We start from the raw sequence: 57,671 nt of genomic DNA on the forward strand, positions 1-57,671 counted from the left end.
CTTGAGACCAGCGCACTGACACCAGAGAAGGGCGAAATAATTCACTTCTACGCTGTCAATCGTTGGGATGAAGACGATGAGTTTGATGAGTGGGCTAAACCATCTGTAGCATTGTCAGCGGAAGCTGAAGCAATAATTGGCGTGACTAATGCTCAGCTTGCTCAATGCCGACCAACGGATGTGGTGCTGGGAGATTTTTTAAAATTCATTGGGGATTACTATGACACGGAACAGAAACCGATATGGAAATAAAATTGGCTAACTGCAAACGTCGTTGAAAGGTGAGCTGGGAGTGTGATCAAATGGATACTCATTTGTCATGAGTGATTGGAGCCTTGAAAAAACAATATTATAATCAAGAATTTTATCTTGGTTCGCATAGCGCGCAAAAAAATCTAACTTTCTAATATCTCCTTTAAAATAATCTACAAGATTTACAAATTGGGTCTTCTTTTCACAGTTAACAACAACCCACCTTATATATGCATCAGCGTTCTTTGTATAACCTCTTCTTTTATCGTAATTATAAAATGGTACTTGAAAAGAATTTGGACTGTTCCCAATATAAGCAAATGGAATCCATAATAGCTCTTCATCATAGGGGCGAGCTTTTCCTATATAAACTGTGCCGTTCACTTCAGAATCTTGGAACCATTCATTATATATTTTGTATTCTCCCGAAGCCTCGGAATCACCAGGTATTATTAATGTTTTTTCTCCTTTGAATTCACGCAAAAATTCATGCCTGCCAATTTCATTTAGGATTGCAAAGTTCCAGTTTTGGCGCCTTTTCCTCTCAATTCGGCACGTGCCTTCGATTTTATGCCTGTCACAAAACGCTCCGTTTTCTAGATAAAATTCTCCGTCGTCTTTGATCAATTTTGAATTGTATTCAGAAATCAACTCTGATGACAACTCGGGTACTGCTGCGTCGTCATGAGTTTCGCTATCAAGCGCTTTATCATTTGGGTCGGGAGCACGGCCCGTCCGTTCAATTGTATTTTGAGTAATTTCTTGTGCAGACGTCTGATCTCGATCTTTTGTGATCCAATCACATCCGCCAAGCAGCACCGCGTTTGCAACCATTAACAACCCCAGAAAGCTTCTCATTTTTAGCCCCAATCTCATGCTTCTATTCAACATAGCTGGGACAATATTGAATGCGCAATCAGTTTTAGCCTGCAAGAAGTGGAGCGCAGCTTGGGCGTGAGGAACTGGACAAGGTTTGGGCGTTTCTTGAGGAGCAATGATTCTGAATTGACGGACGCGTTTTGGTGTGTAGCCTCGCCGCACATTTGAAACTGACGGGGGTGAGCGAGATGAAACTGCGGGGTTGGATGGCTGCGGCTGGCGCTGCGGCGTTGATGCTTAGCGGATGCGGCGAAGGCTCATTACTGTCAGGAGGGTCAAGGTTAACTGCAGGCGAATACACTAAAGGCTCAGTCACTAAGGATGAATGGCGGCAATTATGTCAACATGCATCTGGCGGCACTCAAGGGCTTGCCTCAAGTATGACGATAACTGCAAGACCAGAGGAGTCTCACTTCATCAACAATGGCGGGATTGATGAAATAAATTTTAGGTGGGTAGAAAGTTTACCTTTAAAAAGTGACAAAGGTCACGGATGCGTGGTGGCTTTTAAATTGAGCGGAACTTACGAGGGGCGGAGTTACAACGTTTCTTTAGATAGAGAGGTTGCTGAGTTCATAGTTAATGACGAAAACGAGATCTTGGCGTCTTCTTCATGGATGACGGATATGGAGGGGGCTACATGAAAAAGCAGGCTTGGATAGCGGCAGCTGGCGCCGTCGCGTTGCTGGTGGCGAGTTGCGGATCTCCAGAAGCAACCAACCCATTACAAAAATATGCTGGAAATCCTGACTATGTTATTGGCAAGTCAGCGGTAAGATGCATTTACTTTTTCGATATGGTGCGGGCTGGAACAAAATATAGCTATGAAAATCATCAATTTTTAGCACCACAGATGATTACTGATGAATACTTAATGATAATGCAATCAACATACGAAAGGGAATATCGAAATCAGTTAGAGTCTCATCGAAAAGGAATGAACGACAAAACTTATTCCAATTTGTTTAAATCAATTTCTAATTTTTATTTTCAAAAAATTGGCGCTTCGAAACCAGATATAAATCTTTATTTGGAAAACGTTGGCCCAAGCGAAAATTCTGATATGATCCGCATCATTACTGCTTTTGGGCGAGGCAATCTCAATTTTGAGGAATATAAAGACCTATATAAAGAAATAAATCAGATTGGTGAAAATATTGATTGCGCACTTTTGCAAGACGGAACGTATAAAGAATTCCTAAGGAAGGCCACATCTACCTCAGGTGAAGTGGCAAATGACGTGGATATTGACAGTGCTTCTGAGCGGACCGCCGAGCCTGGAATTACAGCGACTTCTTCAATGGCTGACGGGCGGGAGACTCAAATGCCACGTAGGCAGGGCTTTCCCGCTGAAGAAACTGAAGCCACCGCCCCATCGCCTTCGCCAAATCGCAACTCCGCCATTGCTTCTCAAGCAAGGGGACCAGAGCCAATAGGGCAGTCTCGTTGGGCTAGTCGGATTATCGGGAGCTATCCTAGTCGCGCATTACGAGATCAGATCGAGGGCGTGGTAACCGTAAGCTTGTCTGTCGGCGAGAGCGGAAGAGTAGTGTCTTGCGAGGTGAGCAGCTCCAGTGGCTCCGCAATACTTGATCAAGCTGCTTGCGAAGGTATGCAGCGCCTCGCTCGCTTTAAGCCAGCCCTTGACCGCAGCGGAAACTCAATCGTCTCCAGCTGGTCTACTCGCGTAGTTTTTAAGCTTAACTGACGAACAAGCTGTCCACCGCTGGCATCATGCTGGCGAAGCACCTTCAGAAATCAGCAGCTTCCCGTAAAGTGCCTTAGCCATTTGAATTGCCTCGTAAGCGTTCGTTGCGGTGACATACTGCTGCCCAAAGCCTGCAGCCAAACTAGGGTAATCACCCGTCATTCGCCCCAATCACCATTCGGCTCTCGATCTTGACTCGCTGAACCGTAGATAGCGAGATGCCGAGTTCTCTCGCAGCATTTCGCATCGATGCGCCACCTTGCAGTAGGGTTACTATTGCGTCGCGGCTGACCGACTTCGGGCGACCTTTGTATTTCCCTTTCGCCTTGGCGATGGCGATCCCTTCTTTCTGACGTTCCAGCATGACCGTTCGCTCAAACTGATACACCGCGCCCAGCATCGCCAGCAGCAGCTGTGAGATCGCGTCGCTCTTGTCGTTGGTGAAGGTCAGGCTCTCTTTCTGAAACCGCAGCACGCATCCTTTGTGCGTAATCTGCCGAACCAGCCCGTGCAGGTCTTCAATGTTGCGGGCTAGGCGAGAAATGTCGTGAACGATCACCTCGTCACCCTCGCGGATGTAATCCAGCAGCTCAACTAGCTTGGGTCGGGACACGTTTCGCGCCGACGCTTTCTCCTCGAATACCTTGTCGAGCTGGATTCCGTCCAGCTGGCGCTCCGTATTCTGATCGACTGTTGATACCCGAACGTAACCCACCTTTGCCATTATCGTATTCCTTTAAGTCTATGGTATCATTGGAGATACCGTAGTCGGAATGCGCGACAACATAAAAGAATACGGGATTCGTATTCGGCGGGTCGTAGTCGTTAGGGCGTGGTCAAAAAGGTCGGGTTAGCGAGTGATTAAGGGTGAACCATTCTATGGTATTCATTTATCGTCAGCACTTGCCCTTGCTCGCCCCAAAAATCTTGCGCGGCATCTTGAGTGATATTCGGGCAATAACCGACAGCGTTGTGATCGTACCCAGCGATTTTGCGGGGAACTGCATCCAGGTTATCGGCATGGCAATATACGAAAAATGCCCGACCTTTCTTTATGGCGCGCTCAATATGCCACTTTCTCTCCTCGTACCCCCTGCTCGCAAGCGGATCCATAACCTCCCATTTTTTATGCAGCGTCAGGCGGCAGTAGGGCTTGCCATTAATCATTTCTATTTCGTCCAGCCACACGCGGAAAACTACATCTTGCGAATGGGTAGTGATGGCACCCCATGACCATGAGGGATTTCGCAGGGGCGCGTCCAACAGTAGGAAGAATTTTTTGATTGTTAACTTTGCCATTTACCTACCCCTTCTCAGGGCAGGTTAGCGGTTCAATCGCTGATTGGAAGTCCTAGTTTAGCATATTCCACGGAGGGCGGGCATGAAGATAGAGAAAGCGAAGGTACGTGCATTGGAGCTGCTGAATGCGAATGGCTATCGGACATTTTTCGAGAAGCTGACGGACGAGTGCGCATTTTGGGATCGGGATTGGGGTAAGGAGGACGATCCGTATTGGTCCGTTAAGCTAGTCAATCTGCATGACAGTCACGCCCGACAAGTTACGGTCGTGAACGAACAGATTGAACTGCTCTGTCACCACATTCAGGTCGGTCCGACTGATTGCATCTTGGGAACAGGGATACGTCCATTAGGTCACAACGCGCATCTCATCATCACTCTATTCCTCAACGACCTTAACGTGCTGACGTTAGAATATAGTACCCGCAATTATGAGCTAATGAACGTAGAAAAAGAGGGCAGGGTCGAGGACATCCACGCCTACCATCACAAAACTCAGCTATATCGGCTACTGGATGATTATCGTGTTTTGGTAAGGGACCGAAGAAAGCGAGTTAAAGAGGCGAAGGAAAAGGAGCTTCAGAAGGTTTACAAGGGCTGCTTCTCTTTCGATGGGTTACACTAGAACGATTACCGTCGCTTTCTTGCTTTCCAAAAGGTAGCGCGGCGGTAAGTCTTTCAGGGTTTCCGCCTCGAAGATTTCGACCTTGGTTTGAGTAGATAACCCCGCCAGCGCTTTGATGAGGTCGCGTAGGGTTTTGGGTGCAGAACGAGAACTAAGCATTCGCCGTTGTCCCCGAGCTGACGAGTTTGGCTAACTCGCGTCTGATGGTTTGGGAAACGGTGAGATCATTTTCTTCACAGTAGCGGATGACCTCTGTCTTTAGCCATCCTGGCACTGCAGCAGTTAGGTAGATGGTCGAGCGATTGGGTTTCTTCGGGTTCATATAATCTCCTTGTTTTTATTTATTTAGGTTTGGTGGATCGGCTAGCAGTCGGCTGTTCAAGCTTGCATTCGCTCGCTTGTTCGCCCTCGCGTTGCTCGGACGAAGTCGGCAGATTTGATGATTGATGAAAACCTGAAGGGTCGTTTGGCGAGTTGTCGGGCTCTGTCCGAGCCTGTCAGGATTTTGGACGTATTAAGAGACGGGACGGCGATCACATTCGATCCACATCCCCTCTTAACCCAACGGTACGCACCAGCGCCGAACAGCGGACCCAGCACACAAATTCCGTGGTTTATGTTTCGTTCAACCCAATGATGAAGGCATCGGAGTTGCGAGCGCTCCAATCCTTCAGATTGTAGCGAACAGACGCTTCGACATTCTGACAGCGTTCAACCCGTAACAACGGCACATTGTCTAGCTCGTCACAGGGGACGTGACCCCATCCTTTGGTCTGGACCCAAGTAGGGTATGGACGGGCATTAGCATCCTTCCGAAGCCGCAATTTAGTCCATGGCAACAGAATATCGTTGATCCAGTCAATTCGCTCGACGGGGCAGTGAAGCAGAAGATGATAGTGGACGCCCTTGGAAAGGTTGTCGCCCTCTTTGACACACGCCGCCCAGAACTTTCGCTCGGGTGGAAAGTGCCCAAATTTGCGGACACCGAGGTACTTGCGGTTCAGCCCAAATAATATCGAGCGCATCGCTTGTGTAAGCGCATCCGCTGCAATTTCACCCTGAGGCTGAACGTCAATTCTATATTTGAAATCAGTCTGTTGTAATAACTCTACATACACTTCTCGTCGCCTCCCACCTAATCTATTTATAAACTATTGGACCCCGAATCCCCATAGTTTTTTGGCAGATTTTCGGATTTGAAGCCGATTTATTCCCGCCAGAACACTCGCTCGAGGGCAGCATTCAAGGCACCGTATTCAAGAACAGTATAACGGAGGGAAAGTCAGTGACTGAGATCGTCACAGCGCTACAGCATGGCGGTCAGGTTTACGTTAAGGAGGCCAGATTTCCAGCGTGTTTGATGGGAAGTGATAGTAAGCGCGAGAGTGCTGGGCACCGTCAAAGCAAAAAAGGCGCATTTTCATATATGGGAATAAACTTGATAACGATAACGCAAAGGCTCACGCTCTTGGCAACATAAACGTCGATGATCCTAGCAGGTTGTCGGACATTCAGTCCTGAGGGGAACCTGAAATGACAATCAACCGCTTTGTAGCGCTTACTGTATGTGCCACGCTTACTGCTTGTGGCGGCGGAGGCAGTACATCCTCCAGTTCTCCGATCGTGCAGATACCCACCACCACGGCACCTCCAACTACGCCGACACCTCCGCCCCCGCCTCCAACCACCTATTTCAAATCAATTATGTCGCCTGCGAACGTTGGACTGCAGTTGCAACTCAAAAGAGAAGCGTTTGCCGTGGAAGACGTGAACGGCGATGGCATCAAGGATCTGCTGCTTGCCAACTCAGGTGATGCAGGATCTGCCGTTAAAGATACGGACCCAAGGATGGTGGTCTTTTTTGGCAAAGCAGACGGCACATATTCCAAAGTTGATACAAGCAATCTGAACCCACTCGGATGGGCGAACGATTTCATTTTTCTCGATTCAGACAACGATGGCATTAAAGAAATCCTTGTGATTGATCATAATAGAGAAGTTACAGGACGACCGCTGGGTGTATCCAAAATCTTTGTATATGAGTGGGATGGAAGCAAATTTCAGAACCTCACTTCTTCTATTCCTGATAATACCGAAGCATTCTGGCACAACGGGAGTGTCGGTGATTTGAACGGGGACGGGTTGCTCGATTTTTCAGCGGTTACGATTTCTGGCGAGAGCAAGATTTTTTCGGGATCGAAGAGCAACCAATTTACACTCTCAAAATCATTTAGTCAGAATGAGGTTGGGTCCACGGGTGCAACCGTTGTCCTCGCAAAGGAGAAACTTGCCGTTTTCCTTCCATTTGACAGTTGGGACGGACCTATAGATTTTAAGAATATGGAAGTCGTCAGAGACGGCAAAATAATTCAAAAACAGGATGCACGTACAGGCGTGTTGCCACCAGAGTGGGGATACTCATTCGCGCTTACCAAGGATTTGAATGGCGATGGTCGAACCGACTTCATTGCCATCGCCGAAGACCCAGGGACTGGCGCAACTGGGATCCGTATCTTTGTCACTTTTATGCAAAGGGCGGACGGGACGTTTGATATTTTTAACAGTTTCCCGAGCGAGAGTCAGTTAACCGATCCTAAACGAGCAGCAAAATTTGATTGGATTTGGTCCGACTATAAATTTCAGTTGGCGGATATGGATGGTGATGGGAAAACGGATCTCTTTTGGGGGTCGTGGGATCACGCGACGCCGTCTGAATTGCCGAGCAGTCTATTTTTTGGCGACGGGACAGGGCGCTTTTTCCGCAATGCAGAGAAATCTAAAACGCTATTTAAAGATGTAGTCTGGACAGGTGATGCCAGGACCTTCGTTGATGATGTGAACGGCGATGGGTTGGGTGATCTCGTCGTCGTGACCAATGTCTTTACTTCGAACACCTCCCAAACCGTTACCCCAATGGTTTTCTTAAACCAAGGTACGTTTCGTTAACTACTAACCGATCGAACTTGTCTTACGCACCCTAAGCGCCACCCCAACCTTGCCTATAGGAAACTCGGCGAAACTGGATTTCGATGCTCGGGAACGCTAGGTTTCCAGCGTGTTTGCGGGCCAATTTAAACCTCTTGCATCGCGCTAAAAATAAACGGATTTGATAAACGTAACATAATCGGATTTAGAAAACGTGTATATTAATTTGCTAAATCAATAATATGCTATCGATCCATCACTTGCCAAGGTTGGGGTCGAGGGTTCGAATCCCTTCGCCCGCTCCAGTTTTCCTAGGAAAATCTAGGACTTATAAAATAGTCCTTTTCGAGATTCCCCCAAAAAACCTATAAACGGATCATAAACGGATTTAGTCGTTTTTGAGGGGGCGTTTATGGACTCTGCTGGATTACCACCAAAAACTGGGAATCGGGCGACGCCAACGGTTCGTCCGAATAAGATCTAAGAAGCATCAAATCAGACCTTGCGAGACATTGAGTTCGCGAAGTGGCGCCGACCTAATCTAATCGCTATCCCCACGAGTAGAACTAGCACAGGAACTTCAACCAATGGTCCGATCACCGCTGCAAACGCAATAGGCGAGGCAAGACCAAATGCGGAGATTGCAACAGCAATCGCGAGTTCGAAATTGTTGGATGCTGCGGTGAATGCCAGCGAGACCGTCCTCGGATAATCCAAGTCAATCATCTTCCCCATGAAGAAACTGACAGTAAACATGATCAGGAAGTAGATCCCCAGCGGTACCGCGATGCGAAGTGCATCCAACGGCAATGCGAGCACGTCGCCACCCTTTAGACTGAACATGGCGACGATCGTGAACAACAAGGCAATAAGCGTAATCGGAGCGATTTTCGGCAGGAAATTTGTCACGAACCAGTCCTCGCCACGCTGACGAATGAGAATTGCTCGCGTCAAAAATCCAGCAGCAAATGGAATGCCAAGGTAAATCAGCACTGCCTGAGCAATGGTCCAGAAACTTACGTCAACAACCTGCGCTTCCAGTCCAAATGCGGATGGCAGGAACGTAAGATAGAACCATGCAAAAGGGGCAAAGAATAGAATTTGGAAGACTGAGTTGAAGGCGACGAGACCTGCCACATACTGACTGCTACCGCCAGCAAGTTGGTTCCAGACGAGCACCATTGCGATGCACCGAGCAAGTCCAATCAGTATCACGCCAGTCATATATTCTGGTTGATCGCGCAGGAAGATCACCGCCAGGGCAAACATCAATGCTGGTCCGATCAACCAGTTCTGAACCAACGAAAGCACGAGAACACGCTTATCCTGGAACACTTCACCCAGACGCTCATATTTCACCTTCGCGAGAGGGGGATACATCATCAGGATTAGACCTACCGCAATGGGTAGGTTGGTCCCATCAACGGACAGCGCATCCAGCGATTGCGGAAGCGCAGGAAATGCAGCGCCAAGTGCAACTCCCAGCGCCATTGCCGCAAAAATCCAGAAGGTCAGATATCGATCAAGGAACGACAGACGAGACGTCGTTCTGTTCATGCTTCTTGCTCCGACGGATATTCGCGTGTGCCGATTTCCTTGAGTTGGTTTTTCAAACTCATTGAGTCGAGTGAGGACAAAGGAAGACTTGCAAAAAGCGAAATCCGATTAAGCATCATGCGATAGGCAGACTGAAATGCGGCGTATTGCTCTGCCCTGTTTCCTTCAACGGCAGCAGGGTCGGGTATACCCCAGTGTGCTGTCATAGGATGACCGACCCATACGGGGCAGGTCTCATTAGATGCATTATCGCACACGGTGAAAACGAAATCGAGTTGGGGAGTATTAGAACCCGAAAATTCATCCCAACTTTTTGACCTGAAATAGGACGTATCGTGTCCCAACGAGTCCAGCAGATCTAAAGCGACAGGGTGAACCCGTCCCATAGGAAAACTGCCAGCGCTGTATCCCTTAAAGCGACCATCAAACTCATGATTGAGGATGGATTCAGCAAGTATTGAACGTGCAGAATTTCCTGTGCAAAGAAACAGAACATTATAAATTCGTTCGGACATTATATCTCTCAATTCAGCAGCAAGCGAGTTCGGCGACGAGTGGAGCGCAAAGAGTTTCGTGACTGCCACAGCAGTCTTTTGCGAGGAACAGCATCAGTTCTCGCAAGGTTGAAATTTGCGCACGGTAGATGATAGAACGACCCTGTCTTTCGGAAACCACTAGGTTCGCGTTTTGCAGGATACTTAAGTGCGTTGAAACTGTATTCTGAGGCGCAACTAGCAATCTGGCAATTTCTCCTGCTGGTAGACCATCAGGTTCGTTTTGAACCAACAGGCGAAAAGCATCCAAGCGACTGGATTGAGCGAGTGCAGATAAAGCAGCGATTGCTTGATTTGATTCCATGTATCCAGATTTACAGATATATAAGAAATGAGCAATCCTCAAATCGCGTAAGCGCAACCTCAAAAACGGGTCCCATATTCACCTTGCTTAAAACGGGGTTTAGCGGGGACTTGTTTTCATTAAGATCGCCGAGGAAACTCTGAAAAGTTTCCAACCAAAATCCGTCAAAAATTCTGCGCTGCAAAATTGGAATTTGCTAGGGTTGCAACATCAAATTTGATAAACGTAACATAAACGGATTTGCAGAAGTCCATAATTATTGTTTAATATCAGAATATTGCTGTCGACCGGTCACTTGCCAAGGTTGGGGTCGAGGGTTCGAATCCCTTCGCCCGCTCCAGTGATTTCAATGACTTAGGTGATACCGCCTTTGCTGCTCAAAGCGGGCTTGCAGCCTGCGTTTTAATCAGCGTTCTGATTGGAACGCCCGCGTAAAAATCTTGGAAATTCAGCGTTTAAGTCGGCCTGGGATGCGGCATGGCCGGTATACGCAATTGGTATTGCGTCAATCATTGTGTTCAGCTCGTTCCTAAAAACGGATGAGCGAACTCATCCGTAACGCTTTGGGACCGGTCCGCGCAATCCCAAACCCCACAAAAGCCAAATTTATCCGGGAATAGCCGTTGGCGTCCAACACCGTTCGCCAGCGTTCCAATGGGAACAGTTTGCCCTGACGGAAAGCTTAAGCGGCCATCGTGCTTGATCGGTTATCATGGCAGCTTCTGGGCCGGGAGCGGACTGTCGGCTTTGCGGTTTGGAGCTAGGCAATGCAGAAGTCAGTCCGACACACGATACGGTGGTAACGGATACTTCCTATGTCCGCACCCTCATTTCTGAAGCCTCATGCAAAGACTTCGCCCCACATTACGCGAGGCTAGTGATACTTTTCGATATCGATATGGGGGTGGTCTTGGCAGGCGTGGTGCTCATCACACATTGCCCGCAAGCATATGTAAAGGCCGCCGGCCGCTGAACGGGGGTAAAGCGACCGGCACCGAAGCTACCAATTAAGGCAGCAATACCGAATCAATGACGTGGACAACGCCGTTTGACTGCATAAGGTCAACGGCGGTGACGGTAGACTGTCCGCCCTTGCCATCGGTGATGACGACGCTGTTACCCGACAAACGCGCGGCCAGCTTTTCGCCTGCGACTGTTGTAAGCATAGCGTTGCCTTCGCCCGCCTTGATGGCAGCGACGATGTCAGTAGAAGTCAATTTACCAGCAACTACATGATAGGTCAGGATCTTGGTCAAGGTTGCCTTGTTCTCTGGCTTCACGAGCGTACCAACTGTACCTTCAGGAAGTTTTTCAAAGGCGGCGTTGGTTGGCGCAAACACTGTAAATGGACCTGGGCTTGCGAGCGTGTCGATAAGGCCAGCGGCCGTCACAGCGGCGACCAATGTGCTCAGATCTGGCACGGCTGACGCGGTTTCAACGATATTTTTCATTGCGACCATTTTGTGGTTGTCAGCCATTACTGCTGTGCCGGCGAGGGATGAAGTTGCCAATGCGATGGCGGTGATTAAACGGCTAGTAAGCTTCATGATTGAGTGTTCCTGTTCCAAGGCGCTTTACCCTATAGTTAAAAGCGCTCTTAGATGGTAGTTCTGCGAAAAGACTTAATCAATGCGGAAATATTCCACATTTCGGGAGGCTTTCCTTATTTGGGCGTAAACCGACATGGTAAAGGATTCGAGCAACAACTCTGAATGGTCACAAGATCTGCTTCAAAACACCAGTTGTGCCGGCTTGTCGATGTCCATTTCGACAAACACCTATCGCTCGATCAGCCGGTTCACTAACCGTTTGCGCGTCAGTGTGTGGGTGTAACTCGACAGCCCGTGCAGTTGCGTCAAAGCCTTATTGACCTCTGTATATCGGACACTCTCGCTGTGAGTTGTAAGGCACGTTCCAACCCTTCACAGGGGTCAGCGATACCGACGGGGATACCGTTGGCAAATCGTCATAAAAGGTGCATAATACTTCAGCATCTCGGTGGCTGAGGGAGAGACAAATGAAAAAATTAGTTGTTCATGCTTGGAATTTCATATTTAACAGCGATGTTAGTCCGCTCAGGCACATTCCGGACATCTCAACGCGGCACTATGTACTGCAAGCGTTAGGCGCCATGTGGGTTCTAGCATTTAGCCTTGCAATCGGAAGCTATACATTCTTTGCTTTCAATCTGATCGGGCATGTCGTTTTGATCGGTGCGGCAGCGATTACGATTGCGACTTACACAACCGCAACTATCAGGCCAAGCGTCTTTGGCAAAGGATCGGGACGCAGGGCCGATGGGGAACACGAGTAGATCTGGGCGCAAAGCGGAAGGTCATTAATTGGGCCGGAAACGGACTGTCAGGTTTAAGCCCTAAACGCTTCAATAAGCCCAGCCTGCCAAACCATTGCAGCAGCGGGTTCTGGAAATCACATAGCAATAACGTTGCAAATCTATCCATCAGCCCGCGTGTACAGAGAAATATCTGCGTTAGCGTATCGCCGACTGGAACAGGGCGATCCAGATTTGGGATCGGCTTGAGGCGTTGCGTGCCCGCGGGAGCCCAACATTTATACATCGACGCAGTTAAGCAAGAGTGCAGCAAAGCTTCAAAAAATGTTTTGGAAAAAATGTTGTAAAACGGAAGTGACTAGTATACCACAAACATAGACTAGGAGCACAAAATAATGAAGATCCACAATCTTGATAAATCCAAACTTCTCGGGTTCAACCTAGTCGGGGATCCTCTTTTTGACGTCGTGACCCACACAAATAAGTCACAGCAATCGCACGACGTGGCCACAGGTAAAGCTGTGGGCGGTGGTGGCAAGCCTGTTGGAACCAGCAAGGTTATTGGAGCCAGCAAGGTTATTGGAATCAGCAAGGCTGAAGGCAGCTTCAAGGTCTAGTCCACCCCCTGAGCGAAGATAATTGCCGTCCCTTCCCGAGTTTGGCAGCAGAACTGCAATGATCACAGCCGGTTCGACAGCTGTCTGTAGGCCCGTTGAACAAACGTTAGAGGCTCCGCGTGAGCCATTCCCCATTAATATTCGAATGGCACAAAGTTTGCGAGAACTCGAACGGGTCATCCCCAAGTGTGAGACGCATCAAAGCTTCGTTCCCGTTGCCGAACATCTCGAAGCAAGTGGCACCGTGGAACCCGAGGCGTTCGCGGCCTACTTTTCGATTATACGGTCTCTGCTTGGCAACCGCAATGTCGATTTAGCGCCATTGTGTTCTCTTATTTACCGAGGGAGAAGGCCGATCACAGCGCAAATTGCAGTGAGAGTTCTAAATTCCCGAGAATTTGGTAACTCAGGAATTCATAGTGTGCGAAAGAATTTTGCCTCAACATCACTGACAGCAAGGCAAATGGCGCTGATCTCGAAGGTTGCAGAGCCAGAGATTAAGCGAAAGATTTCAGCTGCGCTGTGCTTGATCCAGGTAAAAGCTCCCCACGCATCTTCTGCGCTATTTCCCATTACCGCCGAGATTGTTGCAACGGTAGGGGTACCACGCAATGGCATGGACTTCGACGGCTGCAGCAGTATCGAACGTTATGGTTCGATCCTTCTTAACATGCGCCGCAAGCGTACACGGCTCGTGCTGGCTGAAACCATAATCCACGAGAGCGCTCATTCGTTGCTCTTCGCACTTAGTTGCAATGATCACCGAGTCCTCAACTCAGCGTCGGAGACCTACAGGAGTCCGCTAAGGATTGATCCACGGCCTCTAGACGGCATCTACCATGCGGTGTTCGTGATCGCGCGTATGTATAGCTTTCTTGCTGAAATAGCTTTAAATCCAGCAACAAGTTCACGAATGCGGGCCGAGGCCTGCAAACTTCTGCCAGTACGCCACCGCAATTTTCAAGACGGCTTATCGGTGTTGGTCGCGCATGCGCGCTTGACGCCAATTGGACGTGAACTGCTCGATGACGCTGTAGAACGGGTCGAACGTGCGGCTGATCAAGTGTGTGCGGTCTTCCCAGAGTTCAAACCCCGCCAAGTAGTCTAATCATTTTTGACAAGACCATTGGTGGCAGTACTTCCTTCAGATTTCTATGGTTGCGCAAGACTGAACCGACCCGAAATATCTGGGCGCTAGCCTTAAAGGGCAAGCCTGTTATCAAAAATTCGTCTGTCTGAACCACCACGATAAGCACCTCGATATCGGTATCGCGGAGCAAAGCGGTACATCGCTGCGTAAGTGTTGCCATCTCAGCAAAACGATATTCGGTGCCACAGTGACCAAGCGACAGAGCGTGGGTGGTTAGCGCTGCCCTAGTTCCGGCATTGGTAAGTTCATTCAGTCTTCGACGTGCCGCTTGCAAGGCCTGGGCGCCACCCACGAAACACTCGACAGGAATGCACCCGCTCGTTTCATTGGGAAACATCGCATCAATATTCGCTCTGGCTGTATTCTCACCAATCTGTGGTTCGAAGTTAATCTCGCTAATAGCCGCACCATTCTCATACCAAGGCTTTGTTGGGTCTGGCGAGACAAGGTCAGCACCTAAGCTTTCCAAGCGAAAAAGTCTGGATAGCCGTTCGACAAGCGCGATGTTTTCCGGATGAACTTTATCCGTTATTACTTCGTTATGGCCGGCATATTCTTTCAGGTTCGCGGCCCGAAGAAAAGCCAGTTGGTCAACTGCTAAGACATCATCAGGTGTGAACCCCTGTGAGGACAAGCAATCTAGCGCTTCGTCGTCGAAGGGAAGAGGTGCGGTCTGCAAATGCTTGGCCTTACAGTTATGCGCATTGTTAAACGCGTTCAACAAATCGCGAATGGATTTGAAGCCGTCACCCTTCACGGCTGACGGTAAACGCGAATACGCGAAAACAAACCGCCCGCCAAAAGTCACTAGGCGGTGGCAGTGTCCGGGAATACGGCTTTGAACCATAATACGTGGAGACAGTTTTCGGGCCGCCTCGAAGGCAGATTGAACCGCCATATCTGACCTCAGATCCAAGAAGACCCCTTCACTGCGTTCCAAATTTGCAGGCTTCAATACGACAGGAAACCCGATCTTGTTTGCAGCTTCCACGGCCGCGTTGCTGTCTTGAACCTTGATACTCTGAGGGACCGGCGCGCCCACGCCTTTGAAAAATACTTCGGATAAATCTTTTCTGTTAGAGATATTTGCGCCCAATACAGAGTCGCGGTCAGTTGAGCTTTTCCTGATCAGTCGTGCGTGTTTGCCTGTGCCAAGCTGAAATACGCCTGATCCAAGATGGGATATTTGAATGCCGCGTTTATGGGCTTCCCTCAGCACCGGTATGGTCGACACCCCGCGCATCAGCACCTGTTGCATGGAAATCAAAAATTTGCCGAGTAAGGCATCCGCCGCCTCTTTGAATGCAGCTTGATCTGGGTTTGCAAGCAATTTGAGGAGGATTACACTGTAGCCATAAGCTCGGGCAATTTGCTTTTCATCGTAATTCTCAATCGCAGGGACATTTGCTTTGATAGAGTAAGTATTTTTAGTAGCATCGGCAACCTGAATGCTTTGAACAAATTCGGTGGAAAAGGAGGGACAGCCTCCATCTCGCAAAATGCTGCGTGCTAACGCAAACGCGCATTGTATATATTGCTCGACATGCAAAGGTATACCGAAAGATTTTGGAATTTGGAGCGCGTTGACTTCCTCCAGGTTCATTAGGAAGATGTTGGACAACACCGTTGTTGCAGTATCAATAACAAATTCAGTTGGAGCAGTGAAAGTCATCACGATAGAGACCGATTGCTGCTCTATTCCAAACCCGTAACCCAACAGCTGGGCCGAAGCGTTAACCTTCAAATTCTTATCAGATATTTGATCCATAAAACGCCAGCATGTCTTCCTGATGTGTCTGAAATTGTGTTAATGCATTTTCATTCTGCAAACAGCCCTAAAGATTAGATAGGGACGCAACCGCCGGACGTGGCATCATAAACCCGCAGCAGGAGCCCGAGCGGTTATGCACCTCCTAAGAACGAGCGCTTTCAGTCGAAAGAGAGATACTGCTAAATCGAGTTACAATGCCAGCTGGTTTCTGACAAGGCCAGCCCGTCGAAGATTGCATATCGGACCAGACATTGCTCTACTCCCAACGATTTGCTCCGTGGTCGGGTTTAGGTCGCGTTGACAAAAGGGATACCCGCGGCATTCGCACTTTAGAACTCTGCAAATGGCAGCTTACCCTATGCGCTGCGCCATAAACTGCCGTTCCGAATCGTCCAACAAGCTAGCCGTATCAACGTTGCTGATGCAATGTCCGCTAATGATGAAACCATCTGGCGTCTATAATGACTGCATTTGGGCGCAAAGCTGCCGCTCTGCATTTGTCTGGAAACCTGAACACAAAGCCTTCTGAGAAAATGCCGCTGAAAATGTTCGGATCGTGTTCGGATTTTGCACGGTCATTATAAAAATCTGATTTATAATGGAATTTTCATCGAACTGAATCTTGCCAAGGTTGGGGTCGAGGGTTCGAATCCCTTCGCCCGCTCCAATGATTTCAATGCTTTAGGCTAGAGAGTCTTGGCTGCAAAAAGCAGTGTTATAGACTGCGTTTTTATCAGCGTTCTGATTAGAACGCCCGCGTAAAAATCTTGTAAATTCAGCGTTTAAGTCGGCCTCGGATGCGGCATGGCCGGTATACGCAATTGTTATTGCACCAATCATTGTGTTCAGCTTGCCCCTAAAAACGGATGAGCAAGCTCATCCGTAATGCTTTGGGACCGGTCCGCGCAATTCCAAAAGCCACAAAAGTCACATCTGCCCGGGAAGAGCCGTTGGCGTCCAACACCGTTCGCCAGCGTTCCAATTGGAATAGTCTATTTTGACGGGAAGCCTAATGGCTCTCGTCCTTGAGCTGTTGTGATAGCAGCATTTGGGCCGAGAGCGGACTGTCCGCATTTAAAAAGGCAAACGATGATGCAGACATTCGACCGGAGCGGCTTGATTATGGGTTTTGCTGATATTCCGGACATTGAGATGGAGTATTGGCGAAACGCCTATCTAGCTCCCCCAATCATCCGCCAATACGCTGCATGCCCGCCGAAACTTGCGTTAATATATGATCCTCGAACGGTTTCCTTAAGCAGAGCCGTCCATAATAGCTTCGTACATTGGTCGGGATGCCGAGTTCGAGCTCTTCTGGGCACCGCATCAGTCGGTGGAGCCAGCCGCCCAGCGCGAAGTCGGCGATGCCCAAATTTTGTCCGCCAAGGAAGTTTTTATCGCCCAATAAAAGCTCTAGCATGCCAAGTTGTGGTTTTAGCAAAGAGATAGCTACCGAACAGCTTTCCAACGTGGCGTCAGAATTCTTATAGGCGGCTCGAACCGCACTGACGGCGCGGGCAAAGGCCGGGCCCCAATCCATAATCGCTTCAGCCTGAGCGCGTTCAAAAGGGTCCAAGGGAATCATATCGCCTTTGGCGTATACCGCGCATAGATAGCGAACGATGGCTTGCGATTCCCAAAGAGTCCGGCCATCGGGCAACTCTACCGCCGGGATGGTGCCAGCCGGATTGCGCGCGCGGTGTGCCGGATCGTCGTTGCCCCCAAAGGCTCCGCCCCAGTCGACTCTTCGATAAGGCAAATTGAGCTCGCCGATGGTCCACATCACCCGTGAAACAGCTGAACTGTCGGGCCGTCCCCAGACAATGATGGGCGAGCTATCGTTCAAGTCTGCTTGTGGGTCAGGCACAGATCAACGCGTCCGGGCGGTGGCTGGCGATCTCGAAAAGCTGGCGATAGCGGCCATTTCGGCGTTGCATGAGCAGCTTGTGGTTTCCTTCCTCAACAATCGCACCGTCGTCGAAAACCAATATGCGATCAACCTGTTCAACCGTCGATAGCCGGTGCGCGATAACGATCGTTGTTCGTCCATAAGCAAGCTCACGGACGGCCTCCTGCACCAACCGTTCGGTTTCTGTGTCTAGGCTAGACGTCGCCTCGTCAAGGAGCAGGATGGGACGATCTGCCAATATCGCCCGGGCGATGGCAATACGTTGCCTTTCTCCGCCAGACAATTTTGCCCCGCGTTCGCCTACGACCATGTCATAGCCTTTTTCAAGTCGAACGATAAAATCGTGCGCGCGTGCGCGCTTCGCGGCATCAATGATGTCCTCAAGACTCGCGTCAGGTCGCCCATAGGCAATGTTTTCAGCTAGGCTGCGGTGAAAGAGCACAGGTTCTTGGGGGACAACCGATGTAATGCTCCGCAATTGTTCAAGCCGCATGGAAGCGACATCATTGCCGTCGATCAGGATTTTACCCTGCTGGGGTTCATAAAGTCGCTGAATCATTTTGACGATCGTCGACTTTCCCGAACCCGATGGACCGACCAGTGCCACCTGCTCGCCGGCATCAATCGTGAAGCTCAGACTGCGATACACAGCGCCGCCATTGGGATATGCAAAACTAACTTGTTCGAAACGGATTGCACCGTCCACCGCTATTTTGGCGGGTTCACCGCTCGGCGCCAATTCTACTGGATCGGACAATAGAAACTCTGCCGCATCCTCCAGCTCAGCATAAGCACGTTGAAAAACTCTGATGTCTTGTCCCAATGTCCGCAACTGGCCCGAGAGCATGAGCAGCGCAGAAATGGCAAAGGCCAGTTCTGCCGTGCCTGCCTTTTGCAGCGTCGCCTGCCACGCAATGGCTCCAAGAACGCTCATTTGAGTGATGGTCCATAAAAGCATCTGGATGGCGTTTGTGTCGGTGGCTCGGTTGAACGAGGGCGCCGCTGCGGCGAGCCATTCGTTCGAAACGGCCTGCAGTCTTTTGTCTTCGCGCGCTTCGGCGGCAAAGGCCTTAACCGTTGCATTATTTGTGACCGCGTCGGCCAAAGCCCCTGTCAACCGACTGTCACGCGATGCTGAGATTACACCGAGCGGTCTCACCCATTTTGCAGACAAGAACCAGCTCACCGTCAGATAGAAACCAGTGCAGATAAAGAATGCAATACCCGCATAGGGCACAGCAACATACATCATTCCGCCAAGCACGAGCATGAGAAGCAGCGGCTGCAGCAGCCGAAGTATTATGATATTGCTGATCATGTCCAGCGCCCATCGGGCGCGTGAGATGCGGTGGACCGTGGCGCCGGAAAATGCGTTGCTGTGCCAATCGGCCGACATTCGCTGCACGCGGGCAAAGAGGTCCATCTGCAGGCGTTGCATCGACCGAGCCGTGAGCCCGTTCCATAACCTGTCCAATAGCTGCTTCAATATGATGGCAACGGTCATGGCTCCGCCTGCAAATGCGAAATGGTGCCATAGTTCATTTGCCGGGTCGGCGCGGCCAGGGTTACTGACCGCATCGACCAATCGGCCAAGCGCAACCGGGGTAAGCGACTCTGCCCCGATCATCGCAAAAAGCAAGACGAAAACGAGCACAATAGTCCCACGTTCAATCAGCCAATAGCGTGCAAAGGCAGCCAACGTCTGCCGCCAGTCTAGTGTTGTCGTTCGCCGCGGAACATAGCCCGGATTTCCACCGCCGCCACTCATGCCCGCACCAGATCGGCGAGGATGGCCGGATGATCGCTTGGTCCTGCATCGGGGTCATCATCATGGGGGGCGAGAACGACGTCCCGGCTGACCGTCCATTGCTCGTTGTAGGAGGAGTATAGAAGAATGTGATCGAGCGATCCATCGGCGGGAGAAATTGCACATTGTGCCTTTACGGCAAGTGCAGCGCTGACCGGATGTAGCCGACGGCGCGCCATAATCGGGTCTAAATCCACATCGCCCGCGCGGGCATTTAAATCCCCGAGCAATATGGTTGTTGAGGGCTGGCGACTGGACAACATATCGGCAAGGGCATTGGCCTGCGCCATGCGCGTCCGTTGCCCCGCCGCATCGCGCAAATGGGTGAGATGCGTGCAACCGATGTGGAGCAGCTCGTTTGCAAATGGAAGTGAGATGAGCAGCAGCGCCCGTTCGCCGTCTCTGCTATCAACGGGTAAATGGATGAGTTCGATTGTCTCAGGTGCAGCGCGGCTCAAGATCGCCATGTCTGATCGTGACAGCGTGTCTTGCTTATTGTGAACGCGCGTTTTTTCGCGAAGCTCACCCCGCGTTAGATGCAGCCCGCACGCGCGGGCGATAGACGCAGCGACATCGATCTTCAAATCGGGCGCAACAAAACATTCCTGCAGCGCGATGACATCTGCATCGATTTCGGGCAAAAGCTTAAGCAGCTTCTCCAGCCGTTCTTCGAAACGGCCCTCATTTTTCCAGAGATTAAACGACAGACATCGAAGGCGTTCCATGCTTAAGCTACACGCTGGCCGGCGACCCAGACCGAACGAACAACAGGGAAGCTTGCATCTTTGCTGACGCGCAGAATATCCGCGCGCTGCCCTACTGCGATTTCGCCGCGGTCCTCAAGTCCAACCGCGCGCGCAGGAACGCGAGTGACGGTTGCAACCGCGTCCGGCAAGGACCAGCCATGGGGTTCCTCGGGCAAACGAAAAGCACATTCGATAAGGCTGCGTGGAACATAGTCCGATGCAAATCCATCGAGCAGATTGTCGTTAGCTAAATCATGCGCACTGACGTTGCCTGAATAAGATCCACCCCGGATAAGGTTGGGGCCCCCCATGATGTTCAACATTCCCAATCGGCGCGCTTCCTCTGCGGCTTCTGCAGTAACAGGAAATTCAGAGATGACTGCGCCTGCGGCGTGCGCGGCTTGGACATGCTCCACCGTTTGGTCATCATGTGCAGCAAGGATCAGACCAAATTGCTTGGCCATCTCCGACATATAAGCGCGGTTGCTTTCCACATTGGCCGCCTGATCGTCGAGGCGCTGTGCAAGCCGCGATTGGACTTCGGCTTCGTTCATCTCTTTGCGCCATGTGCGATCTAGAAAGAAATCAAGATGCATATACTGGCGCTGCCCCGGCGTATGATCCATCAACGAGGCAAGTTTCGTCATGGGGTGCGGTACAAATTCGTCAAGCAAGCGCGGCAAAGAACTGATTGGCAATTCGCACCGCCAGTGCATGAAATGGGTGGCACGCAAAGCGCCGCCGTTTTGCGCGGTCGATACGCCTTTGACGAGATGCCGAAGATTGTCGAGACCGCGCGCTTCACCTCTGTCCCATGCGCCCAAGGCGAGGCTATCCAAAACTGTGGTAACGCCGCTGGCGATACAGACCCCGTCATGCGCGATTGCCGCTGAAACAGGATTCCAGTCAATATTAGGCCGCGGGAAGTAATGGCGCTCCAGATTGTCTGTGTGAATGTCAATAATCCCAGGGATTAAATAATCACCGCCAAAATCAATCGCATTATTATTAGTGATGCCGTCGTCAATTTGCGTGATTACGTCATCTTCCATTATAAGCGTGCCATGAACGACCTTGTCGGCGAGAACTATCTGGGCATTTGAAATTGTCGTTTGCACTGGTAATTCCTGATTTTGTTTAATGGGAAATTTCGTCGGGTGTAATCATCAGCTCGACCCGGTCAGACGCCATGCGCGCCTCTCCATATTCAAGCACGATACCATCGGTGTCATGATTAACCGCTTGTGTAACAATCAACGGAACATGCCGGGGCATGTCCAGAAGTTCACAGTCTTCAGCGCTGGGCGGGCGGGCAGTGATACGCGTTTGCGCTCTGACATAATCATGCACGCCCTGCGCTTTCAGTGCGGCTGTTATCGATTCAACTTTCTCATATTCAACGATAAAATTGGCGAAACGGCTCGCTAGAAAATAGTGTGTTCCAATTCCGGTGGGTTGCCCGTTGACGATGGATATCCGTTCGAGACAGATTACCGGTGTTGTCCGGTTGATGCCGAACGCGCGCGCGGCATCTGGCGGAATCGGAACGATCTCCAGTCGCCTTGTACGGTGAATGTGGCTGGCATGGGCCTGTTGAACCATTTCGCCAAAACGCGTGCGGCGCTGGATTTTGATTGGAAGTGTCGGGCGACGGACAAAGCTTCCGCGCCCCTGATGGCTATCTATCAAGCCTCGGTCTGCAAGATGTTTCAGGGCATGTCGCACCATGTGCCGGGTCACGTAATATTTTTGTTCCAAGTCATGCTCGGTGGGTAACTTATCCCCCGGGCCAAGAATACGATCCTGAATGGAACGTTCCAGCTCGTCGGCGATAATTTTCCACATAAATACAGGCCTTCGAGCAACGAAACGTCCATCGCAGATAAAAATGTCAATATAGTGACAGAAGTTGATAGAAGGTGACAGTATTCAACAAGTTTTAGTTGATTAACATTATTGTAACAAATTTATATTTGCATTTTTCGGTATGGATAAAGTATTGTCACAATATACAAATCTTCAATTTGTTGAGTATGCTATGAAAAATGATGTTTCTGTTGAAGTTGAATCCAGCGCGATAGCAGTGCGCCAGCGAGCGCACGGGCTGATTGCCAAGTCGCCGCATGAAATGGTTCGGGACCTTTTTGACCGGATTGAAAATCTGCCGAACATCAAGCAAGTGCGTCCCACCGATACGGGACTCATCATGGTGCGTGGCAAGGTTGGGGGCGATGGTGCGCGTTTCAACTTGGGTGAATTGCCCCTGACGAGAGCGGCGTTGCGTATAGACGGTGGGCAGGTTGGCATCGGCTATGTTGCCGGACGAAACAGCGATCATGCCGAACTAGCAGCGCTGGCGGATGCAATGGTCCAGAGCGAAACATGGGGCGGTGTTCTTGAAGAAAAGGTGTTGGTGCCGCTCGCCGATGCAGTTCGCGACAAGAAAACCGAAAACGGACGCAAAGCGGCCGCGACCAAAGTCGATTTTTTCACCATGGTTCGGACAAGGAAAGAAAAATGACCGCTGCATTATCGCTTCAGGATATTCAGCCCGGATTTGCCGATCCGGTCTATGATGCCCAGCGGATTTTTAGGCGGCTGATGGACGCGATGGCGCGGCCGGGTCGGATAGTTGATATCGATGCTGACATTGTGCCGCCCGTTCCGGGGCTTGAAGGGTTAAGCGCCATTGCATTGACGCTGCTCGACTTTGAAACACCCGTTTATTTGCCGCGCGGTGAAATAGGCGAGGCTTTATCAGGATGGCTGCGTTTTCACTGCGGCTGCCCGGTCACAACTGACCCGCAAGAAGCGGTTTTCGCAATTTTATCGGTGACAGAGTTGCTGCCAATTTCGGCATTCAACTCGGGCGATCCAAAATATCCTGATCGCTCGACCACATTATTACTGGCTTGCCCCGCGCTAGAAGGCGGCAAACATGTCAGCCTGACGGGTCCGGGCATCAAGGAAGCCGCGCATATTGCCCCGTCCGGTATACCCGATAGCTTTTGGAACGAAGTCATGGGTGATCGTTCGCAATTCCAACTGGGCGTCGACATCATCATGGGCACAAGCAACGCCGTCATCGGCCTACCACGGACCACCCGCATCAACGAGGAGAGCTAGATATGGCTTATGTTTCGGTCAAAGGCGGAGAACGCGCCATTAGTAATGCCCATGCTTGGCTTGATGAAGCCCGGCGCGGCGACACAAATGTGCCAGAACTTGGGGTCGCGCAGATCCGTGAACAATTGTCGCTGGCCGTCGACCGGGTGATGATGGAAGGAAGCTGCTACGATCCCGATCTTGCCGCACTTGCGATCAAACAGGCGCGTGGCGACGTGACCGAAGCAATCTTTTTGTTGCGCGCCTATCGCACCACACTCTCACGTTTTGGTGCATCGGAACCAATCAATACGACAAAAATGTCCGTCGCACGCCGCGTTTCGGCAGCGTTTAAGGATATCCCCGGCGGGCAAATCCTGGGGCCAACCTTTGACTATACGCATCGGCTGATCGACTTCGGCTTGAGCGATGACAAAACAGTACCCGCAGCCCCGCTTGGCGACACGCCGGTTGCCGAGCACATCCCGGCAATTGCGTCTGTGTTTGCCCATGAAGCGTTACTGGAACCTGCCCCGACCGATGCAGACGATGGCGCCGAGCCCTATGATTTAACGCGTCAGCCAATGGCATTTCCGGCTGGGCGCGACCAACGACTTCAAGCGCTCGCCCGTGGTGATGAAGGTTTCCTTCTAAGCCTCGCGTATGCCTCGCAACGCGGATGGGGTAATACACACCCTCTATGCGGAGAAATTCGCATGGGCGAAGTGGCAGTCGAATTTACGCCGGAGGAACTCGGGTTCCCAATCGAAGTTGGCGAAATAACGGTCACTGAATGTCAGATGATTTCAAATTTCGAAGGATCGGCAGAAAGCCCCCCGCAATTCACGCGCGGCTATGGTCTGACCTTTGGTCATAATGAACGCAAAGCGATGAGCATGGCGATCGTTGACCGCGCACTGCGCCATGCCGAAGTTGGCGAAGCGGGCGTGCATGCCGTTCAGGATGAAGAATTTGTGCTTTATCATAGCGACAATGTCGAAGCGTCGGGCTTCGTCCAGCATTTAAAGCTGCCGCACTATGTCGACTTTCAAGCCGAATTACAGTTCGTACGTCGGCTTAAAAAGGAATGGGAAGAAGCGCGTGCCAATTCCGATACCAGTGAATTTGCCGAGGCAGCGGAATGAACGCGCCATCAAACTTGCCTGCCAACAGGGTCTACAACTACGCCTATCTTGACGAGCAGACAAAGCGGATGATCCGCCGGTCGATACTGAAGGCCATCGCCATTCCGGGCTACCAAGTGCCATTCGGGTCACGTGAAATGCCGGTGCCTTATGGCTGGGGAACCGGGGGTATTCAGGTGACTGCATCCATTATCGGTCCGGACGATGTGTATAAATGCATCGACCAAGGCGCCGATGACACGACTAACGCTGTGTCCATCCGGCGTTTTTTCGCGCGCGTTGCCGATGTGGCGACGACCGAGCAAACCGAAGAGGCGACGATCATCCAGACGCGCCACCGAATCCCGGAAGCGCCGCTGCAGGAAGGCCAAATTATGGTCTACCAAGTGCCGCAGCCTGAGCCGTTACGCGGGCTGGAGCCACGTGAGACTGAAACCCGCGCGATGCATGCCTATGAAGAATATGGGCTCCAATATCTGTCGCTTTACGAAAGTGTCGCTGCTTATGGCCGTATCGCTGGCGGCGCTGGCTATCCGGTGCTGGTGGACGAGCGGTATCTGATGTCGCCCTCGCCAATCCCAAAATTCGACAACCCGAAGCTGCACCAAAGCGAGGCGCTTCACCTGTTTGGCGCGGGACGCGAAAAGCGCATTTATGCTGTGCCGCCGCATACCGATGTGCGCAGTCTGGATTTTGAGGATTACCCTTTCGAAATCCAAAGCTGGGACGAAGTATGCGCGCTGTGCAATTGCGACAGCAGCTACAAGGACGAAGTGATCCTTGACGATGACGGCAACCGCATGTTCGTCTGTTCGGACAGTGCGTATTGCGGTGAGCGCCGAAAGCAAGGCCATAGCGGCCCATTGGCTGGCCATGCGCTGGATCAGTTAGATCAGCCGGAGGACGCCGAATGAGCATGATCACACCTATCGAACGTGATGAACAGCTGCTTGTTGTCGAAGGCTTAGACAAATCCTTCGGTCCGATTGGCGCCTGCCGCGATGTCAGTTTTGAACTACGCCGGGGAGAGATTTTAGGCATTGTTGGAGAGAGCGGATCGGGCAAGACAACATTGTTGCGGTGCATTTCGGGTCAGCTTGAACCAACTGGAGGCCAAGTCCTATTCAACAGCCGCCGTCATGGAATGCACGACATTTTCGCGCTGTCCGAACAGGACCGTCGCCGAATCGCACGTGAGGAATGGGGTTATGTCCACCAAAATCCGCGCGATGGTTTACGCATGCGCGTATCGGGGGGCGCAAATGTCGCTGAACCGCTCATGATGAACGGCCGCCGCCATTATGGCGAAATGCGCGAACAGTCCTTGAACTGGTTTGAGCGGGTGGAACTGGATCTTGGCCGCATTGACAATAAGCCGCGCACCTTTTCGGGCGGTATGCAACAGCGTCTGCAAATCGCCCGCAATCTCATCCACAATCCAAGCCTGGTGTTCATGGACGAGCCCACTGGCGGCCTTGACGTGTCGGTTCAGGCGCGGCTTCTTGATCTCATGCGCGTCTTGGTGCGTGAAATGGGTCTGGCTGCCATTATCGTGACCCATGACATTGGCGTCGCGAGACTGCTGGCCGACCGGCTGCTGGTCATGAAATCCGGCTTCGTGGTCGAACAAGGCCTGACTGATCAGGTGCTTGACGATCCGCAGCATGGCTACACCCAGCTGCTCGTTTCCTCCGTACTTCAGATTTGAGCAAAGATATGACCATGATGGAAGATCAAGCTGCCGCCATCCGTATTGAGGCTATTGCAAAGACATTCACGCTGCACAATCAGGGCAGTACATTGGTGCCGGTTTTTGCAAATGTTTCGCTTGAAGTTGCCGCTGGCGAATGCGTGGTGTTGAGCGGCGTATCAGGGGTAGGCAAATCGACGATGCTGCGCGCTATTTATGGCAATTATGTGCCAAGCGATGGCTCAGTGAAGTTATTTCATGACGGTGAATATGTGGATATCACTAATGCGCCACCACATGTCGTTCTCGACATTCGGCGGCGGACAATGGGCTATGTCAGCCAGTTCCTGCGGGTCATTCCACGGATACAGACACTGCAATTGGTGATGGAACCCTTGCTGGAAAACAGCGTCGATGCAGGGGAGGCGAAGGACCGGGCCGAAGCTATTCTTGCGATGCTTAACCTTCCCAAGGCATTATGGGGTCTGCCACCTGCAACATTTTCGGGTGGTGAGCAGCAGCGCGTGAACATCGCGCGTGTGATGGTGCGTGAATATCCGGTGTTGCTGCTCGACGAGCCAACGGCATCGCTTGATGCGGCCAATAGGCAGACGGTCATCAAGCTAATGAATGCAGCACGTGATCGCGGCACCGCCATGGTAGGCATCTTTCACGATGAAGCCGTGCGCAACGCAGTTGCAACGCGCTTTTTCGATGTAACCGAATATCGACTGGCGGCCTGATTTATGCGCGAAACACGTATCTTCAGCAATTATGTTGTAACATCCGACGCGGTCATATCGGCAGAAATTTTGGTCCGTGACGGTGTGATCGAAGCGATTGAACCACGCACGTCTGCGTCGGCTGGAGCAGACGACTGGGGCGACGATTACATCATTCCGGGCCTGGTCGATATCCATACAGACAATCTCGAAAAGCATTACCAGCCGCGTCCGGGTGCCACATGGGATTCTGTCGGCGCGGTTATGGCGCATGATGCCCAGTGCATATCGGCAGGGATTACGACCGTCTTTGACTCGCTGTGCCTGCACGGTGAGCGCAACGGTCTTAACCGAGCCGAAGCCTTTCCGGTATTGATCGACGCGATCGAATCTGCCGCGAGCCAAGGTTTTTTGAAAGCAGAGCATATCCTGCACATCCGTTGCGAAGTTACAAATCCTGCCTTAATGGACGGGCTGGAACCGCAGCTTGATAATCCGCGGGTGAAAATGCTTTCGCTGATGGATCACAGGCCGGGTCAGCGGCAATTGAGAAGTAGGACCGTCAACGAAGCGGTTGATGCCGAAGCCGAGAGCCTCGCCGAATTATGCGCCAGCCATCGCGCGAAGATTGCCGGCATTTCTGCCCATTATGGCTTTACCCTCGCCGCGCATGATGACGCGACCGTCGAACAGGTGCGGGAAGCTAGTGCATTTGGATGCACCATGGCGGAATTTCCCGTGACAATCGAGGCCGCGCAAGAGGCACGCGCGTCGGAAATGGTGATCGCGATGGGAGCGCCCAACTTGGTGCGCGGCGGATCGCACTCTGGCAATTTATCGGCAGGTGCGGCGGCAAAAGCGGATCTGCTGGACATTATTACGTCGGACTATATTCCCTTTTCAATGCTGCGAGCCGCTTTCCTGCTGACTGAGGAACCCTATGGCTGGTCGTTACCGCGCGCAATCGCGACGGTGACTCACGCGCCCGCCAAGGCAACTGCGCTCACTGACCGTGGTAGAGTTGCTAAGGGGTTTAACGCGGATCTCGTTCGCGTCGCCTGGCAAGCTGGCAAATGGCCGCGCCCGGTTTCAGTCTGGCGCGGCGGTGAACGGGTAGCCTGACGAGACATGACAGGCCGCTATGCCATTTATTACGCGCCCGACTCAGACAGTCCATTATGGCTGCGCGCATCCCAGTGGTTGGGTCGCGATGCCGCATCTAGACAGGATGTTCCACAATATGTCCCTATAGGCTCTGATGCCGCAGCGTTTTCGGCGCTGACAGCGGACGCCCGTCATTATGGCTTCCACGCCACATTGAAAGCACCATTCGCGCTCGCCGACGATGCTTGCGAAGAAGAACTCATTGCGGCGGTTGAGGAATTCGCAACCCAACGCGCCGCTTTTTCAGTGGAAATTGCGCCTCAGATACTTGGGCATTTCATCGCCTTTCGGTTAGCCGAAAAATCTGCGGAAATGCTGGCCTTGCATGAAGACTGCGTTTGCGAATTCGACAACTTCCGGGCGCTTCCGACCCATGCAGAATTGGAGCGAAGGCGCAAAGCGAAGCTGAGCGAACAACAGGACCGGCAGCTGGTGGAATGGGGTTACCCCTATATCTTTGACGATTTCAGGTTTCATATGACGCTGTCGGGTCGAATCGAAGATGCCGCGATGCGCCAAGCATTTCTGGACGCAGCGATGGCATTTTTTGCCGACGATATCGGTGCGCATCGGTTCGGATCTCTGTGCGTCTTCCATCAGCCAGACCGTGAAAGTAACTTTAATGTCAAAGCCCGCTTCCCGTTCTTGGGCTGATGATTTTTAAGTTTTGCACGGCCGATGTTCGATCCCTCGCATTTGTTTCACGCGTCGCATGAATCCGGTATCAAAGCGTTTTATCCAAGGATTCCGCCAGCTCCGGAAGTGGGACAGAACAACCCATGTGTCTGGACAACAAGCTATCCGTTTTTATCAAACTACCTTGCCCCACGTGATTGCCCCAGAATCATTTTTGGAAGAGGGCCGGCCACGACCAAAGCAGACGCCGACCGATTTATCGGCAAAAGCAAAGCGTCACGTATCGTTGTTATTGAAAAGGACTGGCGCAGCCGGATGGCGGAAATGCCCATGTGGATCTATGCATTTGAGGCCGGACCGCACTGGAATTTATTTGACCCCAATAGTGGGGTTTATGTCAGTGAGATATCCGTGATGCCCCTGCAACGGCACAGAATTCAAAGCCCCGCCGAAGCGCTGGCCGAACATGGCGCGGAATTACGCGAAGTCGACAATCTCTGGCCGATGATTGAAGCCGTAAGTCGATCCACGCTTTCGTTTTCTATTATCCGTAAACGTAATGCGCAGTTGGGTTAGAGTTTTCATGCGCATCAGATTAGCGTCGGTCAGTGAGGGCCTGCCGCGCAACTTTCCACGATTATCGGTCGTTTTTCAACGGGCCCACTTTTACAAGGGATGCGCTTCATGCGTGTGATGGTCGTCGGTATATCGGGAGCAGGTAAATCCACATTTGCGGCGCGGCTGGCCGAGGCGGCCGGACTGCGCGTGGTCGAACTTGATCTGCTGAACTGGGGGCCGGGCTGGTACAATCGAAGTGCGGAAGAACCAGAAGCTCTGATCAATGCTATCGATGCGGCAACGCAGGGGGACAACTGGGTAGTTGCGGGTGGATATTCGCAGGTATGGCCGATTGTCTGGCCACGCATGAAGCATCTGGTATGGCTAGACCTGCCCCGCATGCAGGTGATGCGCCAGGTAATCCCTCGGTCGCTGGCGCGGGCGGCGTCGGGCACCGATGTGTTTCCTGGATGCCGCGAGGATTTCTTCCGGCTGTTCCGCGCCGAACACCCGATCCGTTGGGCTTGGAACAGGCATCATAGTCGCCGCGAAAGCATTGCCCGTGCATTAGCTGAACCCGCCTATGCCCATCTTGAAGTTCATCGCTGCCATTCGCGCAAGGACGCCGATGCAGCGCTGGCGCGGCTGTCGACGTGATAAATCGATCCGCGCTCTTGTCTTCCATTATCCGCAAACGCACTGCGCAACTGGTTAGGCATTCGATAAATAACTGCGCAAGATCGCCTAGTTGCCGCGCCTACCCGCGCTGCACGCCTAAATTGTTACATCGTTCCATTTTCGACCGCCAATAAAAAGGCCCTAATGGCTTCTTCAAGGCTGCCGTCATTGGTGACAATGACCACGTTATCGCCGTTCGGTTGAGCGATCCCTGCACGTGCCAAACGTCCTGCCACATCCGCGGCGCTTTCACGGCCGCGCGCCGCGATCCTATGTGCAAGGATATCAAGAGGTGCAGTGACGAAGATGATCCGCAGATTTGAATATTTGCCGCGCGCGGTATCGAGGACGGTGCGTGAAACATTGACCACCACGGTTGCGCCGTTTTGGATCTGCTGATCGATCACTGCGGGAACCCCGTAGCAAAGACCGTGCGCGTCCCATGAAAGGGCATAACCATCTGCGTTACGCGTTGCGTGAAAATCTTCGACGCTCACTTCTATATGATCTTCGCCGCCGGCATCGCTCGGGCGGGTAATTTCACGTTTAGGGAAATGATAGCTGGCATCTGCTGAAAGCTTATCCGCTGCCGCCGAAATCAGGCTGTCCTTGCCCGCACCGGACGGGCCGACGACAAGAATCAGCCGGCCTTCAGCCATGCTTCTCACAAAATTCTGCAGCGTCCAATTTACGAAATTCGTCCAGTGCGGAAGCAAGCCGGTCATGATCCCAGTCCCACCAGGCGATCTCGAGCAGCTTCTCCCGTGTCGCCGCATCAAACCGATTTTTGATTACCTCAGCCGCCACTCCGACCACAACTGCAAAAGGTGGTACGTCCTTGGAAACCACCGCGCCAGCGCCAATGACGGCGCCGGTGCCAACGGTCACGCCGGCCAATATTGTTGCGCCATGTCCGACCCAGATGTCGTGCCCCATCTCAACTTTGTCGGCACGTCGCCATTCGAAGAATTCGGCATCGTCCGCATCACCCATCGCATAAGACACCGCACGATAGCTGAAATGATGCTGGGCTGCGCGCCATGTCGGATGATTACCCGGATTGATTCGCACATCGCGTGCGATTGAGCAGAATTTGCCGATTGCCGCGTAGGTCGCGCTCGAATCGCTGACGATATAGCTATAATCGTCAAACGAAACCTCATGCAGATGGGTCCGTGCACCCACTCGGGTCCAGCGGCCGAGCGCGCAATCGATTACCGCCGCTTCCGGATCAATCTCGGGTTCAGGTCCATGCGTTAAACTCTTTGCCCGCTGCGGAACTTCGCGCGCGACATATGTGAGGCCTTTGTCATTGGCGACGCTGACAAGCCGGCCGCTCATGCTATGCTTTCAAGCTGGGGCTCGCCGCGTATTGTGGGTGGGACGGCTGCGGGCCGCGCAGTTTTAAGTTCTTTCTGAGGTGCGAGATCTGCCTGACAAGGTTGACTCGTTGCGCCGTAAATCCGATCCACTTCCTGGTCGGTCAGCTCCTCAACCGGGGCATCGAATACAATCTTACCGTTGTTCATGCCGATCACGCGGCTACAATAACGCCGCGCAAGATCGACCGAATGAAGGTTGATTAAGAGCGTGATGTTGCGTTCCCGGTTGAGCGCTGCGATGCTTTGCATCACGATTTCGCTGTTGATCGGATCAAGCGAGGCGACCGGTTCGTCTGCGAGCAGGATTTCTGGATCTTGCAGCATCGCGCGCGCAATGGCGATCCGCTGTTGCTGCCCACCAGAAAGGTTTTGCGTCCGTTTGAAAGCGGTGTCCACCATGCCAAGCCGGTCCAGTTCCATGACTGCGCGCGCGCGCTGTTCTGCCGGGAAGGATTTGAAAAGTGAGGGGAGCAGTGGACGCGTTGCCAATGTACCCAAAAGAACATTGGTCAGAACGTCAAGGCGCGGGATCAGATTGAACTGCTGAAAGATGATTGCCGAGCGCCCGCGCCAATCACGCAGTTCCTTTCCCTTGAGTGCTGTGACCGATTGACCACGCCAGAAAATCTCGCCCTGCTGGGGCACGTAAAGGCGGTTGATCAGGCGCAGCAAACTGCTTTTACCCGACCCCGATCGACCGATAATTCCCACCATTTCCCCCGGCGCTATGCTGAGACTGGCGTTGTCCACTGCGACAACGTCGCCAAAGCAGCAACGCAGATTCTTCAACTCAAGCATAGTCCAACCCCCTTATGTCAAATGCGCGCGCAGCCGCTCCGACCCGAAATCCACTATCCCCACAACAATGATGTACATCAAGGTGATGAAGGCAACTTCGTCGAAAGCGAAAATTCGTATCCGTTCTTCGAGTTCGAATCCAATCCCGCCAGCGCCAACAACACCGACCACAGCCGCCGCGCGGAAATTCTGTTCGAGATAGTAAAGACATTGGCTGAGCCAGACGGGCAGCAGCTGTGGGACAACACCAAATCGGAACACGCCCGATGTGCTCGATCCTGTAGCGCGCAGCGAATCCTGTTGCCGGGCATCAACATTTTCCAGCGCTTCGGCAAACAGCTTGCCAAGGCGCGGGATGTCCGAAAAGGCGATGGCAAGTATGCCCGGAATTGGCCCCAGACCCACCGCCGCCACCAAGATAAGTGCCCAGACAAGCACGGGAATGCCGCGAAACAGGTCCATGAACCGGCGAATGGCGAAATGAATGGCGGGGTTGGGCACGATGTTCCGCGCCGCCGCTAAACCCAGCGGGATTGCGACCAACGCGGCCAGCAATGTTCCCAAAACAGCAATGGCCAAGGTTTGCACAAGCGCTAGCAAAAGCCGGGGTAGTTCGCCTCCTGACGTCGGCGGCCACATTGCGCCAAGGATGGTGCCCATCTTCACTAGGCCGCCGCCCAAAACATCCCAACTGAGGCCAAGGTCATAGCAGCAGGCCACGAAAACGATTAAGAATGCGGCGACGGCCAACGCCGTTTTGATCCGCCGTTCCAGCCTGATGATCACTGCACCGGGAAGTATGGCCTCGGCCCGGGCAATCAGGGCAGCCTCAGCGCTCACTGCGTCAACCCAATTAGCCGGTGGCGCAGTTGTTCGGACACAAGGTCGATCACGAAAATACAAAACACAATCAAAATCAGGATCGCCAAATAGGTATCAAATTCAGTGAAGCTGATGGCACGTTCCAGCTCCATGCCAATCCCGCCTGCGCCAACAATGCCAAGTGCTGCGGCGACCGACAGATTAATCTCCATCCGCAGCAACCAATATGAAAGGATTTGCGGTAGCAATTGCGGCAGGATCCCAAAGCGGAGCTGCAACAGACGGTTGCCGCCCACGCCCTCGATCGCGTCCACTTGGTTCATTTCGGCATTTTCCATGCATTCACTGAACAGTTTACCGAGCGAACCCATCGTCGTGATGATGATGGTGAGCACGCCAGCAACCGCACCCAGACTAAAGGCCGCGGCGAAAATCAGGGCGAGGATCACATCAGGGATCGTGCGCGCCGCATCAAAACCGCGCCGAACCGTATGGCGCAAAAACGCATTCCGGTTGAGATTGGCCGCCGCCTGAAACGACAGCCCTAGTGCCATTAGCCCGCCAACCACAGTGCCAACAAAGGCCATGGCCACAGTTTCGCGCATCGCCTCCAACCAGCGGGGCAGGTCGTAGAACCAGCTGGCGAGCGATCCATCAACCTGGCGACCGGCGAAAAGTGCATCGGCCCTTAGATCGGGGATCAGCCTATCGACAAAGCTTGCGATGCGGTCAATCCAGCCTGCGTCAACGCTGCTTTTCCCGACAGCGCTCAACTCAACCGAGCCTAGCAGGATGATTGAAACCAAAATCATCCAGGCGAAAGTCTGAAGGCGGCTTTTGCGGATGGTCTGGCGCCACTCGCTTTCTATGGCGGCCACGCGGTTGAGTGAGGAAGTTCCTGTCGACGCAGCGCTGTCTTTCACGACGATGTCTGTTCCAGCGCGGTCTCTTCTGTCGGTTCAATCTCAGCTGCGTCAGGAACGAACCAGCGCGCGAGCTCCGGTTTTTCCTGCGGCAAAGCAATATGGATACCCAGCAGCCGCGCTCTGCTTTCTTTGGGGATATCGCGGCGCACGCTCCATGCGCTGGCTGCCGCCGGTCGGCCGCGCCAGACTTCCTTGAACCCCTCACACGGCTTGTCGCCCTTTTCCTCGCCGCGGCACAGCCGCATCCATTCGGCACCATATAAAGCGAGGACATCGGCCTTGCCCGCCTTGATAACTGCCAGTCCGTCGCTGGCGTTGGCCAAGGTCTGTGCGGCGGCGATGGCGCTGTCCGGAATATTGCGGGCAGCCAGCGTGCGCTTGACGCCGAGCAACATGGTTGCATTTGCGCCAGACAGTGCAAGCCTCGCCTCCGCTAGGTCCTTAGTTGGGCTATTTTCTGTGGTGACCAGCACGATCGCGACACGGCCGATATCTGCGGGAATGCGGCCCGTCATCATCGGCCTGACAGAGGCTTTAACCGGCGCAATGCTGGCGGCGTCAAGCAAAGCCATATCCACTTTGTTATCAGCCAGCGCCCTTGCTGCCTCGGCCTTGCTTGCCACAGGGCACAGCAGCACAGGAATTTCCATGCGCGCGGAAATATGCTGCACATAAGCGCGCTGCACTGTAGTCCAGCTTTTGTCATCCGCGCTGCATTCGCCGGCGGCCTTGCCCTCAATGGCAACACGCAATTGTTTGATCTGGCTTTGGATCGTGCTGCCACTTTCTTTTTCCGCTCCACCGCAAGCGGAGAGGAACGTTAACGCCAATAGCGAGAGGGTTCCTAGTCTCATTTGTTGTCTCCGCCTTTGCGCCGAGTTTTGATTTCGCTGTCGCGGATCGCGATGATGTCGGTGTAATTGTCACGACTGACCGCCGCAAAATCATTTCCAGGTGCTTGCCCCATATCATCCCACACTTCAGGCTTTTCAAACGGCAGCATGGCAAAAGCACCGCGCATAATATCTTGAAATGCCTGCGGCCTGTCGGTGCGTATGACAAAAGGCGAGTTGGCCATGGGACCTGCGGTCCAGATAATCCGGGTATCGCCCGCCTTGATGAGGCCACGGCGCCCCATCGTTATAGGGTTGCCCGCTGCAAATCCGGTTTCTGGCGTTCCCGCACTGACAGTGGTTAGCGCCGCATCAACCCTGCCATTGACCACAGCCAGCAGCGCCTGGCTCGCTCCGCCAGCCATGATCGATTTTGAAAAATGCTTTTCTGGGTCATAGCCTTGCTTGAGCAGCGTATTGCGCGGAAAAATATAGCCCGAGGTTGAGTTGAAATCGACATAGGCGATGGATTTACCCTTCAGGTCGTCAAGCGTTTTATAGGGTGAATCCGCTTTGACGATCAGCGCCGAATAATAGCCCAGCCCGCCCTCAGCCTGACGGATGGTCAGGAAGGGCAGCACTTTGCGACCCACCTGTGCGTCGACATTGGCGTAAGAGCCTCCACCCATGGTGGCGATATCGACCTGACCTGAAGATATCGCCTGAATGACCCCGTTATAGTCACTTGCCTCAAACGTTTCGATATTGAGACCAGTGATATCCTTTAGATGCGCACGATAGCCAGTCCACCGAGCCACATTATCCGGATCAGCCTCATCATTCCGGACAGCAATACGGATTTTGCCCATCTCGGCCTGCCAGCTACCGGCGGGCGCGGTCGACTTCGTCTCACCGCATGCTGACAAGAGCATTGCAGCAAAAATTAACGACACTGGCCATTTTAATTTCATCTTGCACCCGAATCTTCTTGTCTTTTTCCTCACGCTCAATCTGCGGCACACATGTTTCAGCGATGTGACGGACATGCGATTACCGCATAGCTTTCAGGGGTATGACCACCCATCAGCACCAAGCCGCAAGTTCAATGCCGAAGATCCGAGGCTTTTTGCACATGCTGGTCTCGCACCATGTGGCGGTGTTGGCGCCTGTTGCGGGCAAATTTTTGTCAGTCAGCGGCGGCGTAAACAGGCTGTTACCCAAGCCGGCACTATTCTGGCGCGCTGCCTGCCAAGGCCGCAGCTTGACCAATGGCTTGTTGCTTGCCCTTGCAAAGCGAGGTGAGCCGGTGACCGCCTTGGTATTTGCTCCGTTACTAGGGTCAGGACCTATTAAGTCGCAGGCGATAGGTTTTTTAAATTACGCATACCACCGCGCCGATTTGTTCATCCATAGGATTACGCTCCTATTCAGGAAGTGCCATTCAACAACATTCGGCTGGTTCACAAAATTTAAATATAATTCACGCACGTATGTAACCGAAACAACATCACGATGCATCTTCTCAAACCTATTTGGCACCCGTGGTATCGGGGGCTGGGTCAATGATTCGAAATATTGCGTTGTTTGGGGCAATGGCACTCGCTTTCGCAATAAGCGCGGTTCCTGCGGTTGCGCATGATGGAAATCATACTGTCCCACCTTGGCAGGAAGCATCCGCGTGGCCTGACCGAGTTATTGCAACTTTTGAAGCTGATCCCGCAACGTCTTTAGCGGTGAATTGGCGCACGATAGCATCGGTTTCGGCCTCTCGCGCTGAGATTGCCCTTGCAACGCCAGATGCCCGCTTTGACCTGACCGCACGCAGCGTTTCGGCGCAGACGGAAATCGTCGATCTTGCAAAAACGATGTTTGGCGGCGCTGACATCGCTATTCCGTCGAATGACAAATTGCCTGCTGTGGCATATCACTCCGTACGCTTTGACGATCTTCGCCCGGACACGCTTTATGCTTACCGAGTTATGGGCGCTGATGGGCTTTGGAGCGAATGGTTCCAGACCCGTACAGCTCCGCTGAGCGGTCCGGTCCGTTTCATCTATATGGGCGACGCCCAAAATGGTGTGTTGTCTTTATGGTCGCGCACTATTCGCGCAGCCTATCAGGCAGCGCCCGATGCAAGGTTCATGTTACACGCGGGTGATTTGGTTAACCGCGCCAGCCGCGATACAGAATGGGCCGAGTGGTTCAAGGCCGGCGGCTTCCTGCATGCTATGGTCCCCGCAATTCCGGTAACGGGAAATCACGAATATGATATGGCAGCGCCAGGCGAAACTGAGCGTGTTCGCTTACTCAGCCATTTGTGGCGGCCGCAATTCCGACTGCCGGTTGATGGCACGCTGCCGTCAGCCGTGCATGAAACGGCATATGCGGTGCGTTACTCGGCCGATCTTGATGTCTTTGTCCTTGATAGCAACCAACGCGATATGGCGCCGCAGGCTGCTTGGTTGGATGCCCAGTTAAAGGCTTCAAAGAAACGCTGGCGCGTCGTCACAATGCATCATCCAGTTTTCAGTTCCGGCAAGGATCGCGACAATAAGCCTAACCGCGACTTACTTCTGCCAATCCTGACCCGTCACAGCGTCGATCTGGTGCTGCAGGGTCATGATCATACGTATGCACGCGGACTTTTGGATGCCAGTGCCCAATTGCCGCGCCGCTCTGGGTTCAAAATAGGGGACACGCTGACCACGATGTTCGTCAACTCAGTTTCCGGCCCCAAACAATATGAGTTCCGCAAAGTCGGGTGGGACGATTATGCGCCGACTGGTGTTAAGCTTGAGCGGCAGGGAGAAAATGGTCAATTTTTCCAAGTCATTGGGATTGATGGCAACCGCCTGACCTACACCGCTTACACCGCGGATGGTGTGCAATATGACGCCGCCATTATCGAAAAGCGCGGAAATACCAAGCGCCTTATCAAAAACGATAAGGACGCTCCACCTACACGGCGTTTTGACAACACGCTGCCTTACCAAAGTCCGAATTTCTAAAACCCATGCCACTGCGCAATTGCACATTGGCATCAACATTAACGTACAAAGGATACAACATGACTTCGACACGCTCACTTCTGATGGCCAGTGTTGGCCTGAACCTTTTGTTTACGCTGCCCGTCGCCGCTCAGACGACAGCCGCTGCACAAGCCACTTCCAACGAAGCCTCTGTTGGCTCAGGTCAAGTTAGCGGCATCGTGACCGATGCAAACGGTAACTACGTTTCGGGTGCAACCGTTCGTATCGAAGGTTCTAAGGTCGTTGAAACTACCAATGCGCAGGGCCGCTTCACACTGCGCGGAGCGCCAGCCGGACAACAACAGATCAGCGTAAGCTATTTCGGTGAAAAAGACGTAAATCAAACGATCGTCGTAATAGCCGGGCAGGACACCGAAGTTCAGGTGTCGCTGGCTTCTGCGGCAGCCGTTGAAGGTGACATCGTTGTAAGTGCATCGCGCCCAATCGCGGAATCACAAGCAGCAGCTTTACAGGTTCAGCGCTCTTCACCTGCATTGGTTAGCGTGCTCTCAGCCGACAGCGTCGGCCGGTTCCCTGACCAAAACCTCGCCGCCGCAATCGCTCGCCTTCCCGGCGTCGCCGTGCAGCGCGATCAGGGCCAGGATCGCTTCATCAGCTTGCGTGGCGCCCGCACCAGCTGGACCACGGTATCGTTCGACGGCATCAACGTGATCAGCCCCACAGGACGCGAAACGCGCTTCGACACCATCCCAGCAGCCATCGCCAGCCAAGTGGCTGTGCGCAAGGCGGTGACCCCCGATCTCACCGGCGAAGCCGTAGCCGGTCAGGTTGACGTCCGCACCCGCAGTGCCTTCGATTATCCAGGCTTTAAGCTTGGCCTCGATCTCGGTGCTGGCTTCTCGGCATTGGGCGGCGGCCGCCAATACAACTTCTCCGGGAACATCTCGGATCGTTTCTTCGACAACACCATCGGCATCCTCTTGTCGGCCTCACGCTTTGAAGTCGACATGGTCACCGACAACTTTGAAGCCGATCCATGGGAAATTGCACCGGAAGATCGTCTGCCGGGCTTCTCCGATCGCGTATGGGCGCGTGAGTTTGAAAACAAACTGTATCGCCTGACACGTTCCAACACTGCGTTCAGCGGTAAGATCGACTGGCGCCCAGACAACAACAACGAAGTCTTCCTGAGTTCGGTACTCACCGAATTCCGCGACGACGAATTGCGCAACCAGTATCTCTTCGATTTCGATCAAAATGCGGTCAGCACCGACAGCACTGCTGCTCAGTTGACAGCAAAACGCACTGGCTATGCCGATACCCGCACTGGCAATACGCCGCTGCAGGGCACGCTATACGGCATTGAAATCGACAGCACGCTCAACAGCCTGTCGTCACGCCAGCGCATCTTCACCAACACGTTGGGCGGCAACCACATCTTTGGCGAATGGAAGGCCAACTGGCGGTTGAACTACACCCGCGCCCAAGAAGATGCCCGGCACCCGTTCACTTCGACCTGGGTCAGCCCGTCGGATCGCACACTGCGGCCAAGCATCGTCTATGATTTCACCAATCCAAGCGATAACAAGGTAACGCTGTTCAATACGGTGGCAGATGCAAACCAGAATTATTCGCTGGGCGCCCGCCGCGATATCATCGGCACCACAGAGCTAAATTTCGTTGACTTCCGACGCGCGAACGCGCGCAACCAGACCGACGCCTATACGGCGCGGCTTGATATTGACCGCAATATCACGCTGTTCGGCCAGGACACCAAGATCCAGTTCGGCGGCCAATACAACCAGCGTACCAAGGAATCAAACCGCACGATCATCGAAGTGACCCCGGCCTTGCTGACCGCTAAGGGCATTGCACTGCCGCGTCAGGATGCGATCTCGACCAACGCACCACTCAAGGTCAACATTCCGATGGGCTACGGCTTCCGCTATCACGACAGCAAGCTGGGCAGCGCCCTGCTGGACAGCTATATTGCTGCCGGAGCCTCACAGATTCGGACCGCCGACACCACGAGCAATTTCTACGAAGTCACCGAGGAAATCTTTGCTGGCTACATGATGGGCACGATGTTCTTCGACAACGGCAATATCGTCGCGGGTGTTCGCGCCGAGCGGGTGGACAATACCGGTCGGTCGAACGGCACCGTCAACGGCGTGCTTCAGGAGCTGAATTCAAACTCTGGCAATACGTTGTTTTTCCCCAGCCTGCATCTGAACTATGATGCCACTGACGAGGTCAAGCTGCGCCTGTCGCTCAACACCGGTGCAGCACGGCCAGATTATTCGCTGCTGCGCCCCAACCTGACGATCAACGATACGCTTCAGACTATTTCGGGCGGCAACCCGTTTGCCGTGCCCGAAAAGGCTGTTGGCGTGGATGGCTATGTCGAATGGTATATGGGCAACGGAGGCTTTCTGTCGGCAGGCATTTATTATAAGAAAGTCCGCGACGTATTGTTCGGGTTTACCCAGACTTTCGGAAACACGGACTTCGATGCCCCCGGTCTCGAGCGTTCGAACTACAGTTTCAGCTCGACGGTCAATGGCGGTAGCGGCGAGATCAAGGGCATTGAAATCGCTTATTCGCAGCCCTTTACCGGCCTGATGCGCAGCTTCGGTGCACCAGAATGGCTTGAAGGCTTCGGTTTCCAAGGCAACATCACCCTCAATCGTTCCGAAGCCAAGACCCCGGACGGCCGCACGGTTAAGTTGCCCGATGCGTCCAATACCAACTACAACGCTTCGCTGTATTACGAACAATATGGTCTGTCCCTGCGCGCCAGCTGGCAATATCGCAGCGATTATCTGTTCGGCATCGGCAGCGTTGAAGAAGGTGGCGATGGTTATTGGCGGAAAGTTGGCCGTCTCGACCTTTCGGGCCGCTATGCGATCAGCCCGCAGGTCGAAATGTTCGTCGATGCCACCAACCTGCTGGACGAACCTGGTCGTCGTTACGTAGGCATCCCGATCCGGGTTCTCGAATACGAAAAGTTCGGTGCCCGCTTCATGGGCGGCGTGCGCATCAACTTCTAATTAACTAAGCATGGCAACAGTCCACAGTGCGAGAAAGAATTTCATGAAACGAACCTCTTTAATTCTCGCACTGCTGGCTGTTGCCGTTAGCTCTTCGGTCTATGCCCATGACGGACATGGCGTCGTCACCGAAGCGCCAAAGACAGACGGCAAAGAAAAGGCCAACTCCAACGGCCGGAAGTGGCTTGCGGGCGATCACCATATTCACAGTGAATTCAGCGCAAGTTACCAAGTCGATCCCAATGCACCCAACGAGGCGCCCAAGCCGCTTTTGGGCAAAGATGGACGCTATTCAATTGCGCGCAATGCGCAAATGGGTTCCAGCTTTGGTTTGAATTGGATGGTGTCCACCGATCACGGTGGTCCGCTGCATTCGCGGCTGAACTTCGAACAGGCATACCCCCAGTTGTTGGTTGCGCGCAAAGCGGTGCCAAACATTCTGATATTTTATGGTATGGAATTCGACACCCCTGCGGGTGATCACAGCAGCATGATCATCCCCTTCACTAAGGCTGAGCGGTCGCAGTTGCAGGATATTGAATTGCGCTATTCAAAACGGGAGGCTTTCCCCGCTGATCCAGCACGCGATACCGAACCCAAGATGATTGAAGCATTACGCTTCATGCGCGCGCAGCCAAACCAACCGGTTTTGATTGCTAACCATCCATCACGGTCAGCAAAAGAGTTGGGGGCATATGGTCAGTATACCCCTACAGAGTTCCGCAACTGGAATGATATCGCGCCGACGATATCGGTTGGCATGGAAGGTGCGCCCGGTCATCAGGCGGCTGCGATAAGTGTAGATGGCAGTATTGATGCAACCGGCGCGCGTGGCGGCTATCGTAATGCACCCACGCTGGGCGGATTTGACCAAATGACCGCACGACTTGGCGGCTTCTGGGACTCAATGCTTGGCGAAGGGCGACGGTGGTGGATCACCGCCACGTCAGATTCACATTCCCACTGGCGCGACGGCGGAAGCGATTTTTGGCCAGGCGAATATTCAAAAACCTACGTCCATGCCCGCAGGGATCATAGTGATGTGCTTGATGGCCTTCGCAATGGCCGTATGTTTGTCACCACTGGTGATCTTATCAGTGAATTGGATGTCACTGTTAAAGCCCTCGGCGGACGTAAGACGGCCAATATGGGTGGGGCGGTTTTGGCCAAGACCAGCGACGATGTTGAGGTTGTAGTGCGGTTGCGCGACCCGTCCGGCGCTAACCATGGTGGGTACATGCCTGAGGTGGCAAGGGTCGATCTCATCATAGGTGATGTAACTGGACCAGTTACCGATCGTTCGGCGGACCGCAATCCAAGTACGCGTGTGGAAAAGCGTTTTGCCTCTGGCGATTGGACGCGATCAGGCGAAGTGCTTACGATGCGCCACACGCTCCGTAATGTGCAGGCTCCATTTTATGTCAGAGTTCGCGGTACCAACACAACGCAGATCGAACCAACGGCAGATCCTAAAGGCGAAAATCCATGGGAAGATCTATGGTTTTATAGCAACCCAGTATTTGTGAAATTAGACAAACGTAGCAAGAGCTTAAGTTTGCCCTAACTGCAGATTGAAACTAAACGGAAGCAAAGTGCCATATCTTCCCTCCAAACCTGACTTCCTGCTTGAACAGACACTTGCGCAGGGTGCCACAAATAGGCTGATTGCGGACTCACTGATCGACGAGCTGGTTGCAATATCGAATCCACCAAGTGACGAACTTAGAGATAACATCGCCGTGGAATTTGAGCGAGCCGCATTGGTTTTGCGTTCATGTCGGTCCGTTCGTGGCAGTCGTGTGGTACGAAAAGCCTTTCAAGGCCAATTAAGCGAAGCGCAAAGATCTGCAAAAAGACTCAGCAACATTCTTACCAAATTGGATCCAGAGCTGAAAATTCGGTTCAACAGTCAATTTGAGGCCGCACAAGATCTTAACTACAGTTCGGTCTCACTTTTTGAAGTCGAATATCTTCTCAATGTTTTCGAAGATGTTGATATACTGTATCCTCCCAGCAAGAAATCCGAAGATATTTTGGTTTGGGTCATAGATGGCTTGATCCACGCAATCGAAACACGGCTCGTTCCCGCATTCGATTGTTATAGCCCGCCCAAAAGAGGAGGATGGTTTTCTACCGCCAGGCAGGCGAAATTGATTTTCGCATTTTTAAAAGCTGTGGAACCGGAGAAGTCCAAGCGTTACAATCTGGATTACATCAGTTATCGAATTAAGTGCACTAAACTAGGGATGATCTTACATGAAGACCGCAACGACCGGCTTCGTCCCGACCTAGCAATCAGCGCCATATCCAAGATCGGTATCACAAATAGCTGCCGGGATTGACGCCCACTTTTGGTGATAGTTTCCAGCAGGCCAAATGTCTGCAATTGGGCGCAAAGCTGCCGCTTCGCATTTGTCTGGAAAACTGAACACAGGCATCCCGAGTGGCGGGATTGTTTGGAGAGTGCAATGGATTGGCGGTTGATAACCCTGTTATCAACTAAACCTAATCGCTTGCGCGGTGTGAGGTAAAAGTCCTATGCGCATGGATGATTGCGAAACTGTCATAAAGCAACGTTATTCCGTTTAGAGTTAAAAAGTCTCGGGAGTGATGGTTCAGATGGAAAGCAAAGTCACACTTGGATTGATCATGTTTTCCGTGGTTAGCCCAGTCCAGGCCCAAGAGGCTATCGGCACGGAATATGCTGTAGTTGCAGACATCGTCGTCACTGCCCAGAAGCGCACAGAAAACCTGCAAGACGTGCCAGTCAGCCTGAAGGTACTTGACGCCCAAGTGCTCGCCGAGCGGGGCATATCTCGGTTCGACGACTATGCCCAGTTCCTCCCCAGCCTGTCCTACACCAGCATCGGTCCTGGCCAAGCCGAAGTCTTCTTCCGCGGCCTCTCCAACGGTAACCGGCTGTCTACGGGCTCACTGCCGACCGTGGGCGTCTATCTCGACGAGCAACCCGTCACCACCATCGGCGCAGTGTTAGACGTCCACATCTACGACATCGCCCGCATTGAGGCCCTTGCCGGGCCGCAAGGTACCCTGTTCGGCGCCAGTTCAGAGGCCGGAACACTCCGGATCATAACCAATAAGCCCCGCCAAGGTGTGTTCGAGGGCGGTTTTGATATTGAGGGTAACAGCGTATCGAAGGGCGGGTTTGGTCGCTCGGTCGAGGGCTTCGTCAATATGCCTATCACCGACAACATCGCACTCCGCATCGTTGGTTTTGACATACGCGACGCCGGATACATCGACAACGTTGCCAACGAACCCGACTTGATATTCCCGACATCTGGCGTTGTCCGCGACAACGGCAGCTTTGTCGGCAAAGACCAAAACGAGGTCGACACCGCGGGCGGTCGCGTTGCGCTCGGTATCGACCTCGATGAAAACTGGACGATCACCCCTAGCGTGATGGCCCAACGCCGCACCGCCGACGGCACCTTCGCCTTCCGTCCAGAAGTTGGCGATCTAGAAAATGTCCGCTACTCCCCTGACACCATCCGTGACCGCTGGGCCCAAGCCGCGCTTTTAGTCGAAGGCAAGATTAGCCGCTTCGATGTCACCTATGCAGGCGCTTATCTTGACCGCACCGTTTCCTACACTGCCGACTATTCCGACTATGCCTTTTTCTATGATAGCTACTTCGCCGCGACACCTGACGATTTCGGGAACCAGTTTTTCAACAACGCAAACGCGCTGATCGACCCGAGCCAGGTCACGACCCAGCTCGAGAAGTTCACAAAGCAGAGCCATGAACTGCGCATCGCCTCGCCCGCGTCGGATCCACTACGGATCGTTGCTGGCCTCTTTTATCAGCGCCAGACCAACGACTGGACCAATCTCTATAAGGTGAAGGACCTTGCTGACAGCCAGTCGATTACCGGTCTGCCGGGCGTTAACTACGCTAACATTCAGTCCCGCGTTGACCGCGACTATGCCGCCTTCGCCGAGTTAAGCTATGACATCCTGCCTGCGCTCACAGCTACCGGCGGCGTTCGCCTGTACCGCTACAACAACGATGTAGTGGGCTTCTTTGGTTACAATGCAAACCGGTCGGAAGTTGGCGAAGCTGGCTGTCTGCCTGGTACCGTTGGCGTCTACGGAACCCAACGGCCGTGCGACAACATCAACGCAGGTGCGCGCGGATCGGGTTTTCGCCACAAGGTTAATGTCAGCTGGCGCCCTACCCAAGGCAAGCTGCTATACGCCACTTGGTCAACCGGTTTCCGACCGGGCGGGATCAACCGCCGCCCGGCCGCATCGCCCTATGATGCAGAAACGCTGACCAACTATGAAATTGGCACAAAAACCAGCTGGGCTGGTGGGCGCCTGCGCCTGAACGGCACCCTGTTTTTTGAAAAGCTGAACAAGGCCCAGTTCGCCGTCACTTCGGACCAAAATGGCATCACCGACATTATCAACGCGGGTAGGGCCGAATCCAAAGGTATCGAAGCCGATGCCACTTGGGTGCCGGTGGACGGCCTCAGTCTCCAGGCCTCGGCCACTTGGGTCGATGCCGCAATCACCGCCGACTTGTGCAAATTCGCTAACGCTACACTAGACTGTTCGCTGTCCAACGCCAACGGCGACCCAAATTCAACCACCGCCCCGGCGGGTTCAGCTTTTCCCAACTCGCCCCGCTTCAAGACGGCCGCGACTGGCCGTTACGAATTCGACCTCGGCCCCTTCGAAACGAGCCTGCAGGCCTCGCTCCTTTACCAAAGCTCATCGCAACCCTCGCTCGACACCGCGGAGGCTGCGCTGCTGGGCACGCAGACTGCTTACACCACTGTCGATCTTTCGGCAGGCCTCAGTCGCGACCGCTGGTCGCTAATGCTTGCTGCGCAAAATCTCTTAGACGAGCGCGGCCAACAGGTTCGTACGGCGAGCTGCGCCATTTCGCTTTGCGGGCCTAGTGCCATACAGGTCTTCCCGATCCGCCCTCGCTTAGTTTCTCTCCGCCTCGCTTGGCGTTACTAGGACTGCCAATGACCCTCTTTCTTCGGATTGTCCTCGCGCTTGCCCTTCTCGCGCAGTTTGCGGAGCCAGTTACCGCCGCCACTTCCAACCAGCGCCTGGTCCTCGTCACGCTCGATGGCGTTCGCTGGCAGGAACTGTTCCGAGGCCCTGATCCGGTGCTGACGGAAAACAGCCACTACACCCATGAGGATCTGAAGGAATCTGTGCAGAAGGCTTGGATTGAGGTTCCTGACCGCGGGGCGGCCCTAATGCCATTCCTGCACGAGATGGCGCGCACCGGCGGAACTCTTTACGGCAACCGCGACAAGGGCGAATGCATGAAAGTCGTCAACGACATGTGGTTCTCCTACCCCGGTTACAACGAGATCTTGACCGGCAGGCCCGACAACCGCATCACCAGCAACGACAAAATATATAACCCCAACGTTACCTTCTTGGAATGGTTGAACCGTCAACCCGGCTTTAAGGGCCAAGTCACCGCCTTCGGTACTTGGGATGTGTTTCCTTACATAATCAATGACAAGCGCAGCGGCGTGCCAGTCAACGCCGGCCTCGGGAACCGTTTTCCAACCGATACCCTCACCGCGCGCCTAGCACTTCAAACGTTGCGCAAATCGAAGCCGCGCGTGCTTTATATAGGCATGGGCGACACGGATGAGCTCGCCCATGTCGGCAACTACGAACAGTATTTAGCCGCCGCAAACCGCGCCGACGATTTCATCCGGACGATCTGGGAAACCATTGAAGCGGATCCAGTCATGCGTGGCAAGACTACGCTCATTGTCACCACTGACCATGGCCGCGGTGAAGCTGCGGACGAAACCTGGACCGAGCATTCCAGCAAAACCTACCTGGAAATGTACCCAACCTATTTGCGCGACTATACCAAGACCGGCATCATCGGCTCCGATGCCATCTGGTTCGCGGCCATCGGTCCTGGCGTCAAGCTAGGTTCCCCGCTGGCTTCGACGAAAGCTGACGCTGTTGGCGCCTGCGCCACCCAGAGCCAGATAGCCGCCAGCGCCCTGACGGCACTTGGCATAGACTGGCGCCGCTTCAATCCCAACGCCGGTATGCCGCTGCCGCAATTCGGTCCCTAATCGCGGCAGAGGGCGTGCGGGTACACGTTGACAGCGCTTTGAGCCGCGTCTGAGCCCTTCGATGGTGCGGTTACTGCGGTTCTTCGCCAGCCTTAGGGTACGTTCCAACCATCCACAAAGGCCGACACGCACTACGTCGAGACCGGCATAAGTGTATATTTCTGAACCCAGAGATCAGGAGTGGCGGGATTGTTTAAGTCGGCTTTGGATGGGGCATGGACGGTTTACACGATTGGCACTGCGCTCATCTTTGTGTTCATCTCGCGCCTAAAAACGGATGAGTCATCCGCAACGCTTTGGGACCGGTCCGCGCAATCCCAAACCCCACAAAAGCCACACTTGCCCTGGAAGAGCCGTTGGTGTCGAACACCGTTCGCCAGCGTTCCAATTGGAACAGTCTATTTTGGCGGAAAGCCTAATCGGCTATCGTCCTTGAGCAGTTGTGATAGCAGCATTTGGGCCGCTAGTGGACCGTCCGCTATTGTTTGTGCAGACGAAGAAAGAGGACAATTTCTAGATCGGGCATGCTGAAGGCAGCAGGATCGTTGTCTCAACAGCCTTGACTCGCTTCACACCACAGATCGTTTCAATTCCAACATCGGAAGGTTCATTCAGTATGGCACCGCGGCTAGGTACGTGCACGATGGTGTTCGCAGTGCCGAAGTCCATTGCCCGATCGCATGAGGCAAACTTTCGGATCCTACTTAGCACTGCGAGTTAAAGCTCCTATTTTGTTACGATTCAGAATTTTGCACTCATTTTTAATCCATAGAACCGTGGTTCACCGGGGATAAAGGTAGGGATGCCAAAGGCTCCCCCGGTGTTTCCGGCGTCGAGCAAGTAGCGACTGTTGAAAATGTTGCGCGCAAAGGCAGAGATTTCGTAGCGATTATCGGCGAACCGAACTCCACCGACGATATTGACGAGCGTAACCGGTCCTTGGCTCCGCGCTTCAAGGTTGGGCGTTTCGAAGTACAGCTTACTGCGATACGTGATGCTTGGCGTTGCGAACACATTAACGTTACCGAGCGGAGCATCAATGATCAAACCTGCCGATGCCTGATAGTCAGGCTGCAACCGGAATTTGGCGCCGCGGAAGTTTGCGGCAATATCTGCTCGGTTGTCGATGCCACCATCAATGTAAGCGCCGTTGGCGAACATTGTCAGCCATGATGTTGGCCGGACATTAACTTCTGCCTCAACGCCTTTGTTCGTCGCCGTGCCTGCGCTTTGCGTTACGCCGACAATGCTTGGTGGGATGATGATGCTCACCTGAAAATTATCATATGTCAGATAGTAAACACCGATTGATCCTGAAACGATACCCACAGTGCCCTTCACACCAAGTTCATAGTTCCAGAGAACTTCCTCAAGAACTGGCGATATATTGGCAACGGGGCCATCGGATGTAGAGCGCGCTGAGACATTGACGATTGCCGAGCGGCGTCCTTTTGATACGGTGGCGTAGGCATTGAAATTGTCCGACAACTTGTAAAGCAGGTTAAAGCGCGGAAGCACGTCGGCATAACTATCTTCAGACTGGAACGTCTGCCCCGCCGTATCGACTTGTCCGGGTATGACTGAAGCGCCCCCGGTCAATCCCGACCTGGGCACACCAGCCCGGTATCCTGACAGTCGCTTTTCTATCTGCACGCGAACACCTGCCGTAATCTCAAGACTTGGCGTCGGGATCCAAGTGCCGTCGACAAACATGGAGTAGCTGGTGTTACGGCCTTGATTTTCGAAGAATGACCGATAGTCGATGCGCGGTGCAGCGGCGGCAGGAACGCTCCCATCTGGAGCTACGCACTGCGCCCGCGTTGCGGCGGTTGCGGTGAGGCAAGCAAAAAACGTGTTTTCATTCGTTGAAAAGGGTACGTTTTGCACTCCGTTTTCGCGGAAGTAATTAAATCCGAACGACCCGCGGAATTTGTCGCTGTTGTAGGAGAGACGAGTTTCCTGATTGAACTGGTCACCTTGGGCAAGCTCAGCGAACTCAAGATATTCGGCAGCTGTCCCATCCGCATCAAACACTTCGAGCGAGTCAAACTTGCGGTAGCCGTTGACCATAGTGAGCACCCAATCATCTGCGATATCCCAGTTGACCGTCAGATTGGCATCATAGACGTCGCGCTTGAGACCAAGTTTGCTAAGCCCGAGATCCCGGAGTGCGTTGGGTGTGCCGCCAAGGGCTGCATCGCCAAAAGCGTTGGGCGCGCCCGACGCGGTTGGATACGTAAGGGAGATAAAGGGTGTGCCTGAATTCCGCTGACGGTCATAGGTAAGGATCAAGTCGGCGGAAAACGCGTCAGTGGGTTTAAACCGCAGCGAACCGCGCGCGCCAAACTGGTCTTGAGCGTATAAGTCATCTTGGCCGGCAGCCAGATTGTTTACATAACCATCACGCTTTTTGTAGGCAAAGGCTATGCGTCCAGCTACCTTTTCCGAGCCTGCATTGATAAACCCGGTGGCTGTGTGTTGATTGAAGTTACCATATGTGCCGCCTAATTCACCGCTAAAGCCATCTTCAGGCCGCGCGGAGATCAAGCTGATTGCGCCGACGGCAGAGGCGGTGCCAAAGAGCGTCGCTTGTGGTCCCTTCACCACCTCGATACGCTCCATATCGAATATGTCCTGATATGAACCGCGCGACCGAGAGATATCAACGCCGTTATAGTACAGCGTAACGCGCGCGCCTTGCTGGGCTGAGCCAGAGTCGGACGTAATACCTCGAATAACGATGCCGGGGTTGTTCGCACTCTGCTCCTGGATGTTGAGCCCAGGAACATAGTTTGAAAGCTCATCCAGATCATTGACGCCAATTTCGCGTAAGCGTGTTCCCGTGACCGCGGTAATCGTTAACGGGACATCAATCTGACGTTCTTCGCGCTTTTGGGCCGTAACGATAATTTCGTCTTCTCTCGACACCTCATCTGCTGCCACGCCTTGGGCGAAGGCGGGGAGGCTTACGGTTGAGGACAAAAGAATGACAAGCAATGATAAACGGCGCATAAAAAAACTCCTGAAAACGATGTTGGAATCTCTAGCGCCAGCTAAAGTCAGCTTAAGGTCGCAATGAAGTCAAATTCATGTCACTGGGGTAGTATGTTTATGAATACTCCGGTCGGCAGCAGGCGACGACGTAGCCGCGGTTTAAAGCACGAAACATTGAGAGGCTTGTCCGGATCAGAACATTTGACACTGCCGTAGGAAAATTTAAAAATGCTGCTAAAGCGCAGCCTTTCGCTGCCTTAGACCCAACTCACTGTCGACAAGGTGCGAGAATCGGCTGCAATTGGGCCGGGAGCGGACTGTCGGCATTGCGGTTTGGAACTAGGCAAAGCAGAAGTCCGTTCGACACATTACGCGGCAGTGAGCTGTTCGCCTATGTTCTCGCCCGAATTTCTGCCGCAACCTTCAGCGCTGCTTTCATAAGTGGCATACGCCGCCTTTCGCTGCGAATGGCCAGATAACCCTCAACCTTGACGGCTCCCGACCCAGTTTTGATCGGTAATATGCGGATGCGGTTATCTGGCGGACACTCGCGTTCAAACATCAAACTGATGCCAAGGCCGTGCGCGACGCCTTCGCGGATCATTTCGCGCGTGTGTAACTCCATTGTACGGCCTGTGGGAATCTCGGCTTCAGACAATAATCTTTTCGTAGCTGCCAAGGTTCGCGACGATGCCTCGCGGACTAGAAGGACATGGTCGGCAATTGATTCCAATAGAAATTCCGAGCGGCCCTCGTCGCTCGAGCGCGATGGGACAATCGCCACCAAGCGATCCTGATAGAGCGGTACATAACTATAGTCAGGGTCAACTTTCGGTTCGCAGATGATGGCAACGTCAACCTGAGCCTTCATCAGTAACTCATTGGTATGGAGTGCATTGGCGATTGTCACGCGAAAGCGGGTTTGCGGCACCTTTGCCAAAAATTCCGCCATGAATTCCGCCGCAACTGGCGGGGAATCCGTTCCCAGACGCAGTATCGAACCGCTTTCAGGGTCATCTTCACCCAGAAGTACGTTAATTTCTTCGGCGATCCCGAACAACGCCTGCGCGCGTTCATACAAAGCCTGGCCTGCGTTTGTTAACGTAAGCGGTGGCCTGATACCTTCAATCAGCTTTACCTTGTAGCGCTCCTCAAGGGCTTTCAGCTGCTTCGACAATGTAGGCTGTGATATATTCAGCCGCCGCGCAGCGCGCGTCACGCTGCGCTCACTGGCAACTGCGTAAAACGAGCGAAGATGGTTGAAGTTGACGCTCATTGGAGCTCCGGCAATGTCGGTATCGACCGCCATCTATCGTCACCATGCCTTAAATGCATTTTGAAACTCCACTGCTTTACGTAATTGAACTAGACATCAAATGTTACAAATTTTGTCACGGACCGAATCAAGATGAATAAGTCATATGACGTAGCAGTAGTGGGCCGCGGGATTGTTGGCCTTGCCCACGCCCTTGCTGCTGCCAAAAATGGCTTGCGCGTCGTGGTGATCGATAGGACAGAGCGCGCAACGGGAGCCAGTATTCGCAATTTTGGTTTTGTGACCGTAACAGGTCAAGAGCGACATGAGATGTGGCCACTTGCACTTCGTGCGAAGCAAATCTGGACCGAAGTGACCTTGCGCGCCAAGATCGAAGTCCAACAGACGGGACTCGTTATGAGTGCACGTCGCCCTGCCGCGGCGGCGATACTTGAATCATTTATGGCGACCGAAATGGGTGCGGGATGTGAGCTGCTCACACACACGCAACTCGCTGCTCGCCATCCAGCCGTGCCTTATCAGCCTTGTGCCGCGGCCCTCGTAAGTTCACATGAACTTAGGATCGAAGCACGTGAGGCGATCCCCGCAGTGGCCAACTGGATGCGTGCGGAGTTGGGGGTTCATTTTGCTGAGCCAGCCAGCGTCATTGGGTGCACGCAAGGCCGCGTTGTTACGAGCGCCGGAACGATCAAGGCGGACTCAATCTTCATCTGCCCCGGCGACGACCTTAATGCATTATATCCCGGAGTTATGGCTGCGCATGCAGTTACACGATGCAAGCTTCAAATGCTGCGCCTCGCTGCGCCAAGCTATCGCTTGCCGAGTCCGGTGATGAGCGATCTCGGCATCATGCGCTACGAAGGGTATTCAGCCCTAACTGGCGCGGCGTCATTAACGGCGCAACTGCGCGATGAACAGCCGAGTGCGGTCACCGCCGGTGTCCACCTTATTGTTGCGCAGTCCGCCGACGGCTCGCTTGTCGTAGGGGACAGCCATGACTATGGCGATGCGCCGGACCCGTTTGTCCATGACGCGATTGATGACCTAATCCTCAATGAATTTGACGCTGTTCTTGGAACACCGCCGCCAACCGTCGAACGCTGGATGGGGGTTTATGCGTCCTCAAGCAAACAAAACTGGTTCACTGAACAGGTTGAGGCAGGCGTACACTTAACGGTCGTAACTTGTGGAGCGGGCATGTCGACTGCCTTCGCCATTGGGGAACGCGTTGTCGAGAAAGCGTTGAACCAGAAGATCAGGGAGCTTGCGTGATGGCATCGATTGAAGCGATCCTTTTCGATTGGGCCGGAACAGTGATCGATTTCGGATCGCGCGCGCCGGTGGTTGCGATGGAAAACACATTTGCAGGCGAAGACATCAAGGTCGAAAAGGATGTCATTCGCCGATATATGGGCATGGCAAAGCGCGAGCATGTCATTGCTATATTGTCCGAGCCAGCTGTCGGCGCACGTTGGCGCGCTGCCAAGAGTACTGATTGGACCGAGGCCGATGTTGATCGTGTGATGATTGCGCTTGAACCGGCGATGCAATCCGCTGCAACCGAGAACAGCCAACTTATTCCAGGTGCGGCAGCCGCAGTTTTGGCAGCGCGTGAAAAGGGAATCCGTATCGGTTCGACGACTGGCTACACGCGGGCAATGATGACGGGAATTCTCCCTGCCGCAGCAAGGCAGGGCTATGTCCCGGACGTAACGATATGCGCTGGGGAAACAGCGCAGGGCCGTCCGGCACCCTTGATGCTGTGGCAGGCAATGGCGCAGTTAAAGGCTTGGCCAGCTGGGCGCTGCGTGGCTGTCGACGATGCGCCCGTCGGTATAGAGGCCGGACGAAACGCGGGTTTGTGGACAATTGGCGTTGCCGCATCGGGCAACGGTGTCGGCATGGATGCAGATGCATGGGCTGCGCTTGATGCAGCCGAGCAGGCGGCGTGCCTAAAGCCCGTATTTGCATCATTTGATAAAGTTGGTGCAGATTTCGTCATTCAAAGTGTTGCGGATCTAGCACTGGCCCTTGATGCTATTGAGCAAGCGGTCGTTACCGGGTGCCATCCGGGTGGCGCGGCCACTGTCGCTTTGGGCTGCGAAGCGACATGATAACCCCGTCAGGCTTAGCCGCCCATGACCATGAAGACGGCAAAGACAGCCTAGCGTTTATATTATTTGCAGGTGGCGCCGCGTTCAGTGCCTATTTTGCGATGTATGCGTTCCGCAAGCCTTTTACCGCAGCAACCTATACGGACTTTGCCGATTGGCAGTTCGCAATCGACTTCAAAATCGCGCTCGTGATTGCACAGCTGATTGGTTACGCGCTCTCAAAATTCATCGGCGTCAAAGTGGTTTCCGAAATGTCTCCAGCGCGCCGTGCGCTTGCGATAATCAGTCTCATTGCAATATCGTGGGTTGCTCTCGTCCTGTTTGCGATTTTACCCGCCCAAGCAAAGCCAGTCGCTATGTTTTTCAACGGTTTGCCGCTTGGGATGATTTGGGGCTTGGTCTTTGCCTATCTGGAAGGACGCCGCTCGAGCGAAATTCTAGCATCGATCCTTTGCGCCAGTTTCATCCTTTCGTCGGGACTGGTAAAGTCGGTCGGTTCGTGGCTGATGGCCGAATGGCAAGTAACCGAGTTGTGGATGCCCGCGGCAACAGGTGTGCTTTTCATGCCAATACTTCTGGTATCGGTATACGGCCTTTCGCGCTTACCGCCGCCTAGCGCCCGTGATGTCGCTGAACGCGTTGCGCGCCCGCCTATTAACGCCGCAGGTCGTAGTGCATTCTTGGGGGAATATGGACCGGGTGTCGTTTTACTCGTGCTGGCTTATGTCCTGTTTACTGTGATCCGCGATTTTCGGGACAATTTTGCAGCGGAGATCTGGGAAGCACTTGGCTATGGTCAATCGCCGATTGTTTTTGCTGCCAGTGAAGCCCCCATCGCCGTTTTGACCCTCGTTATTCTGGCAAGCCTTGTTGCAGTCCGCGATAATTACCGTGCTTTGATAATTATGCATTTTATCATTCTGGCCGGTGCCATATTGGTTGGCGTTTCAACACTCGCATTTTCCGTCGGATGGTTGGATCCCGCCTTCTGGATGGTCGCATCGGGGCTTGGACTATATCTCGCTTATACACCATTCAACGCGATGTTGTTCGACCGTTTAATTGCAGCGTCAGGTCGTGCGGGAACGGCTGCATTTCTGATCTATATTGCGGATGCATCGGGCTACGCTGGCAGCGTCGGTCTGCTTCTGCTTCGCAATCTGCCTGGCATGGCCATTGACTGGCTGCCTTTTTACACCGCGCTCGCATTATTTGGCGCTGCGTTCAGTTTTTTACTAATGATCGCTTCTTTGCGACATTTTAATTACAAATTAAAGAAATAAATTTTACTATTTACTGTAAAGAGCAATTTTTCGCGATTTTTTCTAAAGTATTTAAAGCGTCTATTGATACTATGCATGCAATGAATTGGCGATGGAGCCAGATCACGTGTCAACCGTGTTGCGAAACTAGAAAAAATATCAGTTCGATTCGCGCGAAAAGGATAAACCATGAAAACTTTCATTTATGCTGCATCGATCAGTGCGCTGGCGCTTGCCAGCGCAACGAGTGCAAAGGCCTACGACGAAGTTGAGGCCGCCACCGCAGAAGGCGAGACCATTATCGTCACCGCCGAACGGGTCGCGCGCGCCAACAATGTTGTCGAGAAAGCTTATATTGAAGCGCTTTCTGGCGGCGAAAATATCGTCAATGCCATTCGCACAGTACCTGGTGTGCAAATCCGCGGTTCGGATGCGTTCAATGCGGATCCTTGGAGCTACGGCATTAACATTCGCGGTTTTGAAGTTAACCTGCGCAACTCAAAACTGGGCCAGACGCTTGATGGCTTGCCATTGTTCAACGCGTCTTATTATCTCGGCGGTGCACCGGCCACCAAGTTCCTAGCTTCCGAAAATGCAGATCGTGTTCAAGTAAACCAGGGAACAGCCGATGTTGGCTCGCCTTCGACGTCCGCACTCGGAGGGACAATTGCCTATTTCTCGCGCGAACCAAAAGCAGAGTTCGGCGGACGGGTTAGTGCTACATTATCTAGCTTTGACAGTCGCCGCGTCTACGCCGACATAGATACAGGTGAGATTTTCGGAAATACCCGCGCATATTTCGCAGTATCGGACCTTGATACCCACCTGTGGCCGCATGGCGGACGAACGCCAGCCGGTATCGAGCAATTCCATGTCGAGGGCAAAAGCGTCTCTGATTTTGGCGACGTTAAGCTTACGCTGCGTGGATCATATAACTACAGCGACGATGATCCCATCATCGAAGCCACCCGCGCTTTTATCGAGCAGACCGGCTACACGGTCGATGGTTCATCGGCGACTTTTAATCCCACCAGCGCTGCTCCAAATGAATATTGGGCGGACGAGTGGGCCGCGATACGTACCAACATCATGGGTTATGCCAAGCTAGACTGGAAACCGTCGGACACGATCTCGATTTCGTTTTCACCCTATTTCCATAGCAATGAAGGGGTTGGTGAATTCCTGCCACCATTTCAGGAACCCCGTTTCGTAAACACGGCTAATCCTGGCGCTTTGCAACAGGTGATCATTGCTGGTTCGCGCATTCGTACGACCTTTGCCGATAATCAGGGCCGGGCCGTTCTGCCGTACGCCAGTGGTGGCGTAGAACGCGTGTACACGGACCTCGCGGGCGCCATCGTGCGTTCGTCGACCTGCTTCAATGCAGACAATACCGCAAAGGCCGGCGCAGATTGCTCGTCAGCGCAAAGCTACCGGAACAGCACCTATTACTCGCAACGGTTCGGCGCAGTTTTCAACATCAACGCCGAGTTCGGCAATCACGATTTGCGCGCTGGTCTATGGTATGAAAAGCTTGATCGCGACTTTGGCCGTGAATGGTTTCCATATTTGGATATTCGTAAAGGCCCTATCGCCTCCAATACCGTCTACCGTGAAGATTTCCGCCAGAATTTCAAAACGGATGTGGTGAAACTCCACATTGCTGATACCTGGAATATCACAGACTCGTTAACGATCGATGCCGGTCTGCAGCATTATTTCGTCAAGATTTCAGGTACCTCGGTTGAAGATCGGAATTTCAATTCGGCAGGCCAACAGATTTCGACAACGCGCTCGAAATTCAACAGCGATAGCAACATGCTGTTGCCATCAGTTGGCGTAGTCTTTGATGCTACCGAACGGTTCCAACTTTTTGCCGGTTACTCGCGCAATTTTGCTGCAATCGGTGATTGGGCCATCGAAAAAACCGGAACCGATTTTTCCAATCTCAACCCAGAAGTCGCAACCAATTACGAAATCGGCACGCGGTATCGTGGTGCCGGTGTTCGCGGTGCGTTAACATTGTATCGCATCAAGTATAACGACCCGATTGTGTTTTTGACTGACGATTTTGCAATCGGTACTGGCGGGATCAACTATTCTGCAGGCACCGGCGGCACCTATTTTAACATCGACGGTGGCGTGCGGTCACAGGGTGTTGAAGCCAGCCTTGATGCCGATTTAACCCGCAACTTTGGTGCCGGACTTGCCGTCACGATTAACGATGCGACATACACAAAGGGCTTCCGGGGCGCGAGTTACGGGGGTAACCGGGTAACGGTGCCTGCTGGTGCAAAGGTTTCCGGAACACCTGATTATATTGTTGCTGGAACTCTTAACTATCGCAGCGAACGCATTAATAGCCAATTGACCGTTCGTCATATCGGTTCGGCTCCTGGAGATGCCGCGAATACGCCGGCGCTGGAAATCGATACCTACACGTTGGTCGACCTTTCGGTCGGTTACAAATTGCCGATCGGTGATCGCCAGAGCGTAGAAGCACGTCTTGGTGTGAACAACCTTTTTGACGAGCGCTATATTGGCGGTATTCTCGACGAGTTCACGCAGCGTTACACCGTGGGTTCACCCCGCACCGTTGCGCTGACGGCTACGATAAGCTTCTAAACATAAGCGTTTGGAACCGAGGTATTGGAGGAAGGGGCGGCGCGATGCGTCGTCCCTTCGTTGTTTTATGCCGAATGATTTGCATTGATTTAATCGGCGACTTTTAGGTCCGACGTAATCATACATCTACACTCGTTTTCTGCCGCAAAACTGCCGCTCCCCACTTGTTTGAAACCTGAACACAAAGCTTGCTAGCAAATTGTGCTTGAAATGTTCGGATCGTGTTCGGATTTTTAAGGGCTTTACAAAAAATTTGATTTATAACGAAAATTTCATCGGCCCGAATCTTGCCAACGTTGGGTTCGAGGGTTCGAATCCCTTCGCCCGATCCAATGATTTCAATGTCTTAGGCGGCACAGCCTTTGCTATCAAAACAGCGCGTCCTTCTCGGATCATTCCTGCGAACAATGCGC

At 53.0% G+C, this 57,671-nt stretch carries 54 protein-coding genes; 29 read left to right on the forward strand and 25 right to left on the reverse strand.

Annotation, left to right across the window (positions count from 1 at the left end):
- A partial coding sequence (locus tag Q0N43_RS01045) for a hypothetical protein (protein ID WP_295441234.1) occupies positions 1-252 on the forward strand: 252 nt, incomplete at its 5' end.
- A gap of 6 nt (positions 253-258) precedes the next feature.
- Here Q0N43_RS01045 and Q0N43_RS01050 read toward each other — a convergent pair.
- Positions 259-1,293 carry a hypothetical protein gene (locus Q0N43_RS01050; RefSeq protein ID WP_295441236.1) on the reverse strand — a complete coding sequence of 345 codons (1,035 nt, stop codon included), beginning with the start codon at positions 1,291-1,293 and terminating at the stop codon, positions 259-261.
- 17 nt (positions 1,294-1,310) lie between these two features.
- Here Q0N43_RS01050 and Q0N43_RS01055 point away from each other — a divergent pair, with 17 nt between their 5' ends.
- The gene (locus Q0N43_RS01055) at positions 1,311-1,775 is read left to right on the forward strand and encodes a hypothetical protein (RefSeq protein WP_295441239.1); all 465 of its coding nucleotides are present in this window, start codon (positions 1,311-1,313) and stop codon (positions 1,773-1,775) included.
- A complete protein-coding gene (locus tag Q0N43_RS01060; protein WP_295441242.1) occupies positions 1,772-2,839 on the forward strand; it encodes a TonB family protein in 1,068 nt (355 codons plus the stop codon). Before Q0N43_RS01055 ends, Q0N43_RS01060 begins: the two co-directional genes overlap by 4 nt.
- Before the next feature lie 151 nt (positions 2,840-2,990).
- Here the strand turns inward: Q0N43_RS01060 and Q0N43_RS01065 are convergent, their stop codons facing one another.
- Positions 2,991-3,563 (reverse strand): recombinase family protein, encoded by a 573-nt coding sequence (locus tag Q0N43_RS01065; protein WP_295441245.1) that lies wholly within the window; start codon positions 3,561-3,563, stop codon positions 2,991-2,993.
- Between the two features lie 137 nt (positions 3,564-3,700).
- Positions 3,701-4,138, reverse strand: a complete 438-nt coding sequence (locus Q0N43_RS01070; protein ID WP_295441247.1) for a hypothetical protein — start codon at positions 4,136-4,138, stop codon at positions 3,701-3,703.
- Between the two features lie 82 nt (positions 4,139-4,220).
- On the opposite strand from Q0N43_RS01070, the gene Q0N43_RS01075 reads away from it, so the two are divergent.
- On the forward strand, positions 4,221-4,763 hold the full coding sequence (locus tag Q0N43_RS01075; RefSeq protein WP_295441250.1) for a hypothetical protein: 543 nt from the start codon (positions 4,221-4,223) through the stop codon (positions 4,761-4,763).
- On the opposite strand, the gene Q0N43_RS01080 is transcribed toward Q0N43_RS01075, so the two are convergent.
- The 3 genes from Q0N43_RS01080 to Q0N43_RS01090 form a co-directional block, all read right to left on the reverse strand.
- The gene (locus Q0N43_RS01080; RefSeq protein ID WP_295441254.1) at positions 4,755-4,922 is read right to left on the reverse strand and encodes a hypothetical protein; all 168 of its coding nucleotides are present in this window, start codon (positions 4,920-4,922) and stop codon (positions 4,755-4,757) included. The genes Q0N43_RS01075 and Q0N43_RS01080 overlap by 9 nt on opposite strands.
- On the reverse strand, positions 4,915-5,085 hold the full coding sequence (locus Q0N43_RS01085) for a hypothetical protein (protein WP_295441256.1): 171 nt from the start codon (positions 5,083-5,085) through the stop codon (positions 4,915-4,917). Before Q0N43_RS01085 ends, Q0N43_RS01080 begins: the two co-directional genes overlap by 8 nt.
- 292 nt (positions 5,086-5,377) lie before the next feature.
- Positions 5,378-5,881, reverse strand: coding sequence for a hypothetical protein (locus tag Q0N43_RS01090; RefSeq protein WP_295441259.1), 504 nt, complete (start codon positions 5,879-5,881; stop codon positions 5,378-5,380).
- Between the two features lie 415 nt (positions 5,882-6,296).
- Here Q0N43_RS01090 and Q0N43_RS01095 point away from each other — a divergent pair, with 415 nt between their 5' ends.
- Positions 6,297-7,709, forward strand: coding sequence for a VCBS repeat-containing protein (locus Q0N43_RS01095; protein WP_295441262.1), 1,413 nt, complete (start codon positions 6,297-6,299; stop codon positions 7,707-7,709).
- Between the two features lie 474 nt (positions 7,710-8,183).
- Here the strand turns inward: Q0N43_RS01095 and arsB are convergent, their stop codons facing one another.
- From arsB to Q0N43_RS01115, 4 genes are all read right to left on the reverse strand, one after another.
- The gene (gene arsB, locus Q0N43_RS01100) at positions 8,184-9,245 is read right to left on the reverse strand and encodes an ACR3 family arsenite efflux transporter (protein ID WP_295441266.1); all 1,062 of its coding nucleotides are present in this window, start codon (positions 9,243-9,245) and stop codon (positions 8,184-8,186) included.
- Positions 9,242-9,760 carry an arsenate reductase ArsC gene (locus Q0N43_RS01105; RefSeq protein ID WP_295441268.1) on the reverse strand — a complete coding sequence of 173 codons (519 nt, stop codon included), beginning with the start codon at positions 9,758-9,760 and terminating at the stop codon, positions 9,242-9,244. Before Q0N43_RS01105 ends, arsB begins: the two co-directional genes overlap by 4 nt.
- A 13-nt stretch (positions 9,761-9,773) precedes the next feature.
- Positions 9,774-10,103 (reverse strand): metalloregulator ArsR/SmtB family transcription factor, encoded by a 330-nt coding sequence (locus tag Q0N43_RS01110; protein ID WP_295441271.1) that lies wholly within the window; start codon positions 10,101-10,103, stop codon positions 9,774-9,776.
- A 1,007-nt stretch (positions 10,104-11,110) separates the two neighbouring features.
- Entirely contained in the window at positions 11,111-11,563 is a 453-nt protein-coding gene (locus Q0N43_RS01115) for a fasciclin domain-containing protein (RefSeq protein WP_295441558.1), read from the reverse strand.
- Positions 11,564-12,120: 557 nt separating this feature from the next.
- Here Q0N43_RS01115 and Q0N43_RS01120 point away from each other — a divergent pair.
- The 3 genes from Q0N43_RS01120 to Q0N43_RS01130 all read left to right on the forward strand — a co-directional run bounded on the left by Q0N43_RS01120 (position 12,121) and on the right by Q0N43_RS01130 (position 14,121).
- The gene (locus Q0N43_RS01120) at positions 12,121-12,417 is read left to right on the forward strand and encodes a hypothetical protein (protein WP_295441274.1); all 297 of its coding nucleotides are present in this window, start codon (positions 12,121-12,123) and stop codon (positions 12,415-12,417) included.
- Positions 12,418-12,791: 374 nt separating this feature from the next.
- Entirely contained in the window at positions 12,792-13,013 is a 222-nt protein-coding gene (locus Q0N43_RS01125) for a hypothetical protein (RefSeq protein WP_295441277.1), read from the forward strand.
- A gap of 145 nt (positions 13,014-13,158) precedes the next feature.
- The gene (locus Q0N43_RS01130; RefSeq protein WP_295441280.1) at positions 13,159-14,121 is read left to right on the forward strand and encodes an HEXXH motif-containing putative peptide modification protein; all 963 of its coding nucleotides are present in this window, start codon (positions 13,159-13,161) and stop codon (positions 14,119-14,121) included.
- On the opposite strand, the gene Q0N43_RS01135 is transcribed toward Q0N43_RS01130, so the two are convergent.
- The 6 genes from Q0N43_RS01135 to phnF all read right to left on the reverse strand — a co-directional run bounded on the left by Q0N43_RS01135 (position 14,099) and on the right by phnF (position 22,241).
- Entirely contained in the window at positions 14,099-15,931 is a 1,833-nt protein-coding gene (locus tag Q0N43_RS01135; RefSeq protein WP_295441283.1) for a hypothetical protein, read from the reverse strand. The two genes, Q0N43_RS01130 and Q0N43_RS01135, sit on opposite strands and share 23 nt — an antisense overlap.
- Positions 15,932-17,123: 1,192 nt before the next feature.
- On the reverse strand, positions 17,124-17,801 hold the full coding sequence (locus tag Q0N43_RS01140) for a glutathione S-transferase family protein (protein ID WP_295441286.1): 678 nt from the start codon (positions 17,799-17,801) through the stop codon (positions 17,124-17,126).
- Positions 17,794-19,611, reverse strand: a complete 1,818-nt coding sequence (locus tag Q0N43_RS01145) for an ABC transporter ATP-binding protein (protein ID WP_295441289.1) — start codon at positions 19,609-19,611, stop codon at positions 17,794-17,796. The genes Q0N43_RS01140 and Q0N43_RS01145 overlap by 8 nt, the downstream gene beginning before the upstream one ends.
- Complete coding sequence (locus Q0N43_RS01150) at positions 19,608-20,375, reverse strand: endonuclease/exonuclease/phosphatase family protein (protein ID WP_295441293.1); 768 nt, start codon at positions 20,373-20,375, stop codon at positions 19,608-19,610. The genes Q0N43_RS01145 and Q0N43_RS01150 overlap by 4 nt, the downstream gene beginning before the upstream one ends.
- Before the next feature lie 2 nt (positions 20,376-20,377).
- Positions 20,378-21,514, reverse strand: coding sequence for an alpha-D-ribose 1-methylphosphonate 5-triphosphate diphosphatase (locus Q0N43_RS01155; protein WP_295441296.1), 1,137 nt, complete (start codon positions 21,512-21,514; stop codon positions 20,378-20,380).
- 19 nt (positions 21,515-21,533) lie between these two features.
- A complete protein-coding gene (gene phnF, locus Q0N43_RS01160) occupies positions 21,534-22,241 on the reverse strand; it encodes a phosphonate metabolism transcriptional regulator PhnF (RefSeq protein WP_295441299.1) in 708 nt (235 codons plus the stop codon).
- 193 nt (positions 22,242-22,434) lie between these two features.
- Here phnF and phnG point away from each other — a divergent pair, with 193 nt between their 5' ends.
- The 10 genes from phnG to Q0N43_RS01210 all read left to right on the forward strand — a co-directional run bounded on the left by phnG (position 22,435) and on the right by Q0N43_RS01210 (position 30,073).
- Positions 22,435-22,917: a phosphonate C-P lyase system protein PhnG gene (gene phnG / locus Q0N43_RS01165; protein ID WP_295441302.1), complete on the forward strand. Its 483-nt coding sequence runs from the start codon at positions 22,435-22,437 to the stop codon at positions 22,915-22,917.
- Complete coding sequence (gene phnH, locus Q0N43_RS01170; RefSeq protein WP_295441305.1) at positions 22,914-23,522, forward strand: phosphonate C-P lyase system protein PhnH; 609 nt, start codon at positions 22,914-22,916, stop codon at positions 23,520-23,522. Before phnG ends, phnH begins: the two co-directional genes overlap by 4 nt.
- A gap of 2 nt (positions 23,523-23,524) precedes the next feature.
- A complete protein-coding gene (locus Q0N43_RS01175; RefSeq protein WP_295441308.1) occupies positions 23,525-24,646 on the forward strand; it encodes a carbon-phosphorus lyase complex subunit PhnI in 1,122 nt (373 codons plus the stop codon).
- A complete protein-coding gene (locus tag Q0N43_RS01180) occupies positions 24,643-25,560 on the forward strand; it encodes an alpha-D-ribose 1-methylphosphonate 5-phosphate C-P-lyase PhnJ (RefSeq protein WP_295441310.1) in 918 nt (305 codons plus the stop codon). Before Q0N43_RS01175 ends, Q0N43_RS01180 begins: the two co-directional genes overlap by 4 nt.
- The gene (gene phnK / locus Q0N43_RS01185) at positions 25,557-26,354 is read left to right on the forward strand and encodes a phosphonate C-P lyase system protein PhnK (protein ID WP_295441313.1); all 798 of its coding nucleotides are present in this window, start codon (positions 25,557-25,559) and stop codon (positions 26,352-26,354) included. The genes Q0N43_RS01180 and phnK overlap by 4 nt, the downstream gene beginning before the upstream one ends.
- 8 nt (positions 26,355-26,362) lie before the next feature.
- Positions 26,363-27,079, forward strand: coding sequence for a phosphonate C-P lyase system protein PhnL (phnL, locus tag Q0N43_RS01190; protein ID WP_295441316.1), 717 nt, complete (start codon positions 26,363-26,365; stop codon positions 27,077-27,079).
- A gap of 3 nt (positions 27,080-27,082) precedes the next feature.
- Entirely contained in the window at positions 27,083-28,180 is a 1,098-nt protein-coding gene (locus Q0N43_RS01195; protein ID WP_295441318.1) for an alpha-D-ribose 1-methylphosphonate 5-triphosphate diphosphatase, read from the forward strand.
- Positions 28,181-28,186: 6 nt separating this feature from the next.
- Positions 28,187-28,876, forward strand: a complete 690-nt coding sequence (locus Q0N43_RS01200) for a DUF1045 domain-containing protein (RefSeq protein WP_295441321.1) — start codon at positions 28,187-28,189, stop codon at positions 28,874-28,876.
- A 24-nt stretch (positions 28,877-28,900) separates the two neighbouring features.
- Positions 28,901-29,434: a DUF6886 family protein gene (locus Q0N43_RS01205; RefSeq protein WP_295441323.1), complete on the forward strand. Its 534-nt coding sequence runs from the start codon at positions 28,901-28,903 to the stop codon at positions 29,432-29,434.
- A 108-nt stretch (positions 29,435-29,542) separates the two neighbouring features.
- A complete protein-coding gene (locus Q0N43_RS01210) occupies positions 29,543-30,073 on the forward strand; it encodes a hypothetical protein (RefSeq protein WP_295441326.1) in 531 nt (176 codons plus the stop codon).
- A 125-nt stretch (positions 30,074-30,198) separates the two neighbouring features.
- Here the strand turns inward: Q0N43_RS01210 and phnN are convergent, their stop codons facing one another.
- From phnN to phnD, 7 genes are read right to left on the reverse strand one after another with little or no spacing between them, the layout of a single operon-like run.
- Complete coding sequence (gene phnN, locus Q0N43_RS01215) at positions 30,199-30,753, reverse strand: phosphonate metabolism protein/1,5-bisphosphokinase (PRPP-forming) PhnN (RefSeq protein ID WP_295441329.1); 555 nt, start codon at positions 30,751-30,753, stop codon at positions 30,199-30,201.
- Positions 30,746-31,435 (reverse strand): chloramphenicol acetyltransferase, encoded by a 690-nt coding sequence (locus tag Q0N43_RS01220; RefSeq protein ID WP_295441332.1) that lies wholly within the window; start codon positions 31,433-31,435, stop codon positions 30,746-30,748. The genes phnN and Q0N43_RS01220 overlap by 8 nt, the downstream gene beginning before the upstream one ends.
- Positions 31,432-32,274 carry a phosphonate ABC transporter ATP-binding protein gene (phnC, locus tag Q0N43_RS01225; protein WP_295441336.1) on the reverse strand — a complete coding sequence of 281 codons (843 nt, stop codon included), beginning with the start codon at positions 32,272-32,274 and terminating at the stop codon, positions 31,432-31,434. The genes Q0N43_RS01220 and phnC overlap by 4 nt, the downstream gene beginning before the upstream one ends.
- A gap of 12 nt (positions 32,275-32,286) precedes the next feature.
- Complete coding sequence (gene phnE / locus Q0N43_RS01230) at positions 32,287-33,114, reverse strand: phosphonate ABC transporter, permease protein PhnE (RefSeq protein WP_295441339.1); 828 nt, start codon at positions 33,112-33,114, stop codon at positions 32,287-32,289.
- Positions 33,111-34,019 carry a phosphonate ABC transporter, permease protein PhnE gene (phnE, locus tag Q0N43_RS01235; protein WP_295441341.1) on the reverse strand — a complete coding sequence of 303 codons (909 nt, stop codon included), beginning with the start codon at positions 34,017-34,019 and terminating at the stop codon, positions 33,111-33,113. The genes phnE (Q0N43_RS01230) and phnE (Q0N43_RS01235) overlap by 4 nt, the downstream gene beginning before the upstream one ends.
- Positions 34,016-34,876, reverse strand: a complete 861-nt coding sequence (locus tag Q0N43_RS01240) for a PhnD/SsuA/transferrin family substrate-binding protein (protein WP_295441344.1) — start codon at positions 34,874-34,876, stop codon at positions 34,016-34,018. Before Q0N43_RS01240 ends, phnE (Q0N43_RS01235) begins: the two co-directional genes overlap by 4 nt.
- Positions 34,873-35,826, reverse strand: coding sequence for a phosphate/phosphite/phosphonate ABC transporter substrate-binding protein (gene phnD / locus Q0N43_RS01245; protein WP_295441347.1), 954 nt, complete (start codon positions 35,824-35,826; stop codon positions 34,873-34,875). The genes Q0N43_RS01240 and phnD overlap by 4 nt, the downstream gene beginning before the upstream one ends.
- A 134-nt stretch (positions 35,827-35,960) precedes the next feature.
- On the opposite strand from phnD, the gene Q0N43_RS01250 reads away from it, so the two are divergent.
- The 7 genes from Q0N43_RS01250 (at position 35,961) to Q0N43_RS01280 (ending at position 46,987) form a co-directional block, all read left to right on the forward strand.
- On the forward strand, positions 35,961-36,494 hold the full coding sequence (locus Q0N43_RS01250) for a hypothetical protein (RefSeq protein WP_295441350.1): 534 nt from the start codon (positions 35,961-35,963) through the stop codon (positions 36,492-36,494).
- A complete protein-coding gene (locus Q0N43_RS01255; RefSeq protein WP_295441353.1) occupies positions 36,448-37,863 on the forward strand; it encodes an FN3 domain-containing metallophosphoesterase family protein in 1,416 nt (471 codons plus the stop codon). Before Q0N43_RS01250 ends, Q0N43_RS01255 begins: the two co-directional genes overlap by 47 nt.
- A gap of 59 nt (positions 37,864-37,922) precedes the next feature.
- Positions 37,923-40,895 (forward strand): TonB-dependent receptor, encoded by a 2,973-nt coding sequence (locus Q0N43_RS01260; protein WP_295441355.1) that lies wholly within the window; start codon positions 37,923-37,925, stop codon positions 40,893-40,895.
- A 43-nt stretch (positions 40,896-40,938) separates the two neighbouring features.
- Entirely contained in the window at positions 40,939-42,459 is a 1,521-nt protein-coding gene (locus Q0N43_RS01265) for a phosphoesterase (protein WP_295441358.1), read from the forward strand.
- Between the two features lie 28 nt (positions 42,460-42,487).
- The gene (locus tag Q0N43_RS01270) at positions 42,488-43,237 is read left to right on the forward strand and encodes a hypothetical protein (RefSeq protein ID WP_295441360.1); all 750 of its coding nucleotides are present in this window, start codon (positions 42,488-42,490) and stop codon (positions 43,235-43,237) included.
- Between the two features lie 277 nt (positions 43,238-43,514).
- Complete coding sequence (locus Q0N43_RS01275) at positions 43,515-45,887, forward strand: TonB-dependent receptor (RefSeq protein WP_295441363.1); 2,373 nt, start codon at positions 43,515-43,517, stop codon at positions 45,885-45,887.
- 8 nt (positions 45,888-45,895) lie between these two features.
- The gene (locus tag Q0N43_RS01280; protein ID WP_295441364.1) at positions 45,896-46,987 is read left to right on the forward strand and encodes an alkaline phosphatase family protein; all 1,092 of its coding nucleotides are present in this window, start codon (positions 45,896-45,898) and stop codon (positions 46,985-46,987) included.
- Between the two features lie 741 nt (positions 46,988-47,728).
- Here the strand turns inward: Q0N43_RS01280 and Q0N43_RS01290 are convergent.
- Both Q0N43_RS01290 and Q0N43_RS01295 read right to left on the reverse strand, forming a co-directional pair.
- Positions 47,729-49,999: a TonB-dependent receptor gene (locus Q0N43_RS01290; protein WP_295441370.1), complete on the reverse strand. Its 2,271-nt coding sequence runs from the start codon at positions 49,997-49,999 to the stop codon at positions 47,729-47,731.
- A 373-nt stretch (positions 50,000-50,372) separates the two neighbouring features.
- Complete coding sequence (locus Q0N43_RS01295) at positions 50,373-51,290, reverse strand: LysR family transcriptional regulator (RefSeq protein WP_295441372.1); 918 nt, start codon at positions 51,288-51,290, stop codon at positions 50,373-50,375.
- A gap of 99 nt (positions 51,291-51,389) precedes the next feature.
- Between Q0N43_RS01295 and Q0N43_RS01300 the strand changes: the two genes are divergently transcribed.
- The 4 genes from Q0N43_RS01300 (at position 51,390) to Q0N43_RS01315 (ending at position 57,258) form a co-directional block, all read left to right on the forward strand.
- Positions 51,390-52,529, forward strand: coding sequence for a TIGR03364 family FAD-dependent oxidoreductase (locus Q0N43_RS01300; protein WP_295441375.1), 1,140 nt, complete (start codon positions 51,390-51,392; stop codon positions 52,527-52,529).
- On the forward strand, positions 52,529-53,371 hold the full coding sequence (phnX, locus tag Q0N43_RS01305) for a phosphonoacetaldehyde hydrolase (RefSeq protein ID WP_295441378.1): 843 nt from the start codon (positions 52,529-52,531) through the stop codon (positions 53,369-53,371). Before Q0N43_RS01300 ends, phnX begins: the two co-directional genes overlap by 1 nt.
- The gene (locus Q0N43_RS01310; protein WP_295441381.1) at positions 53,368-54,654 is read left to right on the forward strand and encodes a DUF5690 family protein; all 1,287 of its coding nucleotides are present in this window, start codon (positions 53,368-53,370) and stop codon (positions 54,652-54,654) included. Before phnX ends, Q0N43_RS01310 begins: the two co-directional genes overlap by 4 nt.
- A 168-nt stretch (positions 54,655-54,822) precedes the next feature.
- Complete coding sequence (locus Q0N43_RS01315; protein ID WP_295441383.1) at positions 54,823-57,258, forward strand: TonB-dependent receptor; 2,436 nt, start codon at positions 54,823-54,825, stop codon at positions 57,256-57,258.
- Positions 57,259-57,671: the final 413 nt, after the last annotated feature.

The organism is Sphingorhabdus sp. EL138 (assembly GCF_945882965.1).
Lineage (GTDB): Bacteria > Pseudomonadota > Alphaproteobacteria > Sphingomonadales > Sphingomonadaceae > Sphingorhabdus_B.

Coding starts and splice junctions, on each gene's coding strand:
- Q0N43_RS01150 (WP_295441293.1), bottom strand. CDS start 20,375: ATGGAACGCCTTCGATGTCTGTCGTTTAATCTCTGGAAAAATGAGGGC.
- Q0N43_RS01065 (WP_295441245.1), bottom strand. CDS start 3,563: ATGGCAAAGGTGGGTTACGTTCGGGTATCAACAGTCGATCAGAATACG.
- phnN (WP_295441329.1), bottom strand. CDS start 30,753: ATGGCTGAAGGCCGGCTGATTCTTGTCGTCGGCCCGTCCGGTGCGGGC.
- Q0N43_RS01130 (WP_295441280.1), top strand. CDS start 13,159: ATGGCACAAAGTTTGCGAGAACTCGAACGGGTCATCCCCAAGTGTGAG.
- Q0N43_RS01060 (WP_295441242.1), top strand. CDS start 1,772: ATGAAAAAGCAGGCTTGGATAGCGGCAGCTGGCGCCGTCGCGTTGCTG.
- Q0N43_RS01075 (WP_295441250.1), top strand. CDS start 4,221: ATGAAGATAGAGAAAGCGAAGGTACGTGCATTGGAGCTGCTGAATGCG.
- Q0N43_RS01310 (WP_295441381.1), top strand. CDS start 53,368: ATGATAACCCCGTCAGGCTTAGCCGCCCATGACCATGAAGACGGCAAA.
- Q0N43_RS01295 (WP_295441372.1), bottom strand. CDS start 51,290: ATGGCGGTCGATACCGACATTGCCGGAGCTCCAATGAGCGTCAACTTC.
- Q0N43_RS01200 (WP_295441321.1), top strand. CDS start 28,187: ATGACAGGCCGCTATGCCATTTATTACGCGCCCGACTCAGACAGTCCA.
- Q0N43_RS01195 (WP_295441318.1), top strand. CDS start 27,083: ATGCGCGAAACACGTATCTTCAGCAATTATGTTGTAACATCCGACGCG.
- Q0N43_RS01315 (WP_295441383.1), top strand. CDS start 54,823: ATGAAAACTTTCATTTATGCTGCATCGATCAGTGCGCTGGCGCTTGCC.
- Q0N43_RS01180 (WP_295441310.1), top strand. CDS start 24,643: ATGAACGCGCCATCAAACTTGCCTGCCAACAGGGTCTACAACTACGCC.
- Q0N43_RS01275 (WP_295441363.1), top strand. CDS start 43,515: ATGGAAAGCAAAGTCACACTTGGATTGATCATGTTTTCCGTGGTTAGC.
- Q0N43_RS01105 (WP_295441268.1), bottom strand. CDS start 9,760: ATGTCCGAACGAATTTATAATGTTCTGTTTCTTTGCACAGGAAATTCT.
- phnD (WP_295441347.1), bottom strand. CDS start 35,826: ATGAAATTAAAATGGCCAGTGTCGTTAATTTTTGCTGCAATGCTCTTG.
- Q0N43_RS01255 (WP_295441353.1), top strand. CDS start 36,448: ATGGCACTCGCTTTCGCAATAAGCGCGGTTCCTGCGGTTGCGCATGAT.
- Q0N43_RS01250 (WP_295441350.1), top strand. CDS start 35,961: ATGCCGAAGATCCGAGGCTTTTTGCACATGCTGGTCTCGCACCATGTG.
- Q0N43_RS01205 (WP_295441323.1), top strand. CDS start 28,901: ATGTTCGATCCCTCGCATTTGTTTCACGCGTCGCATGAATCCGGTATC.
- Q0N43_RS01210 (WP_295441326.1), top strand. CDS start 29,543: ATGCGTGTGATGGTCGTCGGTATATCGGGAGCAGGTAAATCCACATTT.
- Q0N43_RS01120 (WP_295441274.1), top strand. CDS start 12,121: ATGAAAAAATTAGTTGTTCATGCTTGGAATTTCATATTTAACAGCGAT.
- Q0N43_RS01220 (WP_295441332.1), bottom strand. CDS start 31,435: ATGAGCGGCCGGCTTGTCAGCGTCGCCAATGACAAAGGCCTCACATAT.
- Q0N43_RS01085 (WP_295441256.1), bottom strand. CDS start 5,085: ATGAACCCGAAGAAACCCAATCGCTCGACCATCTACCTAACTGCTGCA.
- phnX (WP_295441378.1), top strand. CDS start 52,529: ATGGCATCGATTGAAGCGATCCTTTTCGATTGGGCCGGAACAGTGATC.
- Q0N43_RS01125 (WP_295441277.1), top strand. CDS start 12,792: ATGAAGATCCACAATCTTGATAAATCCAAACTTCTCGGGTTCAACCTA.
- arsB (WP_295441266.1), bottom strand. CDS start 9,245: ATGAACAGAACGACGTCTCGTCTGTCGTTCCTTGATCGATATCTGACC.
- Q0N43_RS01290 (WP_295441370.1), bottom strand. CDS start 49,999: ATGCGCCGTTTATCATTGCTTGTCATTCTTTTGTCCTCAACCGTAAGC.
- phnC (WP_295441336.1), bottom strand. CDS start 32,274: ATGCTTGAGTTGAAGAATCTGCGTTGCTGCTTTGGCGACGTTGTCGCA.
- Q0N43_RS01080 (WP_295441254.1), bottom strand. CDS start 4,922: ATGCTTAGTTCTCGTTCTGCACCCAAAACCCTACGCGACCTCATCAAA.
- phnG (WP_295441302.1), top strand. CDS start 22,435: ATGAAAAATGATGTTTCTGTTGAAGTTGAATCCAGCGCGATAGCAGTG.
- Q0N43_RS01240 (WP_295441344.1), bottom strand. CDS start 34,876: ATGAGACTAGGAACCCTCTCGCTATTGGCGTTAACGTTCCTCTCCGCT.
- Q0N43_RS01265 (WP_295441358.1), top strand. CDS start 40,939: ATGAAACGAACCTCTTTAATTCTCGCACTGCTGGCTGTTGCCGTTAGC.
- phnL (WP_295441316.1), top strand. CDS start 26,363: ATGACCATGATGGAAGATCAAGCTGCCGCCATCCGTATTGAGGCTATT.
- Q0N43_RS01115 (WP_295441558.1), bottom strand. CDS start 11,563: ATGGTCGCAATGAAAAATATCGTTGAAACCGCGTCAGCCGTGCCAGAT.
- phnK (WP_295441313.1), top strand. CDS start 25,557: ATGAGCATGATCACACCTATCGAACGTGATGAACAGCTGCTTGTTGTC.
- phnH (WP_295441305.1), top strand. CDS start 22,914: ATGACCGCTGCATTATCGCTTCAGGATATTCAGCCCGGATTTGCCGAT.
- Q0N43_RS01300 (WP_295441375.1), top strand. CDS start 51,390: ATGAATAAGTCATATGACGTAGCAGTAGTGGGCCGCGGGATTGTTGGC.
- phnF (WP_295441299.1), bottom strand. CDS start 22,241: ATGTGGAAAATTATCGCCGACGAGCTGGAACGTTCCATTCAGGATCGT.
- Q0N43_RS01175 (WP_295441308.1), top strand. CDS start 23,525: ATGGCTTATGTTTCGGTCAAAGGCGGAGAACGCGCCATTAGTAATGCC.
- Q0N43_RS01070 (WP_295441247.1), bottom strand. CDS start 4,138: ATGGCAAAGTTAACAATCAAAAAATTCTTCCTACTGTTGGACGCGCCC.
- Q0N43_RS01145 (WP_295441289.1), bottom strand. CDS start 19,611: ATGAGTGGCGGCGGTGGAAATCCGGGCTATGTTCCGCGGCGAACGACA.
- Q0N43_RS01260 (WP_295441355.1), top strand. CDS start 37,923: ATGACTTCGACACGCTCACTTCTGATGGCCAGTGTTGGCCTGAACCTT.
- Q0N43_RS01110 (WP_295441271.1), bottom strand. CDS start 10,103: ATGGAATCAAATCAAGCAATCGCTGCTTTATCTGCACTCGCTCAATCC.
- Q0N43_RS01095 (WP_295441262.1), top strand. CDS start 6,297: ATGACAATCAACCGCTTTGTAGCGCTTACTGTATGTGCCACGCTTACT.
- Q0N43_RS01135 (WP_295441283.1), bottom strand. CDS start 15,931: ATGGATCAAATATCTGATAAGAATTTGAAGGTTAACGCTTCGGCCCAG.
- Q0N43_RS01280 (WP_295441364.1), top strand. CDS start 45,896: ATGACCCTCTTTCTTCGGATTGTCCTCGCGCTTGCCCTTCTCGCGCAG.